The organism is Streptomyces niveiscabiei (genome assembly GCF_033794345.1).
GTDB classification, from domain to species: domain Bacteria; phylum Actinomycetota; class Actinomycetes; order Streptomycetales; family Streptomycetaceae; genus Streptomyces; species Streptomyces niveiscabiei.
This window is the reverse complement of the sequence record NZ_JARAYJ010000017.1, coordinates 112554-170224: the sequence shown is the minus strand read 5'-3', so window position 1 is coordinate 170224 and position 57671 is coordinate 112554. Positions and strand designations below refer to the sequence as shown.

Annotated in this window: 43 protein-coding genes, 1 other RNA gene and 2 pseudogenes (2 of these 46 cut by a window edge); 19 read left to right on the top strand and 27 right to left on the bottom strand. The window is 71.1% G+C overall.

What is annotated here, in order from left to right:
* The 6 genes from PV682_RS23890 to PV682_RS23865 all read right to left on the bottom strand — a co-directional run.
* Positions 1 to 557, bottom strand: partial view of an AIPR family protein gene (locus PV682_RS23890; protein ID WP_319733097.1) — the 5' end (the start) only. The gene continues 1621 nt to the left of window position 1, outside the view; only the first 557 of its 2178 coding nucleotides appear in the window; its start codon is at positions 555 to 557; the stop codon falls past the left edge of the window.
* A 66-nt stretch (positions 558 to 623) separates the two neighbouring features.
* A complete protein-coding gene (locus tag PV682_RS23885; RefSeq protein ID WP_319733095.1) occupies positions 624 to 2201 on the bottom strand; it encodes a serine/threonine-protein kinase in 1578 nt (525 codons plus the stop codon).
* Between the two features lie 166 nt (positions 2202 to 2367).
* Positions 2368 to 5547 carry a type I restriction endonuclease subunit R gene (locus tag PV682_RS23880; protein WP_319733093.1) on the bottom strand — a complete coding sequence of 1060 codons (3180 nt, stop codon included), beginning with the start codon at positions 5545 to 5547 and terminating at the stop codon, positions 2368 to 2370.
* Positions 5548 to 5551: 4 nt separating this feature from the next.
* Positions 5552 to 6841: a restriction endonuclease subunit S gene (locus tag PV682_RS23875; protein WP_319733090.1), complete on the bottom strand. Its 1290-nt coding sequence runs from the start codon at positions 6839 to 6841 to the stop codon at positions 5552 to 5554.
* Positions 6838 to 8829, bottom strand: coding sequence for a type I restriction-modification system subunit M (locus PV682_RS23870; RefSeq protein ID WP_319733088.1), 1992 nt, complete (start codon positions 8827 to 8829; stop codon positions 6838 to 6840). The genes PV682_RS23875 and PV682_RS23870 overlap by 4 nt, the downstream gene beginning before the upstream one ends.
* 91 nt (positions 8830 to 8920) lie before the next feature.
* Positions 8921 to 10978 carry an N-6 DNA methylase gene (locus tag PV682_RS23865; protein ID WP_319733086.1) on the bottom strand — a complete coding sequence of 686 codons (2058 nt, stop codon included), beginning with the start codon at positions 10976 to 10978 and terminating at the stop codon, positions 8921 to 8923.
* Positions 10979 to 11134: 156 nt separating this feature from the next.
* Here PV682_RS23865 and PV682_RS23860 point away from each other — a divergent pair, with 156 nt between their 5' ends.
* Positions 11135 to 12361 carry a ParB N-terminal domain-containing protein gene (locus tag PV682_RS23860; protein ID WP_319733084.1) on the top strand — a complete coding sequence of 409 codons (1227 nt, stop codon included), beginning with the start codon at positions 11135 to 11137 and terminating at the stop codon, positions 12359 to 12361.
* An 89-nt stretch (positions 12362 to 12450) separates the two neighbouring features.
* Entirely contained in the window at positions 12451 to 13659 is a 1209-nt protein-coding gene (locus tag PV682_RS23855) for a hypothetical protein (protein WP_319733082.1), read from the top strand.
* A 46-nt stretch (positions 13660 to 13705) separates the two neighbouring features.
* Here the strand turns inward: PV682_RS23855 and PV682_RS23850 are convergent, their stop codons facing one another.
* A complete protein-coding gene (locus PV682_RS23850) occupies positions 13706 to 15037 on the bottom strand; it encodes an alpha/beta hydrolase (protein WP_319733080.1) in 1332 nt (443 codons plus the stop codon).
* Between the two features lie 245 nt (positions 15038 to 15282).
* On the opposite strand from PV682_RS23850, the gene PV682_RS23845 reads away from it, so the two are divergent.
* A complete protein-coding gene (locus tag PV682_RS23845; RefSeq protein ID WP_319733078.1) occupies positions 15283 to 16047 on the top strand; it encodes a hypothetical protein in 765 nt (254 codons plus the stop codon).
* On the opposite strand, the gene PV682_RS23840 is transcribed toward PV682_RS23845, so the two are convergent.
* A complete protein-coding gene (locus PV682_RS23840) occupies positions 16044 to 16517 on the bottom strand; it encodes an ATP-binding protein (protein ID WP_319733076.1) in 474 nt (157 codons plus the stop codon). The two genes, PV682_RS23845 and PV682_RS23840, sit on opposite strands and share 4 nt — an antisense overlap.
* A 149-nt stretch (positions 16518 to 16666) precedes the next feature.
* Between PV682_RS23840 and PV682_RS23835 the strand changes: the two genes are divergently transcribed.
* Both PV682_RS23835 and PV682_RS23830 read left to right on the top strand, forming a co-directional pair.
* Positions 16667 to 17596 (top strand): helix-turn-helix domain-containing protein, encoded by a 930-nt coding sequence (locus tag PV682_RS23835; RefSeq protein ID WP_319733075.1) that lies wholly within the window; start codon positions 16667 to 16669, stop codon positions 17594 to 17596.
* Positions 17593 to 17844: a DUF397 domain-containing protein gene (locus tag PV682_RS23830; RefSeq protein WP_319733074.1), complete on the top strand. Its 252-nt coding sequence runs from the start codon at positions 17593 to 17595 to the stop codon at positions 17842 to 17844. The genes PV682_RS23835 and PV682_RS23830 overlap by 4 nt, the downstream gene beginning before the upstream one ends.
* Here the strand turns inward: PV682_RS23830 and PV682_RS23825 are convergent.
* From PV682_RS23825 to PV682_RS23800, 6 genes and pseudogenes are all read right to left on the bottom strand, one after another.
* Positions 17828 to 24535 carry an nSTAND1 domain-containing NTPase gene (locus PV682_RS23825; protein WP_319733071.1) on the bottom strand — a complete coding sequence of 2236 codons (6708 nt, stop codon included), beginning with the start codon at positions 24533 to 24535 and terminating at the stop codon, positions 17828 to 17830. The two genes, PV682_RS23830 and PV682_RS23825, sit on opposite strands and share 17 nt — an antisense overlap.
* Positions 24536 to 24589: 54 nt before the next feature.
* Positions 24590 to 26938 carry a hypothetical protein gene (locus PV682_RS23820; protein ID WP_319733069.1) on the bottom strand — a complete coding sequence of 783 codons (2349 nt, stop codon included), beginning with the start codon at positions 26936 to 26938 and terminating at the stop codon, positions 24590 to 24592.
* A 292-nt stretch (positions 26939 to 27230) separates the two neighbouring features.
* Positions 27231 to 27632, bottom strand: an RNA gene (gene rnpB, locus PV682_RS23815) — RNase P RNA component class A.
* Positions 27633 to 27747: 115 nt separating this feature from the next.
* A pseudogene (locus PV682_RS44370) lies at positions 27748 to 28527 on the bottom strand (DMT family transporter); the annotation flags it as partial.
* Between the two features lie 10 nt (positions 28528 to 28537).
* Positions 28538 to 29371 (bottom strand): helix-turn-helix domain-containing protein, encoded by an 834-nt coding sequence (locus PV682_RS23805; protein WP_319733065.1) that lies wholly within the window; start codon positions 29369 to 29371, stop codon positions 28538 to 28540.
* Positions 29372 to 29506: 135 nt separating this feature from the next.
* Positions 29507 to 30184: a TetR/AcrR family transcriptional regulator gene (locus tag PV682_RS23800; protein ID WP_319733062.1), complete on the bottom strand. Its 678-nt coding sequence runs from the start codon at positions 30182 to 30184 to the stop codon at positions 29507 to 29509.
* Between the two features lie 47 nt (positions 30185 to 30231).
* Here PV682_RS23800 and PV682_RS23795 point away from each other — a divergent pair, with 47 nt between their 5' ends.
* The 3 genes from PV682_RS23795 to PV682_RS23785 all read left to right on the top strand — a co-directional run bounded on the left by PV682_RS23795 (position 30232) and on the right by PV682_RS23785 (position 33368).
* The gene (locus tag PV682_RS23795; protein ID WP_319733060.1) at positions 30232 to 31962 is read left to right on the top strand and encodes an FAD-dependent monooxygenase; all 1731 of its coding nucleotides are present in this window, start codon (positions 30232 to 30234) and stop codon (positions 31960 to 31962) included.
* 69 nt (positions 31963 to 32031) lie between these two features.
* The gene (locus tag PV682_RS23790) at positions 32032 to 32778 is read left to right on the top strand and encodes a MerR family transcriptional regulator (protein WP_319733058.1); all 747 of its coding nucleotides are present in this window, start codon (positions 32032 to 32034) and stop codon (positions 32776 to 32778) included.
* Positions 32775 to 33368 carry a hypothetical protein gene (locus PV682_RS23785; protein WP_319733056.1) on the top strand — a complete coding sequence of 198 codons (594 nt, stop codon included), beginning with the start codon at positions 32775 to 32777 and terminating at the stop codon, positions 33366 to 33368. The genes PV682_RS23790 and PV682_RS23785 overlap by 4 nt, the downstream gene beginning before the upstream one ends.
* Here PV682_RS23785 and PV682_RS23780 read toward each other — a convergent pair.
* The gene (locus PV682_RS23780; protein WP_319733054.1) at positions 33319 to 34743 is read right to left on the bottom strand and encodes an RNB domain-containing ribonuclease; all 1425 of its coding nucleotides are present in this window, start codon (positions 34741 to 34743) and stop codon (positions 33319 to 33321) included. The two genes, PV682_RS23785 and PV682_RS23780, sit on opposite strands and share 50 nt — an antisense overlap.
* A 94-nt stretch (positions 34744 to 34837) precedes the next feature.
* On the opposite strand from PV682_RS23780, the gene yaaA reads away from it, so the two are divergent.
* On the top strand, positions 34838 to 35602 hold the full coding sequence (gene yaaA / locus PV682_RS23775; protein ID WP_319733052.1) for a peroxide stress protein YaaA: 765 nt from the start codon (positions 34838 to 34840) through the stop codon (positions 35600 to 35602).
* A 5-nt stretch (positions 35603 to 35607) separates the two neighbouring features.
* Here yaaA and PV682_RS23770 read toward each other — a convergent pair whose 3' ends face one another.
* The 3 genes from PV682_RS23770 to PV682_RS23760 all read right to left on the bottom strand — a co-directional run bounded on the left by PV682_RS23770 (position 35608) and on the right by PV682_RS23760 (position 38620).
* On the bottom strand, positions 35608 to 36828 hold the full coding sequence (locus PV682_RS23770; RefSeq protein ID WP_319733130.1) for a bifunctional RNase H/acid phosphatase: 1221 nt from the start codon (positions 36826 to 36828) through the stop codon (positions 35608 to 35610).
* A 209-nt stretch (positions 36829 to 37037) separates the two neighbouring features.
* Entirely contained in the window at positions 37038 to 37781 is a 744-nt protein-coding gene (locus tag PV682_RS23765) for a zinc ribbon domain-containing protein (protein WP_319733128.1), read from the bottom strand.
* Entirely contained in the window at positions 37778 to 38620 is an 843-nt protein-coding gene (locus PV682_RS23760) for a Nif3-like dinuclear metal center hexameric protein (RefSeq protein WP_319733050.1), read from the bottom strand. Before PV682_RS23760 ends, PV682_RS23765 begins: the two co-directional genes overlap by 4 nt.
* Positions 38621 to 38858: 238 nt before the next feature.
* Between PV682_RS23760 and PV682_RS23755 the strand changes: the two genes are divergently transcribed.
* The 3 genes from PV682_RS23755 (at position 38859) to PV682_RS23745 (ending at position 40592) form a co-directional block, all read left to right on the top strand.
* Positions 38859 to 39944 carry a TolB-like translocation protein gene (locus tag PV682_RS23755; protein ID WP_319733048.1) on the top strand — a complete coding sequence of 362 codons (1086 nt, stop codon included), beginning with the start codon at positions 38859 to 38861 and terminating at the stop codon, positions 39942 to 39944.
* A 95-nt stretch (positions 39945 to 40039) separates the two neighbouring features.
* On the top strand, positions 40040 to 40204 hold the full coding sequence (locus PV682_RS23750; RefSeq protein ID WP_319733046.1) for a hypothetical protein: 165 nt from the start codon (positions 40040 to 40042) through the stop codon (positions 40202 to 40204).
* Positions 40205 to 40295: 91 nt separating this feature from the next.
* Complete coding sequence (locus tag PV682_RS23745; RefSeq protein WP_319733044.1) at positions 40296 to 40592, top strand: HIT family protein; 297 nt, start codon at positions 40296 to 40298, stop codon at positions 40590 to 40592.
* 37 nt (positions 40593 to 40629) lie between these two features.
* Here PV682_RS23745 and PV682_RS23740 read toward each other — a convergent pair whose 3' ends face one another.
* Genes PV682_RS23740 through PV682_RS23730 form a run of 3 tightly spaced genes read right to left on the bottom strand, consistent with a single transcriptional unit; the run spans position 40630 to position 43532 of the window.
* A complete protein-coding gene (locus tag PV682_RS23740) occupies positions 40630 to 41568 on the bottom strand; it encodes a 3-oxoacyl-ACP reductase (RefSeq protein ID WP_319733042.1) in 939 nt (312 codons plus the stop codon).
* Positions 41569 to 41577: 9 nt separating this feature from the next.
* Entirely contained in the window at positions 41578 to 42654 is a 1077-nt protein-coding gene (locus PV682_RS23735; RefSeq protein ID WP_319733039.1) for a Zn-dependent alcohol dehydrogenase, read from the bottom strand.
* A gap of 14 nt (positions 42655 to 42668) precedes the next feature.
* The gene (locus tag PV682_RS23730; RefSeq protein ID WP_319733037.1) at positions 42669 to 43532 is read right to left on the bottom strand and encodes a MaoC/PaaZ C-terminal domain-containing protein; all 864 of its coding nucleotides are present in this window, start codon (positions 43530 to 43532) and stop codon (positions 42669 to 42671) included.
* A gap of 442 nt (positions 43533 to 43974) precedes the next feature.
* Here PV682_RS23730 and PV682_RS23725 point away from each other — a divergent pair.
* A pseudogene (locus PV682_RS23725) lies at positions 43975 to 45089 on the top strand (sensor histidine kinase); the annotation flags it as partial.
* A 1010-nt stretch (positions 45090 to 46099) separates the two neighbouring features.
* Positions 46100 to 46732 (top strand): response regulator transcription factor, encoded by a 633-nt coding sequence (locus PV682_RS23715; protein WP_055725313.1) that lies wholly within the window; start codon positions 46100 to 46102, stop codon positions 46730 to 46732.
* Positions 46733 to 46855: 123 nt separating this feature from the next.
* Here the strand turns inward: PV682_RS23715 and PV682_RS23710 are convergent, their stop codons facing one another.
* The 3 genes from PV682_RS23710 to PV682_RS23700 all read right to left on the bottom strand — a co-directional run bounded on the left by PV682_RS23710 (position 46856) and on the right by PV682_RS23700 (position 50281).
* Positions 46856 to 47590, bottom strand: a complete 735-nt coding sequence (locus PV682_RS23710; RefSeq protein WP_319733035.1) for a class I SAM-dependent methyltransferase — start codon at positions 47588 to 47590, stop codon at positions 46856 to 46858.
* Positions 47591 to 47671: 81 nt separating this feature from the next.
* Entirely contained in the window at positions 47672 to 48319 is a 648-nt protein-coding gene (locus PV682_RS23705; RefSeq protein ID WP_319733033.1) for a class I SAM-dependent methyltransferase, read from the bottom strand.
* A 204-nt stretch (positions 48320 to 48523) separates the two neighbouring features.
* Entirely contained in the window at positions 48524 to 50281 is a 1758-nt protein-coding gene (locus PV682_RS23700) for an MFS transporter (RefSeq protein ID WP_319733031.1), read from the bottom strand.
* A gap of 266 nt (positions 50282 to 50547) precedes the next feature.
* Between PV682_RS23700 and PV682_RS23695 the strand changes: the two genes are divergently transcribed.
* The 4 genes from PV682_RS23695 to PV682_RS23680 all read left to right on the top strand — a co-directional run bounded on the left by PV682_RS23695 (position 50548) and on the right by PV682_RS23680 (position 54937).
* Positions 50548 to 52002 carry an MFS transporter gene (locus PV682_RS23695; RefSeq protein ID WP_319733029.1) on the top strand — a complete coding sequence of 485 codons (1455 nt, stop codon included), beginning with the start codon at positions 50548 to 50550 and terminating at the stop codon, positions 52000 to 52002.
* Between the two features lie 10 nt (positions 52003 to 52012).
* Positions 52013 to 52915 (top strand): N-acetylmuramoyl-L-alanine amidase, encoded by a 903-nt coding sequence (locus PV682_RS23690; protein ID WP_407705727.1) that lies wholly within the window; start codon positions 52013 to 52015, stop codon positions 52913 to 52915.
* 99 nt (positions 52916 to 53014) lie between these two features.
* A complete protein-coding gene (locus tag PV682_RS23685; RefSeq protein WP_079057182.1) occupies positions 53015 to 53827 on the top strand; it encodes a DUF5336 domain-containing protein in 813 nt (270 codons plus the stop codon).
* A gap of 102 nt (positions 53828 to 53929) precedes the next feature.
* Positions 53930 to 54937, top strand: coding sequence for an LLM class F420-dependent oxidoreductase (locus PV682_RS23680; RefSeq protein WP_319733027.1), 1008 nt, complete (start codon positions 53930 to 53932; stop codon positions 54935 to 54937).
* Here the strand turns inward: PV682_RS23680 and PV682_RS23675 are convergent.
* Positions 54934 to 55497 carry a hypothetical protein gene (locus tag PV682_RS23675; protein ID WP_319733025.1) on the bottom strand — a complete coding sequence of 188 codons (564 nt, stop codon included), beginning with the start codon at positions 55495 to 55497 and terminating at the stop codon, positions 54934 to 54936. The two genes, PV682_RS23680 and PV682_RS23675, sit on opposite strands and share 4 nt — an antisense overlap.
* 155 nt (positions 55498 to 55652) lie before the next feature.
* Here PV682_RS23675 and PV682_RS23670 point away from each other — a divergent pair, with 155 nt between their 5' ends.
* Positions 55653 to 55940, top strand: coding sequence for a hypothetical protein (locus PV682_RS23670; RefSeq protein ID WP_319733023.1), 288 nt, complete (start codon positions 55653 to 55655; stop codon positions 55938 to 55940).
* On the opposite strand, the gene PV682_RS23665 is transcribed toward PV682_RS23670, so the two are convergent.
* The gene (locus PV682_RS23665) at positions 55937 to 57004 is read right to left on the bottom strand and encodes a prenyltransferase/squalene oxidase repeat-containing protein (RefSeq protein WP_319733020.1); all 1068 of its coding nucleotides are present in this window, start codon (positions 57002 to 57004) and stop codon (positions 55937 to 55939) included. The genes PV682_RS23670 and PV682_RS23665 overlap by 4 nt on opposite strands.
* A protein-coding gene (locus PV682_RS23660) for a class I SAM-dependent methyltransferase (RefSeq protein WP_319733018.1) crosses the window boundary here: on the bottom strand, positions 57001 to 57671 show its 3' portion. Its footprint extends 73 nt past the window's final position; only the last 671 of its 744 coding nucleotides appear in the window; its start codon lies off the right edge, out of view; it ends in the stop codon at positions 57001 to 57003. The genes PV682_RS23665 and PV682_RS23660 overlap by 4 nt, the downstream gene beginning before the upstream one ends.

Here is a 57671-nt window from a genome sequence, read left to right as displayed (position 1 = left end):
CGGTTGAACGGCTGTTCCCCTGTGGCCAGGGCCTGCGTGAACCCCTCTCCGGGTTCGTCGGGGCGCATGAGGACGACCACCTGAGTGACAGGCGCCATCCTGTTGTCCATGACGGACTTCGCATACTCGGCCAGTTGGCGGCCTCGCGGGTTGAAGGGGGCGAAGTCCTCGTCGTCGATGAGGCGTAGGCCGGCGAAGAGTTCGAGCACGGCGTCCCGCTCGGCCCTCGCCTTGCCCTGGGCGCTCCACTTGCCCTGCACCAGATACACGTGGGGGTTGTCCCCCTCCACCACGGCGATGGCGTCGATGCCCTGATCCGCATGCCCGTCGATCACTGTGGCGGCGGCGTCCGCCGGACTGAAACCGGTGACGATCCGGACCGCTTGAGCGGTTAGTGCCCGGGAGATCAGGCGTGGTGTGCGTTCGTGGTCCGGCATCCCTTCGAGATCGCCGAGTTCCAGCAGATCACGGTAGATGCTCTCCAACCCGTTGCCGACCTGGCGTACCTGGGTGTCCACGTTCGGGACACCCCCGCCGCTGGTCCGACCGCCGCTCATCTTCGTTCCCCTCCCACTGGTCAGCCCGCTGCGCCGACCGCCTTGATCGTGTCACCTTACGGCTGGTCAGGAGCCGGGTTCATCCAGGTTCAAGCGGATCAGCGACAACGCCTCCGCGATCTCGGCCGTCATCTCGTCGTCGGGGCCGAGGACCATGCCCAGGTCCGCATGGAGCGGTTCCAGGACGTCCCCGGCCTCTTCCGTCCGTCCTTGTGCGAGCAGCAACATCCCGATGTCCCGGCGCAGTTCGACGGCTTCCTCGCTGACGTCACCATCGACGGACCGTACGACACTCAGCACGCCCTCCAGCGCGACCAGTGCCTCCGTGACCTGCCCCAACTCGGCGCGGCAGCGCGCGGCTTGAGCCCGGCAGACGCGGGTCTGTTCGCTGGTGGGGCCGTTGATACGGCCGTAGGCGTCGGCGAGGGTGTCGAACTCGGGGAGGGCGGCCCGGTAGTCACCCCCCAGCAGCAGGATCGCGGCGCGTTGCGTGCGCAGTTCGAGGACCTGTCGGTTCTCGGAGCCGAGGGCGTGGGCGGCCGGTTCGACGAGGGCGCCGAGGACCTCGGCGGCCTGGGCGAACCTCTCTTCGTCCAGGAGTTCGTCCGACTGCTCGTACGCCTCCCTGATCTCATCGCGAAGGCCGTCCGGTGCCGGAACCGGTACGGCCTGCTGCGCATCGGCGTCGGGAATGCGCGGCACGGACCGTGCACGGGCGCGGGGGGCGTACGGGTCACGGAAGAGACCGGTCGGGTCCGGAACTCCCACCGGTCCAGCCCCTGTCGGCAGGGGTTCCGCTCCGGCCGGCGGCAGGAACGGCCGCAGTCGCTCGTACACCTCCTGGACGTCGGTGGGGCGGGCTTCCGGAGCTTTGCGCAGCAGGTGGGTGACGAGTTCTTCGAGGTCCGGCGGGACATCCGGGCGTAGCTGCCGCAGGGGTACTGGGGTTGCGTTGATGTGCTGGTACATGAGCTGGTACTCGTTGTCGGCCGTGAACAGCAGCCGTCCGCTGAGCAGTTCGTGCAGGATGCAGCCGAGCGCGTACAGATCGGTCTGCGGGGTGATCCGACCACCGCGTACCTGTTCCGGTGACATGTACTGATAGGTGCCGATCGGCGTGCCGGTGGCGGTGAGTTTGGTGACATCGGTTCGCAGGATCGCCGCGATCCCGAAGTCCAGGACCTTCACCGTCCCGTCAGGAGTGACGAGGATGTTGCCGGGTTTGAGATCGCGGTGGATCGCCGGTACCTCGTGGGCGTACGACAGGACGGTCGCCACCTGCGCGACGACGGCCGCGGCCCAGGGGATGGGCAGGAGGCGGCCGGGCTGGTGGTAGGCGGACAGGGGGACGCCGCCGACCAACTCCATGACGAGGAACAGTCGTTCCAGGGAATCGTCCAGCACCGCGTCGTACACCTGAGGGACACCCGGGTGCTGGATCCTCGCGGTGATCCGTGCCTCACGCCTGAACCGTTTGACGAACTCCTCGGCGAGTTGGGGTGAGGTGACCGCCTGTCGCCGGATCAGTTTCACGGCGACGGGCCGGTCGAGTACGGCGTCGTAGCCGCGCCATACGTCTCCCATGCCGCCGTGGCTGAGTTCTTCGAGGAGTTCGTAGCGTCCGGCGATCTTCTGCTGCGGCATTCTGCCCGCCCCCGTCATGTTCTTGCCCCCGCATGGGCTCGTGATCGTCGTGCCCACCGGTTTGATGTGCCAGGAACAAGTCTTGTGGGCAGGGGATCTTCAGTCCAGGAAGACGGACAAGGGCCGGCGGTTATGGCCGAGATACGCCCCTGCCCGTCCCTCGTGGCTACGCGGCGTCATCCACGCCGGCCTCGCGGCGGAGCATGCGCCATGCGGCCCGGCGTGCGCTGCGGTCCAGGTTGGACTTGAAGCCGCGGTCGGCGCCGAAGTACTGGCGGCCCATGCCCGCGATGCTGTCGATGTGGTCGGCCATCTTGTCGGCGAAGACCTTGTCGAAGACCTTGCCGAAGTTGTCCTCGTCGTTGACGAGGGCGGCGGCCCGCACCCGGGAGTCGGCCTTGGCCTCGTGGAACGGCCTGGCGAGGTCGTCCTCGGTGAACTCCGTGCCGAACTTGGCGTTGAACTCCTCGATGAGCTGGGAGAGAAGCGACTTCTCCTCGTCCTTGGCCCCGCCGTTGCCCTCGCCGAATCCCGGCATCAACGCCGGGCCCTCGGCGGTCAGCGAGAGGTCGTGCTCGCCGGTCTTCTCCACCCGCAGATGGCTGAGGTCCACGTCACCGATGTCCACGCCTCCGTCGGCGCGGCTCCTCAGTCGAGTGAGGAGGAAACGGCCGTAGAGGTGCAGCCGTTCCAGGTCGGCGTCCTGGTAGGGCACGATCTGCGCGAGGAAGCCGTACTTGCGGACATAGTCGTTGAGGTCGGCGCGGAAGTCCTCGGCCGTCTTGACGCGGTCCTCGTCCTCGGTGTCGTCCCGCAGGTCCTCGTAGCGGGCGACGGCCGGGGACAGCAGTCGGTACAACTCGGCGTGCAGTTTCTCCCAACGGGCCTGCGACCCGGCCGCCTTCTCCTTCGCCTCGAAAAAGGCGGCGGCGAACTCGTCCATGTCCGCCTCGGAGATGATCGGCGCGGCCATGACCCTGCCCTGCGCGATGTAGAGAAGGTTCGGGTCGGACGGGAGGGTCTGCGCCTCCTCGAAGTACGGGACGAAAGCTCCCTTGACGTCCTCGGCCTCGTTCGCGAAGTCCAGAACGGCGAGGTCGCTCTGTGCCTTGCGGTCCGCCGTGCGGTTCAGCCGGGAGAGGGTCTGGACGGCGGAGATGCCGGTCAGCTTCTTGTTGACGTACATCGTCGTCAACAGCGGCTGGTCGAACCCGGTCTGGTACTTCTCGGCGACCACCAGGATCTTGTACTCCTGCTGGCCCTTGCCGCCGGCCTTGACGGCCTTGTCGTCGGCGCGCGTGTAACCGAACGCCTTCGGCAACGCGCTCTCGGCGAGCCCGCCGTTCTCCTTCGACTCGGTGGTCTCCTTACCGTCGACCGTGAGCGAGCCGGAGAAGGCCACCAGGACGCCGAGGTCGGGGTACTTGGTGTCGTAGTCCCGGTCCTTGATGTAGCTCTTGATGGCGCGTGCCGTCTCGGCCGCGGACTGGCGGGAGGCCGTGACCACCATCGCCTTGGCCCGGCCGCCGAGCCGTCCGCGGGTGTGGCTGACGAAGTGCTCGACGATCACCTGCACGTGCTGGGAGACGGTCGAGTCGTGGGTGAGCGCGTACCGGGCGAGGAGCGGGTTCGCCTTGGATGGGTCGACCTCCTTTTCGTCCGGGTTCTTGTTCACCAGCTTCCAGTACGTGTTGTACGTGACGTAGTTGCGCAGCGGGTCGAGGATGAAGCCCTCCTCGATCGCCTGGCGCATGGAGTACGTGTGGAAGGGGCGGTAGGTGACCTTGCCGTCGCTCTCCTCGGCCGTACCGAAGAGTTCGAGCGTCTTCGCCTTGGGCGTGGCCGTGAAAGCGAAGTAGGAGATGTTCGCCGCCTTGGACCTGTCCTCCGCCCTCTTCAGGAGCTGTTCCTTGACCGTGAGCGTCGTCGTCGCGCCCGGGTCCTCCGAGTCCGCGTCCAGGCCCAGGTCACGCAGGACCGCGCGGACGGAGGTGGCGGCGTCGCCGGACTGGGAGGAGTGGGCCTCGTCCAGGATGATCGCGAAGGTCGTGCCCTTGATGTCGGTCGGGTTGCGCTGGATGTAGTCCAGCAGCGCCGGGAACGAGTGCAGGGTGACAGTGACGATCTTGCCGGTGTCCCGGGAGAGGGCGCGCGCGAGCTGCTCGCTCTTCGCTCCGCTCTTCTCGTCGATCTTCACGACCAGGCCGTCCGTCAGCGAGAAGTTCCCCACCGTTTCCCGGAGTTGGGCGTCCAGGTTCCGGCGGTCCGTGATGACGATGACCTTGTCGAAGACCGGTTCGCCCGGCTTGATGCGGCCTGCTGACAACGCCTCGGGGCTGAGCCTGCGGGGGTCCGTGTCCGCGTGCAGATCGGAGAGGCGGTGGGCCAGCCAGCCGATCGTGTTCGACTTGCCCGAGCCTGCCGACGCCATCACCAGGTAGTCCTGGCCCGAGCCGTGCGTAGCCGCGTGGGCGGTCAGCTTCTTGACCACGTCCCACTGGTGGAAGCGGGGGAAGATCGTCGTCCTGGAGGACTTGGCCTTCGTCTTCTGTTGGTGCGCGAAACGGTGGAGCAGGTCCAGCCAGTTGTCCCGCTCCCAGACCTGCTCCCAGAGGTAGGAGGTCCGATACCGGCCGGCGGCGGTGGGCTCGGGGTTTCCCGCACCGCCTGAGCGGCCGGGCCCCTTCGAGCCGGTGTTGAAGGGGAGGAAGCGGGTGTTGCTGCCCTTGAGGTGCGTCGCGACGAAGACGACGTCCGGGTCTATGGCGAAGTTCGCGATGACCCGGCGCGTGAAGATCGGTTCCGTGGGGTCGCGGTCGGTGCGGTACTGGTTCTTCGCCTGCTCCACGCCCTGGCCGGTGAGGGGGTTCTTCAACTCCGCCGTGGCTACGGGGATGCCGTTGAGGAAGAGCGCCAGGTCGAGTTCGTTGCCCTGGTCGGCCTGCTTGGTGGCGTAGCGGAGCTCCCTGACGACGGTGAGGCGGTTGGCCCGGTAGCCGTCGAGCACGGAGTCATCGGGGATGAGGTTCGGCTTGAAGTAGGCGAGCTGGAGAAGGACGCCCCGATCTTTGACGCCGTTACGAAGAACGTGGAGCAGCCCGTCTTCGGCGATCGCCTTGTCGAGCCGCCTGGCGAAGCCTTGCTCGGCGTCCTTGGCGTTGCCGTAGACGGTTTGCAGTTCGTACCACTCGTCAGGCTGGGACTGCTTCAGGAACTCGAACAGCTCTGTGGTGTCGAGGGCGAGATCCGCGGTGTAATTCTTGGGAGAAGCTTCGCGCCAGCCTCGGGTGTTGAGGGCGGTGACTATCGCATCGCCGAAGGCGGACTCGGTGTGGATGAGAGGCATGGGATTACTCCGTTCCGCTTGTTACGTTGCGTCCGCTGGCTGTGGATACGTCGAATTGGCCGGTTACGGCTGCGGTGATTAGGGCTTGGCGGTGTTCGACAAGGAGAGCACTCGACCTGCGTAGGGCTTCCCATGCTTCACGAATACCGCTGCGGACACGCATCAACTCCTCAACAGTTTCCCTCTGTCGGACAGGCGGGGCAGCAGGAAGGCTAATGGATCTCACATCCTCAGAACGAAGCTTAATTGTCTGCCCCGATTGCCCGCGGAAAAGCAGGTTCATAAAACCACGCACAGGTCGACTACCAAGCGCAAGAGCGACAAAATCCGGAGACCATTCGCGACTCAACTTGACTCGATACATCAAGTCGCTCAGAAGTAGCTTACGACCATCAGTTCTAGCGACCGCACACACACCCACATGCGACGGAGATCCACTACCACGCGTCAGCAGGACATCGCCATCCTCGATCTGATACCGCAAGTCGGCATCAATTCCGTCTGGTAGCCGCTTGTGTTCCAGTGGCATAAATTCACCAGAGCTGACAGAGCTAGTTTTCAGTACGGCCCACTCGGAAGGGTCAGCTTCGACATCATCACACTGAGGACTCCACCCCTGCTCCACCGATTCGACAAATCGACGCATCGGAAGGAGGCCATAAGCCGAAATGAGGTGGTCAACACTGGTAGCAAGAAGGGAATCCCAGAGTTGCTCAAGGCACCTAAGCTGTGACGCTCTGGCCGCAGCGAGCGCGTCCAGGCGGTCAGTCTCGAAATCAAGGAAATCAGCAATACGGCGCTGCTCCTCAAACGGCGGCTCCGGGAGCAGGAAACGCTTGATGTCCCTTTGGAACAAGTGCGGGACACCCATGCCATCCTTGACGGACCCAATGTGAGACTGAATTGGGTTACTCGCAATTACGTAGCGAATAAATCGCGGATCCATCGCCGAGGCACGAAGTACCGCAATCGAACCGTTCACCGTAGCTTCACGCGGCAATCCCCGAACGATGTTAACGATTCCGAGCGTGTTCCCATCCTTGGCAAGGAGCACATCCCCCTCTCTCAGCTTAAGCTCAGGAGACTCCTGATAGCGAAATTCGGAGATGTAGTTCACTTCACCAAAATCAATCTCCCGACCCTTGATATTGGGCGTCGCCAGAAACGCGTATCCTTCCGACTGATACTCGTCAGCAGTAAGAGCCTTCCAACCAATGCGCGCATTTACCGTGGCAATGCGATCTAGCCGCACCCTGTTCCATGAAGCTGGCAGCGAAGAAAACGTGTAGCTCATTCTGTCACCTCTCCGAGGAGCCCCTGAATCTCCGCCTCCAGTGCCTTCAACTCTGCGTTAATCTCCTCCAATGGTCGAGGCGGTTCATACACGTAGAAGTGTCGAGTGAACGGAATCTCATACCCCACCTTCGTCTTAGCGTGATCAATCCACGCATCCGGCACATGCGGATGCACCTCCCGCTTCAGATACTCCTCGACGTCCTCCCCCAACGGCACGTTCTCGTAGTCCCGCAGCTCCCCATCCGGCTCCTTCCCGCCCTTCACGAACTGGACCTCCCCCTTCGGATCCCGCACCCCCACCGCATCCCGCACTGCCTTGGCGAACGGTGTCCCCGAGGGCCACAGCAACCCCGCCTCCACCACCGCGTCCTTCAACGCGATCAGTGCCTCGGACTTGGTCGCCCACGACGAACCGAGGAGCGTCCGCACAGCTCCGACGAAGGCATCCGCCTCCGCCAGCTTCTGCACCGGCTTGGCCGCAGCCAGCGCAGTGAGCGTCTCCTCCGTCACCTCGAAGCGCAGCTTCAGGGGGCGCTCGACGGTGATGCGCTGGTAGCCGAAGTCCTCGTTGGCGAAGACCTTGACCTTGCCGTGGAACGGGTGCTCCGGGTCTGCGGCGATCGTGATCGCCTCTCCATACGCCCGCGTCACGTCAGCGATGTGCTGCTGCCCCAGCTGCTTGCGCTTGTCCCCCAACGACTTCCGCATCTTCTGCCATTGATCCCGCGCATCCAGCAGTACGACCTTCCCCTTCCGATCCGGCGCCTTCCGGTTCGTCAGGATCCAGAAGTACGTGGAGATACCGGTGTTGTAGAAGAGCTGGTCCGGCAGCGCGACGATCGTCTCCAGCCAGTCGTTCTCGATGATCCAGCGGCGGATCTCCGACTCTCCGGAGCCCGCCGCACCCGTGAACAAGGGCGAACCGTTGAAGACGATCGCGATACGGGAGCCGCCCCCGCCCTTGACGTCCACCGGCTTCATCTTCGAGATCATGTGCTGGAGGAAGAGAAGCGAACCGTCGTTGATCCGCGGCAGGCCCGCGGCGAAGCGGCCGGCCTCGCCCAGGTGGTTGTGCTCGTACTCGACCTCGTCCTTGACCTTCTTCCACTCCACCCCGAACGGCGGGTTGGCCAGCAGGTAGTCGAACTTCTCGCGCGCGTGGCCGTCGTCGGAGAAGGAGTTGCCGAAGGCGATGTGCTCCGGGTCCTGCCCCTTGATCATCAGGTCGGACCGGCAGATGGCCCAGGACTCGGGGTTGAGTTCCTGGCCGTACACCTCGACCGTGGCGTCCTTGTTGTGCTCGCGGATGTGCTCCTCGGCCGCACTGAGCATGCCGCCGGTTCCGCACGCAGGGTCCAGCACCGTACGCACCACACCCGGAAGGCTGAGCGCGTCGCCGTCGGGTGCGATCAGGAGGTTCACCATCAGCTCGATGACCTCGCGCGGGGTGAAGTGCTCACCCGCCGTCTCGTTGGACTGTTCCGCGAACCGGCGGATCAACTCCTCGAAGATGTACCCCATGTTGTGGTTGGGTACTTTCTCCGGGTGCAGGTCGAGATCGGTGAACTTGCCGATGACCTTGTAGAGCAGACCGGCCGCGTTCAGCTTCTTGATCTGCTGTGTGAACTCGTACTTGTCGAGAACCTCACGGGCGTTCTCGGAGAAGCCCGCAACATAGATCTGGAGGAGCTGGGCCGCGTTCTGCGCGTCCCCGGCGACCTTCTTCAAGGTCAGGTCGCTCTTGTTGTAGAAGGAGTGCCCCGAGGCCCGCCGCAGGAAGTGGTCCGTGTCCATGTCCTGGCCCTCGAACCGGGCGACTTCCTCGGCGACCTTCTGACGAGTCGGCTCCAGGACGCATTCCAGTCGGCGCAGCACGGTGAACGGCAGGATGACCTTGCCGTAGTCGGACTGTTTGTAGTCGCCGCGCAGGAGGTCGGCGACGGACCAGGCGTGATTCGCCAGCTCCGTGTGCTTACTGCTGTTCAAGGGATTCCCCGGTTTCCTTCAAGGTGCTGTTCCGCGCAACAAGTTGCGGGCGTGGACAAGTGTGGTGCATGAGCGGACGCCCAGGTATGGATCAGGACGTATCGACGCCAGGTGAGCCCTGATCGAGTGACACCGGCGGGAGGAGCGCACCCCCTGTAAGCCCCCGCGCCAGCAGCTCCGCGGTCTCCTCAGCCAACCGCGCGGTCCTCCGCGCGTCGGCACGCAGCGTGTAAAGACTCCGGAACGCCTCGCCGTACCGGCGTTGTTCTTCCAATGGCATCAAGGGGATACGAAGCCGCCCCGGCGCGACATGCAGGACCGTGCTCCCCGTCGACGCCCCCGCGATGTTGTCCTCCGAGTCGAGGAACCCGACCAGGAACCACGGATCGAGCCGGGTCTGATCCGGCCGCAGGAGATGGACGTTCGGGCCGAGAAGCGAGCCGGCGTCCGACTCGTCCGCGACCCGGGCCATCGGACCGGTTCCTCCGGCCACCGACCGCACAAGGACGTCCCCCATCGCTACGACTGGCGTGTTCTCGCTCCCCACTTCGGCGGGGTCACCCGACGGAGCCGTCCCCGCCGCGATGTCCGCACCGGTGAGAACCGCCGCGAGCCGAGGAGCGGTATCGGCCCTTCGCTCCCTCGCTCCCGGCACGGCACGCAGCAACGTCAACGCACCACCTCGCGCAAGGTCCGACGCGGTCGCCGTACGCCACTCCCTGGCCGAAGTCCCCATCGCCACCCACTCGGTGAGGCCCACCCCTCGGACGAGGGACGCGGCCGTCTCCGTCAACGAGCGGCGCCCAGCCTCGGCTTTCGCGGCCAGCTCGGCCGGAGCGACGTCCGTACGGGACACCCGGACCCGGCGAACAGGAGTGAGGTCGACGATGTCGTCGAGGAGGTCGACGACGGGCACCGCACGCGCGGCACCGGACTCGCCCGAGAACGTGTCCGGGGAGGTCAGGAACGCCTTCCAGTGGGCAACCGTCTTCTCACCCGAGCCCAAGCCCGAGCCCACTCCCTCGGAGTCCACGAAAAGCACGGACTTCCGTTCCGCACCCCCCGGTTCGGGGCGTTGCAGTACCCAGATCTGAAGTCCCACATGCAGCGGCGGCGCTGCCCCCGCCGGAAGCGCGATCACGGCTCGCACCGCGCCTCCCCGCACCAGCTCCGCCCTGATACGACGTCCCGCCGCACGCGTCGCGGTAGCGGGCGGGAGGATCAGTACCGCCCAGCCGCCCGGGGCGAGGTGGGCCAACGCATGCTGGATCCAGGCGAGTTCGGATTCGCCGCGCGCCGGGACGCCGTACGCCCAGCGCGGGTCGTAGGCCAGTTCGTCGTGGCCCCAGTCGCGGTCGCCGTAAGGCGGGTTGCAGAGCACGGCGTCGACGAGGAGACCGGGGAACGCATCGGTGCGCAGGCTGTCGCCGCCTCTGACGGTGATCTCGGCACCGGTGTCCTCCAACCGCAGGGCGACGGTGCTGCGTTGGACCTGCAAGGGGAGAACGTCCTGTCCGTAGAGGCCAGTTGCCCCACACCTCCCCGCAGCCTCCAGCAGAGTGCCGCTCCCGCACGCCGGGTCCAGGACTCGGCGTACGCCCTGAGGCAGCAGCCGTGCGACCAGTTCCGCCAGCGGTGCCGGTGTCCGGTAGACGCCGCTCGCCGCGCTGTCCTCAAGTTCCCGTTCCGCGAGTATGCCGAGGGCGGCCCGGCCGCCTTCGTCCCGTACACAGCGGAGCAGGGCGCGCAGGGCCGCGCCGTCCGCCGGTCGCAGGGTGGCTCTGTCCGCCGTCTCCGCCGTCATGCGGGCAGCGAGGTCGGTGTCCGTCAGGTCCATGAGGGTGGTCAGGTCCTCGGGAGTCCGGCGGGAGGCCACCAGGATCACGGGCAGCAATGCGGCTCCGTCCCCGGCGTGCAGTCGGAGAGCCGTACGGAACTCCTCCTTGGGGTTGGCCGTCGCTGTGTGACCTCGTGAGGTCAGCCACGCCTGCACCGATCCCAGGTCGTACAGCGGACTGCTTTCGGTGCCTCCCGCCGGGGACGGGAAGTCGTCGTGCCGGCGGCGCCAGTTGCTGACGGTGGCACGCGTGACCCCGGCGAGGCGGGAGATCTCGGCGGCCGTCACCTGGGCGGCGGGTGGCTGCGGCATGTCGGGCCTCTCCGTGGGAGTCAACTGTTAACAGAGTACAGCAGACGTCAAATCAATCAAGCTGTTTGACAACGCTTTCACGAGCATGCTTACCTGTTATTGCTTCCATTCGACAGGACTCGAAGCAGCGACCTGCGCCGTCCTAGGGGGACCGCCATGCGCCTCACCATGCCCACCACCGTCATCGAAGGCACTCAGCTCACCGTGATGCCCTTCCGCCCCGATGCCGTCATCGGGACGATGGGCTTGCCGACCCTCCTCCAACTCGTCCCGTCCCCGCGCACGGAAGAGGACACCCGGGCGCTCAAGTACGCCTCCGGCACCCTGCGGCGGCATGCCGAAGTGCGCGCCTTGGTCCAGCGCATGCTGAAGTCGACACAGAAAGGCCGCAACGTCACCTCGTACGCCGCGTACATCGCCTCCGGCGTCAACGGCGAGTACGGCACGGGCTGGTCCACTCCCCCGATCACGCTGTGGCTGGACGGACAGCCGGGGGCCGTGAGCGACGAACTCGTCCCGGGCAGCGGCATCCGCACCGTCACCGTCCTGCCCGGAGCGCCCGTGGTCGCCATCGACGGGGAGACCCAGGTCACTGCGTGGCACGAGCTGTACGACAACCCGGAGCGGTTCGGCGTCACCTACGAGCGGCTCAGCGCGGTGCGCCTGCCGTACGAGCTGTACTTCGGGCTCACGGTCGAGGCCGCGCGGCAGATCTTCTACGACCGTAACGTCGAGGGCGTACCCGTCGCCAAGAACCTCGCGATGTCCATGGACCAGCGGGACCTGGGCACCCGGATCGCTCACCGTATCGGCGAGACCGTCAAGGTCGAACACGACGGTCGGATCATCCCGTTCAGCAAGCTGGTGCAGGGGCGCAAGCGTCAACTGACTAAAAGCGACCCCGAGTTGATGACGCTGTCCGCTCTGCGTGTCCTCGTGATCACCGCGCTGCACGGGCGACCGGGACTCACTTTGACCTCCTCCACCCTGCACGACGACGGACTCCCGCCGGGCGTGGACGCCGAGCGGGCCGCGCAGCGGCTGGTACCGCTGCTGTCGGCGATCGTCACGCGCCTGTACCCGCACCTCGCGGCCCGAACAGCCGTCTCCGCACCCGCCGTTCTGGCCGGCATCGGCATCGCCGCCCACCAGGCGACCGGCTGGGCCGCCTCTGGCAACTCCCTGTCCGAGGAGGAGCTGTTCGCTCTGCTGGAGCCGGTGCGGTGGGAGCGCGAGGCGGCCTACTGGGACGGAGTGGCGGCCAGCGCGAACGCGTCCGGTGTCCTCAACTTCGGTGGTGGCGCGAAGGATTCAGGGGGTCGGGTCGCCGATGCGCTGTTGCACCCCGACTCCGAGCACGGGCGCAGGATCCGCGGCTGGTAGAGGAGGAAGCTTCGGAGCGCGAACCGGATAATCAGAACCCCCGAGCTTCGACAGGAGCAACTCCCTTGCCATTTCCGCCCAGTGACGTGGTGGCAGCCTTCGGCCGGCATATGCATGTCGAACTGCTTGAGCAGCAACTGTGCAAGCGTCACCCCGAGTTGGCTGACCGGGTTCGTCTTCATGACGCGAGCAACGGAAGACTTCTGCTGGTCACGATGTCCGGTGCACAGTATGTCGGTCTGGCGCAGGTCCGGATGGGCCACTCCGTCGTCTGGGCGATTATGGACCCGGTCCTCGACAACCCTCCGTCGGTCTGGCCGATCACCACACCTGACGAAGTCCTCGTCGACGCCCTGCACGCCGTGGCGACCGCCTGCCTGACCGGTGAGCCCGTCGCTTCTCCCTGGCGCTGGGACGAGAGCGAGCCCTCGGACATGACCGAGCTCGCCGATCTGCTCGACGAGCGGAAGGTTCGAGTTCTCCGAGTCGCCGTGGGCAACTGGTACTACCCGTACGGCTCGCCGCTCGCCCCCAGGCTCGGCATCACGAGCGGCGATCGCGGTGGATCCGTGCTGGAGGCCGAGGTGGACGGCCATTTCGTCCGTGTCTCGCTCAAGCCGACCTTGGGTTGGACTGTCGACGTCCATCACTCCGGGTGGAGCAAGTGGGGCCGTATCGACATCGAACGGCTGCTGCGGGGGCGTTCATCTCCCGCACCTGGCCTTCCGCACGGGCGGGTAACGGTGCGGGAGATCGCAGACCTGCTGTCCCGAGGGCCGCAGGTGTGGGACGTCGAGACGTCGGCGTGGACGTGGCGGCGTGTGGATCTGTCGCCCGAGCTTCTGAGCGATGGGCCCAACTGGTTCGCCGACCTCGCCGAACTGTGGGGCACGACAGGCGAGACCAGCATGCCGAGCCCTTCCGAGATCGCGGAAGCGGTCTTCCACCAGCTCAAGGACTGCGGCTTCACGGACCTCCGAGCAGGTGACATCGACACGCCGATCGTGTCCGACACGTTCCACGTCGTATGGCACAGCAGCCGTAAGTCTCTGTCCCGTCCGGAGATCGAGCGGCTGAGCGGTCAGGCTGCGGCAGCCGGTGAGGAGATGCCGAAGCGGCTCATCGTGATCACGAGTAGCGGCGTCACCAAGCCGGCTGGTGAATTCGCCGATCAGGCCAAGGCGTTCGCTTTCCACCTGGACCGGGCGACAGGTCGGCTCATGGGCGAGAACTCGCGTGCCCGCCAAGCTCTTCTGCCCTCCTCGGAGCAGACGTTCCGGGAGCTGGAATCCTGGTGACGGTGGGTGGCCTGCCCGGTTCAACGGGCAGGCCGCCGAGGGTGGTTCAGATCAGGTGTTGGGCGAATGCCGCGAGGCTCTGGGTCGCCGTGTTCTTCTCCGGGGACGCGAACAGGGGGTCGAGGTGGTTCATGCCCTCGTCCGTCTGGAAGGTCGTGGAGGGGATGCGGGACTGGGCGGCGAGTTTGCGGGCGGCGGTGAGGGCGGTGCCTTTGTAGGCGCTGGTCTGGAAGGCGTAGAGGGGGATGTCCAGGTCGGTGGTGTGGTGGAGGCGGAGGTCTAGGGAGCGGGTGGTGTCGGTGTCGGCGTAGAGGTCGGTGGCGTCCAGGTCGACCGCGAGGCGGGAGGGCCAGTACCACTGCCAGACCGTCGGGGCGGGGCCCGCGTACGCCGTGGCTACGCGGGAGATGGGGGTGATGCCGGTGTCCGTCCAGTCGCCGGTCGGGGAGATGGTGCCCGAGTGGACGCTGATGTCGTTGGGCCAGCCGAAGCTCTGGTCGACCAGGAGGCCGAGCAGGGCGGCGTTGGTGATGGTGCCCGAGGGGCGCAGCGCGTCGGGGAGGCGGGGTTGGAGGACCGACTTGGCGTGGGGGTCCAAGTGGGCGTACCAGCCTGCGAGTTGGTAGAAGATCTGGGTGCTTTCGGAGCGGGTGCCGAGGCCTACGGCGGCCAGCGACATGTCCAGGACCGCGCCGCCGGAGATGGCCGCTAGGCGTTGGCTGATCTTCTCCGGGGAGTTGTCGGGGGCCGCGCCTCCGCCGTCGAACGCGCCGAGGACGCCGCCGTCGATGAGGGCGAGGCCCGCGAGGTCGCGGTAGCCGGGGTGTCCGTCGAAGTCCCAGGCGGCGTACGCGGCGGCGGTGGTCGCGCCCCAGGAGTGGCCGCCGAGGATCACCTTGCGACGGCCGCCGCAGGAGGCGGCCTTCACGACCGTGCGGAGGTCCGAAAGGGCCTGCGGGAGGCCCCAGTTGGCGAGGTAGCCGGAAGCGGCCGGGTCCAGGGAGCGGTAGTGGCCGTCCAGGTAGTAGGCGAGGGGGTCGGCGGTCGCGAAGCCCGCGCGGTCCACGAGGCTCTCCTCGCGGCGGTCGTACGCCCAGACCTGCACGCCCGGTACGGCCGCGACGAGGTCGCGGGCGAGGAGGCGGAAGTCGTTCGCGGCGCCGAACATGCCGGGGACCAGGACGAGTACGGTCCCTGCGGTTGGGTCGCCGATCTGGAGCGCGTGGACCCGGTCCGACCCTGCGGGGCCGCCGCCGGGGCCGACCGGGAAGGCCACGTACGGCTCCCCAACTGCCTTGGTGGCCCAGGCATTCCCACCGAGTACGGTGCTCGCCGCCACCCCCGCCGCCATGCCGCCCAGCAGGGTCCTGCGTGTCATGAACCTCGTCATGTCCGGTCGCCTCCTTGAAAGTTGGAGAACATGACTACGGGAGTAGCTTGCTCCATGGAGGTCCTGTGGTGATCACCGGCCCCGACACCCGTCACGGGTGACAGAATGCGGGCACATTATGAACACCCTTGCAAAATCCGGGGTTTCGAATTCGATCGATAAAGATGATTGACTGGATTCACCGGATGGTGGTGTGATGAGGACCCCTTCAGCACTGTCATGAATGGGGCCTCGTGAACGTATTCGAGACGACCAAGAAAAGGCGGGCCGGGAGATTACTCCGGGGAGAACTCCGGACGGCCGAGGCGTTGTTGAGGGAGGCTGCGGAGCGCGAGGAAGCCCGGGACCAGGAGGTTCGCGAGCTTCGGCAGCGGTTGCAGCAGGCCGAGGAGCGGGAGTTCGAGCAGCTCGTCGAGAACGAGCAGTTGTACGACGCCCTTCAGAGCGCCAACAGCAAAGTCCGTTTCCTGAAACGGCAGTTGGAAGAGGCCGGTCTCCGCACCCCGCCTCCGAATCCACCCCACCGCCCCGCCACTTTCACCGAACTCCTCGACCGTCTCCCCGAGTTCCCCCACCTCCGCTTCACCGGAAACCCCAAGCGGACGAAGGACCTGGACGCGCACGCCATCCCCAACTGGGTCTCCGTCGCGTGGGACGCGCTCGAAGCCCTGGACGAGTACGCCGCGCACGGCACCGGCGTCGACTTCCGCCACTGGTGCGACAACCTCCCGGAGACCTGCGAACACCCCTTCCCCGCAGGCAAAGTGACGATGCGTGAGTCGGAGACCGTGGCCAACCACCACGACTGGCGCCGCCAACGCACGTTCCCCGTACCCGAGTCGGTCGCTCGCGGCGGGCGCCTGTTCATGCAGTCCCACCTGCGCATCGGCAGCGGCAACACCGTCTCGCCCCGCCTCTACTTCCACGACGACACGGCCAACTCGGGTCTGGTGTATGTGGGTTACCTGGGCGCGCACCTCGACAACACGCACACCTAGCCGAGCGAGTACTCCGCCCACACGGTCTTCCCGGGCCCGTCCGTCCGCAGGTGCCAGTCCCACCGCGCCGCGAGCCCCGCGACCAGCACGAGCCCCCGGCCGTCCAGCGACACGTACGGGTCCCGCCCGACGACGACGCTCGCCGGCCTCGGCGGCAGCCGCTCGCCTCGCGTGTCGGTGACGTCCACCCGCGCGGTCTCCAGCCGAGGCGCCACCTGGAGCCTCAAGTGGAAGTCCCGGCCCGGGACATGGCCGTGCCGCACCGCGTTGGAGGTCAGCTCCGCGACGATGACCACGATCGCGTCGTGGTCGTCCGAGCCGTACGGAATGCCCCACTCGTGCAGCCGGACGGCCGCGAGGCGGCGGGCGAGGCGGGCGCCCCTGCGCGTCGAGGTGAAGCGCATTTCGAAGTACTGTTCGGCGGGCGCCGCGAGCGTGTTGCCGGTCGGAACGCCGGGTTCTTTCGTCATGCCCCCAACGGTCCTCTTCGTGGCGTACCGTCACCAGTGGTGACGCACCGACGCTGAATGGCTTGTACGCGCGGTGTAGGACCGTGTACGAGTCGCGCGGCGTGACCAACGTTCCCCGTGGGGAGTTGGTCCGGAGAGGCGGTGATCCCATGACGGAGCGTACGAGGACGAAGGTCGGGGTGGAAGAGCCCCGGAACAACGACCCCCGGAACAACGAGGAAGACACCGGTTCCCTGTTCTTCGGGGACGACGAGGAGGCCGGTCTCCAGCCCGACGCGACGAGCAAGGCCCTCGTCATCGCGTTCGGCCAGACCGTGAAGACCCTGCGCGAGCGCGAGGGCATGGACCGCGAGACGTTCGGCGCGCGGATCGGCTACTCGGCAGCGACGGTCGCGTCGTTCGAGCAGGGGCGGCGGATCATGAACGGCAAGACGATCGACAAGGCGGAGGAAGTCCTCCACGCGAACGGGCTGTTGAGCGCGTGGAAGGAGCAGATGGACCGCGCGCAGTATCCGGCGACGTTCCAGGGGATGGCAGCGCTGGAGAAGACCGCCATGGAGCTGCTCACCTACAGCACGCTCGTGTTCCACGGTCTGCTCCAAACCCCGGACTACATGCGAGCGTTGATGATGATGCGCCGCCCGCTCCTGGACGACGACATCATCGAGCAGCGCGTGGCCTCGCGGCTGGCCCGCCAGGAGATCTTCGACAGTTGGCCCGCGCCCTACCTGAGCTTCATCATCGACGAGGCGGTTCTGCTGCGGCCGTACGGCGGAATCAACGTGCTGCGCGGGCAGTTGGAGCATCTGCTGCTGGTCGGCCAGAAGCGGAACATCCAGATCCAGGTCATGCCGTTCGACCGCGAGGAGAACGCGGGTTTCAGCGGCTCGTTCACCGTGGTGACGCGGCGCAAGGACGGCAAGAGGTTCCTGTACAGCGAGGTCGCCGGGGTCACTTCTCTCCAAACCGACCTCGAACAGACGACTCTGGCACACGCCCGTTATGGGATCATGCGATCGCAGGCTCTCCCGTCCCGGGAGTCGATGAAGAAGATCGAAGGGATTCTGGGATCACTATGAACAACGCCGAGCCCTCAACCACCACTTCCGGCCTCGCCTGGTTCAAGAGCACCTACAGCGACGCCGAAGGGAACGCGTGCGTGGAAGTCGCGTGGCGGAAGAGCAGCTACAGCGACGCCGAGGGCAACGAGTGCGTTGAGGTCGCGGCTTGCACCAACACCGTTCACGTCCGCGACTCCAAGGACACCGACGGCCCCCAACTCGCCCTCGCCCCCTCCGCCTGGACCGAGTTCACCGCAACCCTGTAGTGAGCCGGACGCACTGCCGGAGCACCGGCTCCAGCCGGAGCTGTCCGTCCTCCCTGTCGAAGACCTGCAACGCGTCGAGGCAGGCGAGGATCCAGTGCGCCTCCTCCTCGTCGTCCGTCTGGCAGACGAGGGCGGTCAGCACGGCCTCGGTGTCGGACGGATCGTCACCGAGGCCCGCGTCGACGGCGCGATAGCCCGCCGCGACGGCGGGATCGGCCAGGACGCCCGTCGCGGTCACGAAGTCACGGGCCCACGAGCGGTCCGTGGCGAGGCCGGACAGGCGCCCCAACACCTCGTCGGCGTCGCGGAGTTCGCCGTACAGGCGGTGCGCGTGGTCGACGAGGAGGGGCCAGCCGCCCGTGCGGGCGTACAGCCGGTCGGCGGTGGTGAACGTCTCCGCCCACTGGCGCTGGGCCCAGTCGCGCAGGCCGCGGCGGTCGTGGCGGCGCAGGACCACGGGGACGGCCGAGGTGCGCTCCCCGCCCATGAGCAGGGGGCGCCACAGGGCCAGGTGGGCGGCGTCGGTGACGATCACCACCGAGCGGGTCACGCCGGGGGTGACGGGGAGCAGGCTGTCGGCGTGGTCGACGGCCGCGCGGCAGGCCTCCGGCTTCACGGGTTCCCTGCGGCCCTTGCTGTTCTCGTGCCAGGCCAGGTCGTCGACGACCACGCGCCGCTCACCGGGGCTGCCGCCCGTGAGCGCCTGCTTGAACGCCGCGGGCCTGCCGACCGGCGGCAGCACCCAGCCGTCGATGCGCCCGGTGACCGTGTGCAGGGTGTGGCTCACCTCGGCGGTCCCGGTGGCGGGCGTACCGAGCACGACCCTCGTCTGGTTCGCCCGCCGCCCGAGGAGGTCGTCGAGCTGGGCGACGGTGAGCGGGGCGAGCCGGCCGTCGGACAGCTCCGGCCTGCCCTCCATGACGATGCTCTCCTTCAGCTCGCAGTCCTGCTCGGCCCGCATCAGCCGGTCGTCGACCTGGTGGGAGCCGCCGATCATGCGCAGCGCGTTGGGTCCGCGCAGGTGCCAGCCCTGGCCGTCGTTGTTGGGGGCGAGGACGCCCAGGCCGACCATCTCCGAGAGGTAGGCGCGGAAGCCCTCGGTGTCGAGCTGCCGGAACCCCGCCCGCCAGTACGTCTCGCACTCCTCGCGCAGCTCGGCGTCGCTGAGCCGGGTCTCCAGGCCGTGGTGGTGGGCCTGGTAGGCGAGGACGTTGGCGATCACGTCGTACCGGTGGTCGAGCGCCAGCGTGTCGTTGAACGCCACCGAGATGCGGTCCTTGAGGCCGGTGTCCGCCTCCACGGTCTCGACGTCGGCGGCCTCCACGGCGTACGGAGGTCCCTCCGCGCCGCGCCGCCGCTTGCGGTGCATCACCTCCACCAGGCGGTGGCCGAACATCTGGAGCAGGAACGGCTGGTAGGAGCAGTGGCCCAGCACCCGGTTGACCAGGTCCACGCTGGCGAACTCGAAGCCGAGCGCCCGCATCGGCCCGACCAGCAGGTCGGCCGCGTGCTGCGGGGCCAGCGGGCCGATCACCGTGGGCGTCTGCGCGAGGTGCCCGAACGGTCCGTTGCTCGCGAGCTTGGCGAACCGCTGCACCGAGTGGAGGCCCGCGAAGACGACCTTGGCCCGGTCCTTCGTACCGGAGCCGAGGCCCTTCAGCAGCTTCGTCTGCTCGAAGCGCGGGGCGTCCGCCTCGAAGAACTGGTCGCACTCATCGAGGAGGATCAGCAGGCCGCGCCGGGAGTCCTCGTCGAGCCAGGTCCTGATCCCCTCCCGGACCCGCGCCTGCGCCTGCGCCTGCTCTGCGGCGTGCCTGGCCGGACGACGGCCCTTCTGGCGGTCCGGGAGCACCCCGGCCCGGGTCAGGACCCGGTGCAGGACGCTCCAGAGGGCCTCGGGGCCGAGCGCGGTGCCCTTGCCGATGTTCTCGTCGTCCAGGTTGACGTGCACCGCGTGGTGGGAGCCCGGGCGCTGCTCCTCGAACCGCTCCCCCGCGTCGCTGAGCAGCGCCGACTTGCCGAGGCCCCGGCCGCCGAAGATGACCTGGGTGCCGCGCGGGTCGAGGATGCTGCGGCGTTCGGCGTCCCGGCCGTAGAACATCTCCGCGCCGATCTGGCCGCGCTTCTCACTGATGTACGGGTTGACGCCGGAGAAGGGCAGCAGGATGCGCGTGGTCGTGGCGGCCTGCCGGTTGCCCCGGGCCGCGAGGTAGGCCAGGGCCGCGTCGTCGACGACCAGCAGCGGCTGGAGCCGGCTCGTGCCCGCGGCGAGCTCCGCGCGGGCGTCGCGGCCGAGGACGCCGAAGCAGACCACGACCAGGGCGGAGCCGCTGGGGTCCTGCGCGGCCCGGCTCATGACGACCTCGGCGGGCGGGCGGCCCCACAGCACCAGCACCCGCAGGCTGCCGCCCCGCTCCTTGATCTGCGAGCCGAACGCGGGCGCCTCCGCCCGGCCGTTGACCTCCACGCCGATCGCGTCGTAGAAGCGGTACTCGCGCCGGTCCGGGGACAGGTGCTCCTGGAGGCGGGCGTTCTTCGCGTCGTACCCCAGCAGCTTCAGCGCGGACAGCACCTGCTGGCGTACCGGGGCGTTGTTGCGCTCCTTGCGTTCCGTCGCCCCCACCTCGCGCCACTCCTCCAGCGCGTCCGCCGCGAGCGCTGCCTCGTCGGGCGAGAGGTGCCCATAATCGAGGACCGGGAGGGCGGGGTGGCGTCCGCCGGAGCGGACCATCCGGACGAGCTCCTCGTCGATGCCCTTCGGCAGGCCGTCCGGCACGGCCGGGAAGAACTCCGTCAAGTGGCACTCCCCCGCGTCGATCTCCGGGACGTCCTCGCCGATCTCCAGGAAGTAGACGAGGTCGGCGGCGGTCGCCAGTTCCCCCGCGTCCAGGTGGCGCAGGACCTGGGGGCGTCTGCCGTGGTCCAGCCCGACTGCGTCGAGGCGGGCGCGGATACGGGCGGTGGCCTCCCGGCGGTATGCGGGGAGGCGGTCGCGGACTGTGTCGAGGTCGCGGCGTACGTCCAGCAGGTCGGGGCGGGGCGGGGCGTCGGGGTGGGTACGGGGGGCGTCCAGCGGGCCGGGGTGGGGCGGGGCGTCCAGGCGGGTACGGGGCTCGTCCGGCAGGCCGGGGCGGGGCGGGGCGTCGAGGCGGGTGCGCGCCACGTCCAGCAGTTCCTGTAGTTCCAGGTCCTGGTCGTCCGTCACCGCGCCGTCGGCCTGGGCCCGGCGTAGTTCGGCGGCGAGTTCGTCGCAGCGGGTGCTGAGCGCCGCGTGTCTGGCGGCCTCCAGGGTGTCGATCTCCGCGTGGGTGCGGGCGGTGGACAGGGGCGGGCCCGGCAGTTCGCCCGCGAGGGCGAGGTCGACGATGGCGCGGGCCGCCGCGAACGCGTCGCGGTCCAGGCGCTCGGTCAGGGCCTCGTCCCAGTCCCGGTCCACCGCCGTCAGGAGGAGGCTCAGGCCGGGGCGGTCCTGGAGGGTGTCGCAGACCTTCAGGAGCTCCACGTCCAGCGCGGTCTCCGGGTCCGTACAGCCGCCGTCCGTACGGCCGCCGTCCGCGCGGGCGCCCGGCCGCGTGGTGTCGGTCAGCAGGGTGAAGAGGTCCTCCATCGCGCCGTGCGCCGCCGACGCGACCGCCGAGGCCAGCGGGTCGGGGCGCAGGGTCATCCGGTGGAGTTCCGTCAGGACGACGTCCCGCCGGTCCAGCAGCGTCTGCCGCAGCGACGAGATCTCCTTCGCGGCCCGGTCGACGCCCGAGTGGTCGCCCCTGCGGGCGTCGCCGACCTCCAGGCACCACTCCTTCGCCTGGCCTGCGGCCCGTTCGACGAGGTGTACGAGGTCCTGCCGTCCCGAGCCCTGGAGCGGCTTCCCGCTGGAACCCCGGTACGCGCGGTCCATCCGGTCGATCTCCGCGTTGATCTCCGAGAGCTTCGACAGCCGGTCCGCCGTCTCCCGTACGCCCCGCAGCGCGGCCCGGTCGTCCTCCACCACCGCCCGCAGCATCCCGCCGAGCAGGCCCCCGCGCTCCAGCCAGCACCGGGCGATCCTGTCCGCCCTCACGAACCGGAGGCGCTGCGGGGCGAGGAGGTCGGCGGCCTGTGCCCGCAGGCCGCTCATCCGGGCCTCGGCGGCGGACGCGTCCGCGATGACGCCCAGCGGCGACACCATCATCAGCGCACCGCTGAGCGCGCGGTCCGCGACGGCCGCCGCGAGTTCCGCGAGCACCTCCGGCAACCTGGGCACCAGCGCCTTCAGCTGCGCCCCCGCCGTGTGATCGCCGGTGACCAGCGCGACGCGCAACAACGCCGGGAACAGGACGAGTTCGTCCTCTCCATCACAGCCACCCTGACGCCGGACCAGCCCACCCACGAACCTCGCGTCCGCCCCCACCCCGGCCACCAGCCGCCCAGCCGCCCCGGCCAGCCGCAACGCCGCCGAACGCGACGGGGGGTGGGCTGCGGCACGCGCGAGGTGGTGGGCCAGGCCGAAACGACGGGTTGCGATGAGGTGGGCTAGGGCGGGGGTGGGGTCGGGGGTGTTGGGGTCGGTGGGGGTGTCGGGGTTGTCGGGGTGGGTGGGGTTGCCGGAGGTGGGCGGGGTGCCGAGGTGGGTGGGGTCAGCAGGGCTGTCGGGGGTGAGTGGGGTGTTGGGGTGGGTGGGGTTGCCGGAGGCGGCCGGGCTGCCGGGGTGAGCAGGGGCGGCGGGGCTGTCGAGGTTGCCAGGGGCGGCCGGGCTACCGAGGTGGGCCGCATTGCCGACAGCGGGCGAGTTGCCGGAGGCGGCCGGGCTGCCGGGGTGAGCAGCATCGCCGGAGGCGGCCGGACTGCCGAGGCGGGCAGGGGCGGCGGGGCTGTCGAGGTTGCCGGAGGCAGCCGGGCTACCGAGGGCGGGCGCGCTGCCGGAGGCGGCCAGGCTGCCAGGGTGAGCAGCATCGCCAGAGGCGGCCAGGCTGGCGGATGCGGCCGGGGTGGCGAGGGTGTCGGGGGTGGCAGGGGTGGTGAGGTGGGCAGGGGTGGTGAGGTGGGCAGGGTTGGTGGAGGGGGCCGTGTTTTCTTGTTCGAGCGGTTTCGCGTTCCCCTGTGCGGCCGGGGCCGGTGTCTCCGTGGCGAGCGGTGCCGGTGCCGGTTTTCCGGTGGTCTCGGGCTCTCCGTCGTCCGCAGTCCTCGTGTCCTCCCCGGTGACGGGGGTGGTGTGCGGGATCGTCGGGGCGGCTTGCGTCGGGGTCGAGGGCGTGATGGCAGTACCGGCGGCGCCCTCATCACTCGTACCGCCGGCCGGCAGCGTCAGCTCGTACGCCATCATCGCGGCCCGCGCGCATTCGACGGGCAGGTCAGGTGCCACCCGGTCCTGGAGGGCCATCCGCTCCGCCGCGGTCTCCGGGCGGCGGCCCAGCCGGACGAGGTCGGCGAGCGCGGCCAGGGTCGTCGCCTCGCGGCGCTGCGCCTCTCCCCACGCCTCGACGGCGAGCAGCCGTACCGCGACGCCGCGTACCGCCTCGGCGGCGGGGGCCACCGGGCTGTCGGCGGGGCAGCCGACGGTGGACAGCGCACGCAGCGTCTCCCGCAGCCCGAGGCTCTCCCGATGCGTCCGTACGGCCTCGGTCAGCTCCTCCAGGCGCGGCACCGGTACGTCGATCCCCGCCTTGGCGAGCACACCCAGGGTGGTGTCGAAGGCGGCCCTCAGCGCGGTCAGCGACGCGAGGTCGGTCTCCTCGGGAGGACGTCCGTCCGCCACCGCCTCCGCCACACGCCGGGCAGCGACCCCGGCTCCGGCGAGGCTGCCGGCCAACGCCCGGCACGCGTCCTCGGGACTCTGACCGTCAGGCGTCCGCGCGCCCGGCGTGGAGCCGCCGGGCGACGAGTCACCCCGCGCCGGCGCGTCCCGCATCGGCTCGCCCGCCATCGCGTCGCCCCGCGTCACCCCGTCCCGCATCGGCTCACCCGACAGCACGTCGCCCCCCGCCAAGCCACCCCGCGTCGCCTCGTCCGGCGTCGGCTCACCCGCCATCAAGTCGCCCCGCGTCACCTCGTCCGGCGTCGAACCTCCCCGCGCCGAGCCGCCCCCCGTCACCTCGTCCGGCGTCGAACCACCCCCCGTCACCTCGTCCCCCTCCTCCATCGCGAACACTTCCGGCACGAAGTCCGGGTTGGCCGCGAGTACGGCGTGTGCCGCGGTGCGGACGGTGTCGAGGCCCGGTGTGTCCCAGGTGAACCACTCCTGTTCGACGGCCCAGGCGACGACGTGCGCGTCCGAGACGGAGCCGTTGCTCCACGCGAGGACCGTGGCGCGCAGGAGAGGGCCGGCCCAGCGGTCGAGGAGGGTGTCGTCGCGGTCGGTGAAGACGGTCACGGCCAGATCGCCCATCGGCGTCTGGGTGAGCCTGCGCAGGGTGCACCGGCACGCATGCTGCCGCACCTCGCGGCGCAGCCGGCTGAGCACGTCCCGGCACAGCGCGCGGCTGACCCGCCGGGGCGCCGTCATCCGGATGCCGAGGTGGTGCAGCACCTCCTGCCGCTCCTTGTGGCCGAGCGCGCCGAAGGCCCGCTCCACCATCTCGCCCGTCAGGTCGTCCAGGGCCGTGGTGACCGGCGCCCGCAGGGAGTTGAGTGCCTCGGCCAGCGCTTCGAGCTCCGTGGCCGACACGTCTCGCGGGGACAGCGGTGGCCTCGCGATGACGTGGTAGGGGTCGTGCATACGCCGTTCTCCGTTCGGTCGTGCAGGGGAAGGCCGTACAGGCACGCGCCGGGCTCAGTGGCCCCGGGTGTGCTGGGTGACGAACGTGTAGCCCTCGGGCAGCTCCCAGCCGTCCGCCTTGCCGAGCCTGCGGCAGTGGTCGCGGAACGCCGCACGCTGGGTCTCCCCGGCGAGGTGCCCCGGCAGGAGGCGGCGCAGGTGGCCGGGGACGTGCTGGAAACCCATCGCGCGCCCGGCCCCCGGTTCACCCCAGGTGCCGGGGAGCCGCACCACGGCCGGCCGGTAGGCGAGAAGCGGTATCCCCGGCTGCCCGCGGCGTGCGGGAAAGTGCGGCTGCCCGGCGACGTCCCGGCTCCCGGTCTCCGGTTCCAGCAGCCGTACGGCGAGCAGTTCCGCCACCGCGTCCCCCAGCACGGCGGCCCGCTCCGGCGCCGGCTCGTACCCGTACGCGGCGAAGGGCAGCCCCGCGCGGTCGAGCACGGCATGGCCGTCCGGGGTGAGCAGCCCGCACCGGCGTACGGTGCGCAGCACCAGGTCCCGGGGGCCGAGCCCGGCGGCGGAGTCGCCGTCGCGGTCGCTGCCGGGGGCGTCGTCGCGGGTGAGGACCCGGGGGTCGTAGCAGTGCCCGACGACCCGGTCGCCGACCCTCACCCGATGGCCGAGGCCCGTCGTGACCAGCCCCAGACGCCGGGTGCCGCGCGGCCAGCGGACGTGGAGGAGGAGGCCGGGGAAGAACTCGGCGGGCCAGTCGACGCCGGTCAACCGGGCGCTTCCGTCGCCGAGTTCGGCGAGGAGACGCTGTTCGGCCCCGCCTTCGAGCCCCAGGCCGACCACGGCACGCGGCCCGAACGCCGAGCACAGCTCCTCGGCGACGAGCGGATGCAGCGGCAGACAGCCGCCCCTGAGGTGCGCCAGCCGGAGGGGGACACGCCAGCGGATCTCCACGGCGTCACTACGGAGGGTCTCGGGCGCGCCGAGGGTGCCGTCGTCGGGGAGGGGGCGGTCGAGGGGGGCGGGGACGGGTACGGGGACGGGTACGGGGGGCAGGGTGGAGGCCCATCCTTGTCCGGCCGGGGAGAGGGGGTCGCCGAGGGGGGCGGTGCTGCCGGGGTGGTGGAGCCGTGTGTCGGTGCCGCCGCCGAGCCGCTGGGACGGCGTGCCCGTGCCGCCTGGCTGCTGGGGGCGCATTCCGGCGTCGCCGGGCTGCTGGGGGCGCGTCTCCGTGCCGCCGAGCCAGTGCGACCGCCACACGCCGCCGCCCTCGAACGCGTCGTCCAGTGCGACCCGCGTGCCGTTCGGGAACAGGCCCTGGCTGCTGCCCTCGTGGACCATGTCGGCGAGGGCCGCGTTGGCGTGGCACACCGCCGAGGCGTACCCCAACCCGGTGAGGAGTTCCCCGGCGCCGGGGACCGTCCGCAGCCGGGGCCCGATCGCCGTGTACACCGTGGCGGGGCCGGTGGGGCCGTGGCGGCGGGGTACGGGGGTGACCGCCCGGCGCAGGTCGGCGCCGAGCGACCGCAGGTCGTCGCCGCCGAGGGCCCCCGCGTCCCGCCGCCGGGCGGCGAGCGCGTCCTCGGTCATGGCGTACTGGCCCCACGTACGCAGCAGTTCGCTGGCGCGGAGCACGTCGCGTACCCGGCGCAGCAGCGTGAGCAGGGCGGGGCGCAGTACGTCGTCCCCGGTGCCGCCCGCGAGTGCGGCCAGCGAGACGGGGACGAGGGGGCTCAGGAGCTGGGCGCGTGCGGTGGTCAGCAGGTGGTCGGCGTAGGCGGCCAGTCCGTCCCCCCGGGCGGCCCGCGCCGACGGATAGCGGGCGTCGACGACGATGTGCCCGTCCTCGTTCAGCCACCGCCGGTGGCTGCGTAACCGCCGCAGCTGGACGGCCGTCAGGCTGAGGCCGGGTCCGAACGCGTGCGGGTCGGGCACCAGGAGTTCCCGCCGACGCGCCGTCGCCCCCTCCCTCCCCGGCCCCTCCGCGCCCGCGGGCGCCCCGGACACCCAGGCGGGCACGTCCCCCATGGCGTTGACGTCCGGGTGGGCGCCCTCCTTGTACACGATCTCCGCGAAGAGCGGCGCGGACCCCGTCGCGATCCGCACCATGGCCCCGACCGGCAGCGCGGGCGCCTCCTCACCGAGCGCGATCACCGGAAAGTCGTCCGGGCGCAGGGGGCTGCGGCCGTATCCCTCGCCCGCGAGGTCGTACCCGAAGTACAGGGCGTTGAAGGCGACAGCCGTATGCACCGGCGACGGGCGGGCCGCGACGACCGCTTCCAGATAGCGCAGCAGCCTGCGCCGCTCCTCCTCCGGTACGACACCGTCGTCCGCGATCATCGCCGCGGTCAGCAGCGCGTGCTCGCCGTACGGCTCCGGCACCCCGTCGTGCTGCGGACGTTCCCCGCCCATGGCACCTCCATCACATCGCGGGCCGCCCCGACCCGCGCGCAACGTGTGGCTCAGGCTATGCCCGTCCTCCGCCGGTCCACCGCGCTTTCTTAACCTTCGTCGAAAAAGGACGACTCCACGCCGGCTCCACACCGACTCCGACCGGACAAGCCCGGACAGAAACGGGGCAACCGACCGACTTCACCGACACGCGGGCTAGGCTCGTGCGCTGCCGAAGACCGCGCCCCGCCGCCCCGGACGCCGCGCGCCCGCCCCACAGAAAACCCCGCTGACCTGCGGGAAAGGTGAGCGGCAGACGAGCCGGGCCGTACGCCGGGTTCTGTTTCCCCGGGGTCCTCGCGGGCCCCGGGGCGACGGCCATCCATCTAGGGCCGACGTTGCCGTCGGCCTCGTGCGGTCTACCCGCGGACTCGGGCGGGCAGCCCTCGAACGTCCGCGCAGAGCGCGTTCTACGGCGCTCCTTTTGACCTTGCTCCGGGTGGGGTTTACCTAGCTGCCCAGGTCACCCTGGGCACTGGTGGTCTCTTACACCACCGTTTCACCCTTACCCGGCGCCGGAGCGCCGGGCGGTCTGTTTTCTGTGGCACTGTCCCGCGGGTCACCCCGGGTGGCCGTTAGCCATCACCCTGCCCTGTGGAGCCCGGACGTTCCTCGGGGCCCCCAAGAGGGACCACGCGGCCGTCCGCCCGGCTCGTCTGCCGTGCCGACCATGTTACCGGCCGTGCGTCGCGCTTCGGTCCGGCGGCCGTGGCGAGCACGGAGCCCGCGAGGATGAGCGCGAAGGCCGCGCCGATGCCGAGGGTCAGCTTCTCGTCGAGGAAGAGCGCTCCGGCGGCGACGGCGACCGCGGGGTTGACGTACGTGATGACCGTCGAGCGCGTCGGGCCGATCTCCTTGATCAGTTCCAGGAAGGCGACGAAGGCGATGGCCGTGCAGATCACGCCGAGGCCCGCGAGGGCGGCCAGGACGGTCGCCGAGGGCATCTCGGAGGGCCACGTCGCCGCCGCGAAGGGCGCGTAGACGAGTGCGGCGAAGGCGAGGCAGGCCGCGGTGAGGTGGAGGGAGGGCACGTCCTTGAGGTGGCGGGCGGCGATCAGGGGCGCGGTCGCGTAGCCGACGACCGTCACCAGCACCTCGGCGAGGGAGCGCGCGTCCCCGCCGGTCAGGTGCGGGACCGTCAGCACGCCCACGCCCGCGAGGCCCAGCGCGAGGCCCGTGATCCGCCGCGCGCCGAGCCGTTCCGTGTCACCGAAGAACCGCGCGAGGACGACGCCGACGATCGGGACGCCCGCGATGAGCAGTCCGGCCGTCGAGCTGGACAGGTGCCGTTCGGCGTCCGTGAGCGTGAACCAGGGGCCGACGATCTCGATGCATGCGAACGCCAGCATCGGCAGCCAGTGCGCGCGCACCACGCGCGGGAGGCCGCCCTGACGGAGCGCGAACGGCAGCAGGAGCACCGCCCCGACCGCGCAGCGCGTGAACACCACCATGGTCGGCGAGAGGTCCTCCACCGCCACCTTGATCATCAGATAGGGGATGCCCCAGACCACTCCCATCAGGGAGAACAGGAACCAGCCACGTGCAGTCATGACCCGAGTCTCACCCCCTCCCCCACCGGTCGTCTTGAACGCTGTTGCGGTACGCCGCCGGAGTGACCCCGAGGACGCGCCGGAACCAGCGCGTGAGGTGCGCCTGGTCCGCGAACCCGACGAGCGCGGCGGCCTCGGCGGGCTTCACCCCGGCGTCCAGCAACGCCCGCGCGCGGTGCACGCGGTGCTGGGCGAGCCAGGCGTACGGGGGCAGGCCCATCGTCGTGCGGAACGCGCGCAGCAGCTGGTACCGCGACAGGCCCAGGTCGGCGGCGAGCGTGGACAGGGGCGGAGGCGCGAGGAGTTCGTCGGCTAGCCGGTCGCGCACCACGCGCGCGAGGGCGGCGGCTCCGGGCAGGCGGTCGTCCGTCGGGCGCGCGGTGGAGTGCCGGCGAGCGAGGGCGGTGAGCAGCCAGGGGACGGTGGACTCGGTCTCCAGCGGATCGGGGTGCGCGCTGAGCCCGGCGTGCGTACGGCGCAGGGCCTCGGCCAGCTCCGGGTCGTGGATCAGCGGCTCGCGGAAGTGCGGTACGCCGCCGAGGGTGCCCTCGGTGAGGAGGCCCGGCTCGGCGTAGACGGCGCGGTAGGCGTAGCCGTCGGTGGCGTTTCCGGGGCCTCCGGTGTGGGTCTCGCCCGGGGCCAGGACGACGATCGTGCCGGGGCCGGTGCGGATGTGGCCGCCCCTGTAGGCGATCACCTCGGTGCCGCCGACGCACACGCCGACGGTGAACTCGTCGTGCGCGTGCGGCGCGTAGACGTGTTTCTCGAACCGTGCGGTCAGCAGGTCGAGCCGCGGCCCGCCGTCACCGAGCCGCGCTCTGGTCCATACCGCCTGCTCAGCCATCCGACGTCCCCCGTCCTTGTCCGTTGCGGCAACTCCCGTGTCGCTGGCTCGTATTCCGCGTGCGTGTCTGTGTCTGTGTCTGTGCCCGCGTCTGCGTCTGCGTCTGCGTATGGCCGTCCGGCCGTCCGGCCGGGTTCAGGCTTCCAAGGCGGCCTCCAGTGCGGTGAACGCGTGGTTCAGGCGCGTGCGGTGGTCGTCGGAGACTGCGGACGCCGGGTCGCCGGACATCAGGCGGCGCGCGGAGGCGACGTACACCGTGCGGTACGCGGCGACCGTGAGGGCGGCGGCGAAGTGCGGGTCGGGGTACTCGGGGGCGGTCTCGGCGAGGGCCAGGGCCAGGGCCGTCTCCAGTTCCTCGACGCCCTCGCGGGCGCGGGCGCGCAGGGCCGGGGAGTCGACGACGACCTGCCAGAAGGGCGGGAAGTCGTCGTCCACTGCGGAGAGGGGGTGGTGGGCGTCGAGGAGGGTGAGGGTCAGGTCGTGCAGGGCGGCCAGGGGGGTGGTGCCCGGGGCGCGGTCGCGGACGGCTCCGGTGAAGGTCTCGACGGCCTCGGGGATGCGGTCGAGGAAGAGGTCCTCCTTGCGCGGGAAGTAGTTGAAGACCGTCATCGTCGAGACGTCGGCGGCGCGGGCCACCTCCGCGACCGTCACGTCGTCGAAGCCGCGCGCCGCGAACAGGCCCGTCGCGACGTCCGAGATCCGCTGCCTCGTGGCCCGCTTCTTGCGTTCCCGCAAGGAGAGTTCTTCGAGGTGCCGTTCGAGGTCGGTCGCGGGCCCGGTCTCGCGGCCGGATTCGGAGTTCGCAAAGTCCATGCAAAAAACTATAGCGCAAACAAACTTTGAGTCGCTACAGTCTTCGCATGACGAATTTCGACGTGGTGATCGCCGGGGCCGGTCCGACCGGCCTGCTGCTGGCCTGCGAGCTGCGGCTCGGGGGTGTGAAGGTGCTGGTCGCGGAGCGGCTGGAGGAGGTGGACGAGACGATCAAGGCGATGTCGGTCAACTCCCCCTCCGCCGTCGCCCTGGACCGGCGGGGCTTCTTCCCCACGCTCGCCGCGATCCAGGAGCGGGCGATGGAGGGGTTCCGCCGCTTCCGCGAGGAGCGCGGCGAGGACATCCCCCAGCCACCCAAGTTCGCCGGTCACTTCGCGGGCATCCCCCTCGACGCGGCCCACCTCGACCCCGAGGACCCCGCCTGGGCGGACACGGGCCGCGCGGACCGGGTGGGGCTGATCCCGCAGGCCGAGCTGGAGCGGCTGCTGGCCGCGCGGGCGCGGGAGTTGGGGGTCGAGATACGGAGAGGGGTGGAGGTGACGGGGTTCGAGGAGGACGGGGGCGGGGTGACGGTCCGGCTGACCGGGGGGCGCGCGGGAGGGGTGACCGAGGGGGCGTCCCGTGACGGGGCCGCTGGGGACGGGGACGGCAGCGGGGGCACAGCCGGGGCCGTGGATGGAGGCACAGCCGGGGCCGGGACCGGAGCCACCGAGGCCGAGTCCCCGGCCGCCGAGGGCAGTGGGAGCAGTGCCGTCCGCGCCGGCTGGCTCGTCGGGTGCGACGGCGGGCGCAGCACGGTCCGCAAGCTCGCCGGGTTCGACTTCCCGGGCACGCCACCGGAGATCACCGGCTACCAGGCCGTCGCCGACATGACGGGCACGGAGGCGCTGGGCACCGGCTGGAACACGACGGCGACGGGGACGTACGCGCACGGCCCGATGCCCGGCCGCATCCTCACGGTCGAGTTCGACGGCCCCCCAGCCGACCGCACGGCACCGATCACGGCCGCCGAACTCCAGGGCAGCGTGCGCCGGGTGACGGGGGTTCAGGTGACCGTCGAGAAGGTGCGTACGGTCACCCGGTTCACCGACAACTGCCGTCAGGCGAGCGACTACCGCAAGGGCCGCGTCCTCCTCGCGGGCGACGCGGCGCACGTCCACTCCCCCTTCGGCGGCCAGGGCCTGAACCTCGGCATCGGGGACGCGGTGAACCTCGGCTGGAAGCTCGCGGCGGTCGTGCGCGGCTGGGCCCCGCCCGGCCTGCTCGACTCGTACACGGCGGAACGGCACCCGATCGGGGCGTGGGTCCTGGACTGGACGCGCGCGCAGATCGCCCTGATGCGGCCGGAGTCCCACGCGCGGGCGCTGCGCGAGGTCTTCACCGACCTCACCCGGACCGTGGACGGCACGACCCACCTGGTCAAGAAGATCTCCGGCGTCTGGCAGCGGTACGACCTGCCCGGCGACCACCCCCTGGTCGGCGGCAGCGCGCCCGACCTGGAGCTGTCCGACGGCACGCGCCTCGCCGACCACCTGCACACCGCGCGCGGACTCCTCCTCGACCTCGCCGACGACCCGAAACTCCGCGCCCGCGCGGAGGGATACGCCGACCGGGTCACCGTCCTGACGGCCACCTGCCCGGACCGCCCGGGCCTCGCGGCGCTGCTGGTCCGGCCGGACGGGTTCACGGCGTGGGCGGCGGACACCGCGCCGGAGGGCGGGGAGCCGGTGGAAGCGGCACTGGAGAGGTGGTTCGGAACGCCGAAGGCCCCGGAGACCCCGGAGACCCTGGAGCCTCCCGCGGGGAGCCCCCGATGACCCGTCCCCCCGGAGGCCGCCATGACCGCGCTTGACCCTGCCGCGACGTCAACGTCTGTACTGGTGGGCATGAGGATCGGAGAACTCGCCGAGACGATCGGCGTCACCACCCGGGCCGTACGCCACTACCACCACCTGGGCCTGCTCCCAGAACCGGACCGCCTCTCGAACGGCTACCGGGACTACACGCTGCGGCACGCGGTGGCCCTCGCAAGGATCCGCCGGCTCACAGAACTCGGCGTGGGTCTCGCCGAGGTCCGGGACGTGCTGGCGGACGACGCGGGAAAAGACCTGGTCGAGGTCCTCGGGGAGCTGGACGAGGACCTGGCACGGCAGGAGGAGGCGATCCGGGAGCGGCGGGCGCGGCTGAGGGTGCTCCTGGAGGCGGGTGAGCTGTCCGCCGAGGGGCCGGTCTCCCCGGAGCTGGCGGAGCTGTTCGCGCGGACGTCGGGGCTCGCCGACTCCCCGATGGCCGCGAAGGACCGCGAGGTACTCGCGCTGATCGAGACGACGGCCCCGCCGGAGGTGCGGGCGCGGCTGCTGGCGGCGGTCGGATCGGTCACCGGCTCCCCGGAGGCAATCGCGCGGGCGAACGAGGCGTACGCCCTGCTGGACGACCTGGCCGGCGCCGAGGCGGACGACCCGCGCGTGGAGGCCGCCGCGCACCGGCTCGCCGCGTGCGTGCCGCCGGACCTGCTGCCCGAGGAACGGCCCGAGCCCGACAGCATGTTCCTGCGCGCCTTCTACGCCGACTTCCCGCCCGCGCAGGCGGCGGCGATCCGGCGGGCGCTGGAGATCCTGGGGGTGGAGACATGAGAGTCCTGCGGGCATTGGCCCGGCATCAGAGGCGGATGTGGGCCGACCTCGCGCGGTGGGCGCGGCGGCGGCAGACCGGGGAGGGGCGGCGGCTGGCGTACATTCGCGGGCAGGGCTCCATGACCGCGGCGATCGCGTTCGTGTGCGTGGTCGAGACGATCGGGGTGGCCGTCCTGCTGCGGGAGTACCCCGTCGCGCACTGGGTGGTGTTCGCCCTCGACGTCTACACGCTCGCGCTGGTCCTCGGGTCGTACGCGTCCTGCGTGGTGAGGCCGCACGTCCTGGAGGCGGACGCGCTGCGGGTCCGGTACGGGCAGGTGGACGTCCGGCTCCCCTACGACCGGATAACCGGCGTCCGGCGCGAGACGCGCTTCTCGCACCCCGAGGCCGAGGGCGAGCTGAGCCTGCCGGTCGGCGGACAGACCTCCGTCACGCTGGAGCTGGCGGAACCGGTCGTCCACACGGGGCTGCTGGGGCGGGTGCGCGAGGTGACGGTCGTGCGGCTGCACGCGGACGACGCCGACGGTGTCGTCCGGGAGATCAGGCGGGTGCGAAGCGGACGGTGCGTGTCGCCGGATCCGCTCGGGTGAGGCGGACGCGGAGGTGTTCGCCGAGAGGGAGGTGATCGCCGTCGACACGGCCGACGACGGCCGGGGACTCCAGGTGCACGGTGCCGTGGTGGTTCTCCAGGTCGATGACGCAGGCGTCGAAGGTCTCGCCGACGTGGCCCGCGAGGACAGCGGCCTCGACGACGTCCACGCAGGCCCGCTCCACGGCGTTCGCCCGGTGGCCGCCCTCCGCCATCCGCTCCGGGAGCGCGTCCAGCGCGGCGAGCACCCACTCCGGGGGCGGGTCGCCGGCCACCGCAGCGAGGCACAGCTCGGTGGCGTAGCGGTCGGCGAGGCGGCGCAGGGGGGCCGTGCAGTGGGCGTACGGGGCGGCGACCGCCGCGTGCGTGGTGAGGCCGGGGAGGGCGCCGCCCTGGAAGACCGTGTAGCCGGCGCCGCGCAGGAGGCTCGTGCACTCCTGGAGGAACGCCGCGTGGCGCGGGGTGCGCGGGTCGAGGGAGCGGATCAGGCGGGAGTACGGGACGTGGTGCGGCCAGTCGACGCGCAGCGCCTGCGCGACCCTGCGCAGGCGGGCCACCGCGCCGTCCGGGGCGGCGGGGAGGGTGCGCAGCACTCCCGTGCCGTACGACAGCATCAGGTCGGCCGCCGCCATGCCGGTCAGCAGGGAGAGCTGGGCGTTCCAGCCGTCCGCCGGCAGGGGCGCGCGGTACGTCAGCTCGTACGTGTCGTCCCGCTCCACGATCTCCTGCTCCGGGACGTTCAGGGAGATGCCTCCCCGCTCGGCCTCCTGGCGTTCCCGCAGCTCACCGATGGCCTTCAGCAGGGCGAGGGGTTCCTCGGCGGTGCCCTCGTCGATCTGCTTCTGCACGCCCGCGTAGTCGAGTTTCGCCCTGCTGCGCACGAGCGCGCGGCGTACGTCCACCGCGAGCGTCCTGCCGTCCGCGTCCAGGTCGATCGTCCACAGGGCCGCCGGGCGGGTCCGGTCCGGGAGCAGGCTGGCGGCGCCCTCGCTGAGGACCGCCGGGTGCAGGGGGACCCTGCCGTCCGGGAAGTACAGGGTCGTCACCCTGCGGTTCGCCTCCGCGTCCAGCGCGCCTCCGGGTGCGACGAACGCCGCGACGTCCGCGATCGCGTACCGGACGCGGTAGCCGGTGCCCTGCCGCGACAGGTGCAGCGCCTGGTCCAGGTCGGTCGACTCGGGCGGGTCGATGGTGAGGAAGGGGATGTCCGTCGCGTCGTACGCCGGGAGCGTGGGGTTCGTCGCGGCCCGCTCCGCCTCCGCGAGGACCTCCGGCGGGAAGGCGGCGGGCACTCCCAGCTCGGTGCGGAGGTCCGCGAGGGCGGCGCGGAGGGGGGCTTCGGGTGCGCCGGTGACGCGCAGGGGGCGGCGGGGCATGGGACGAGCGTAGGGCGGGTTCGGGGGTGGGGCATGCCGAAGTGGAACGTTCCGCGCCGTAGTCTGGGCGGAGTTGTCGTGAAGGAGATCGTTCGTGCTTGTGCTGCTTCCGCCGTCCGAGGGCAAGGCTTCGTCCGGGCGGGGTGCGCCGTTGAAGCTGGAGGCGTTGTCGCTGCCGGGGCTGCGGGAGGCCCGGGAGGCGGTCCTCGGGGAACTGGTCGAGCTGTGCGCGGGCGACGAGGAGAAGGCCCGCGAGGTGCTGGGGCTGAGCGAGGGGCTGCGGGGGGAGGTCGCCAAGAACGCCGGGCTGACGACGGCGGGGGCGCGGCCCGCCGGGGAGATCTACACGGGGGTGCTGTACGACGCTCTCGGTCTCGCCACGCTCGACCCCGACGCCGCCCGGCGGGCCGGCAGGTCGCTGCTCATCTTCTCCGGGCTGTGGGGGGCCGTCCGGGTCACCGACCGGATTCCGTCGTACCGGTGCTCGATGGGCGTGAAACTGCCGGGGGTGGGGGCGCTCGGGGCGCACTGGCGGGGCGCGATGGGCGAGGTGCTGCCGGAGGCGGCCGGGAAGGGGCTCGTGCTCGACCTGCGGTCGTCCGCGTACGCCGCCGCGTGGAAGCCAAAGGGCGAGGTCGCGGCGCGCACGGCGACCGTACGCGTGCTGCACGCGCCGACGCGGAAGGTCGTCAGCCACTTCAACAAGGCGACGAAGGGGCGGATCGTACGCAGCCTGCTGACGTCGGGCGCGGAGCCGGCGGGGCCCGGCGAACTCGCCGAGGTGCTGCGGGAGTCGGGGTACGTCGTGGAGGTCGCGGGGGCGGGGAAGCTGGACGTCCTGGTGGACGAGATCCACTGAGCGGCTCAGCGCAGGTGCGACGTGTCGTTCAGGAGCCGCACGCTCGCGTTGCCGTCCGCGTAGTACGCCACCGCCGAGAGGGACGCGGCGGCGAGGTCCATCCGGAACAGGGCCTCGGGGGGCGCGCCGAGCGCCAGGCGGACCAGCGTCTTGATGGGCGTGACATGGCTGACGACAAGCACCGTGCGCCCGGCGTACGCGCTGGTCAGCCGGTCCCTGGTGGCGGCGATCCGCTCCGCGACCTCGGCGAAGCTCTCGCCGCCGCCGGTCGGACGCGCCTCCGGGTCGCCGAGCCATGCGGCCATGTCCTCGGGGTGGCGCTCGCGGACCTCCCTGAAGGTCAGCCCCTCCCACGCGCCGAAGTCCGTCTCCCGCAGGCCGTCGTCCACGGCGACGTCCAGGCCGAGGCGGCCGGCGACGGCCTCCGCCGTCTCGCGGGTGCGCGCGAGGGGCGAGGCGACGATCACCTCGATCGTCCCCCTGCGCGCGAGCGCCTCCGCGACCCGCGCCGCCTGCTCCCGGCCCACCGGGGAGAGGCTCGGGTCGGAACCTCCGCTGCCTGAGAAGCGTTTCTCGGGTGTGAGGGGGGTTTCGCCGTGGCGGAGGAGGACGAGGGTCGCGGGGGTGCCCATGTCGGGCGCGGCGGTCTTGCGGGCGGGTTCAGCGCGGGGGGTGGTGTGGCGGGGACGGGATCCGGGTACGGCGACGGCCTCGTACGCGTCCCTCTCGGCACCGGGCGCGACCTCAGCCCCGTACACGTCCCGCTCGGCGCCCGCCTCGGCCTCGTGCTCAGGCCCCTCGACCGCGCTCCCGGGCGGCACCTCGCCCCGCTGGCCCGCGTCCATCGCCTTGTTCGCCAGACGGTCCGCCCGCTTGTTCTGGGCGCGGGGGATCCACTCGTAGCTCACCCGGTCCCCCGGCAGGACCCTCGCGGCCTCGGTGGCGAGGGGACGCAGGGCGGGGTGTTTGACCTGCCAGCGTCCGGACATCTGCTCGACGACGAGCTTGGAGTCCATGCGGACGTGGACGGCGGCGGAGGGGCTCAGCGCGTGGGCGGCCCGCAGGCCGGCGAGCAGCCCGTTGTACTCGGCGACGTTGTTGGTGGCGACGCCGAGGAAGCCGGAGCGCTCGGCGAGCAGCTCGCCGGTGTCCGCGTCGATGACGACGGCGCCGTATCCGGCGGGCCCGGGGTTGCCCCGGGAGCCGCCGTCGGCCTCGATGACCAGGCGAGACGGACCGGGAGGGGGCGGGGCTGGGGCGGGAGTCGCTGTCGGGGCGGGGGCGGAGACCGGTGGCGAGGTCTCGGCGGACGGCGCGGTGGCGGCTGGAGCCGGTGCCTGGCCTGTGCTGCTCGACGGCGGCTCGGCCTCCGGCTCCGCCCCGGCGTCGTCCAGGGACAGCGCCCCCGGCCCCTCTCCCCCGCCGGCCACGCCTCCTACAGCCCCGACTCGACCGTACGGACCAGGATCCGGCGGCAGTTCTCGCAGCGCACCACCGCGTCCGTCGGCGCCTTGCGGATCTCGGCGAGTTCGGCGGCGGCCAGCTCCTGGCGGCAGCCCTGGCAGGTGCGGGCGTACAGCTTGGCCGCGCCGATGCCGCCCTGCTGCTCGCGCAGCTTGTCGTACAGCTTGAGGAGGTCGGCGGGGACGGCGCCCGCGACGACGGCACGCTCCTTGGTGACGGTCCCGGCCTCGCCGTCGAGCTCCGCGTACGCGGCCTCGCGCCGGGCGGTCGCGTCGTCGATCTTGCCCTGGACCGCGCCGACGCGCTCGGTCAGCTCGGCGACGCGCTCCTGCGCGGACTCGCGGCGCTCCATGACTTCGAGGACGACGTCTTCGAGGTCGCTCTGCCGCTTCGCGAGGGAGACGATCTCGCTCTGGAGGCTCTCCAGGTCCTTCGGCGAGGTCACGGCGCCGGAGTCGAGCCGCTGCTGGTCGCGCGCGGCGCGCTGGCGGACCTGGTCGACGTCCTGCTCGGCCTTGGTCTGCTCGCGCGAGCAGTCGCTCTCCTCGGTCGTCGCGGCGACGAGGAGGTCACGCAGCTGCGTGAGGTCCTTGCCGAGGGACTCGATCTCGGCGTGCTCGGGCAGCGAGCGGCGCTTGTGGGCGAGCTGCTGGAGTCGGACGTCGAGGGCCTGGACGTCGAGAAGGCGGTTCTGGTCGGCGGGCGCGGCGTTCAGTTGGGGGCTCCAAAGGGGGATGCGGAATGGCTGGTCCAGGGGTCGGTGACCGTGGCGGAGACGTGGGTGCGCAGGCCCCAGCCCTCGCGCTCGGAGACCGCGTCGAGCTGGGCGGCGGCCTGCTCGCACCAGGGCCACTCGGTGGCCCAGTGCGCGGCGTCGACCAGCGCGAGGGGGTGCTCGGCGCGGGCCTCGGACGCCGGGTGGTGGCGCAGGTCCGCGGTCACGAACGCGTCGACGCCCGCGGCGCGGACGTACGCGAAGAGGCTGTCGCCCGAGCCGCCGCTGACGGCGACCGTGCGGACGACGGCCTCGGGGTCGCCGGCCACCCGGATGCCCTGCGCGGTGGCGGGCAGCCGCTCGGCGGCGAGGGCGGCGAACTCCCGGACGGTCAGCGGGTGGTCGAGCTCGCAGACGCGGCCGAGGCCACGCCGTCCGGCGGGGTCGGTGGTGTCGGGCACGAGGGGGCGGACGACGCGCAGGCCGAGCGCGCCCGCGAGGGCGTCGGAGACGCCGGGGTCGGCGGTGTCGGCGTTCGTGTGCGCGACGTGCAGCGCGACGTCGTTCTTGATGAGCGTGTGCACGACACGGCCCTTGAACGTGGACGCGGCGACGGTCGTGGTGCCCCGCAGGTACAGCGGATGGTGCGTGACCAGCAGGTCCGCACCGAGCTTCACCGCCTCCTCGACGATCTCCTGGACGGGGTCGACGGCGAACAGCACCCGCCCGACCTCCTGCTGCGGATCGCCCACGACGGTGCCGACCGCGTCCCAGGACTCGGCCCGCTCGGCGGGCCACAGACTCTCCAGCGCGGCGATGACTTCAGACAGACGGGGCACGCACCCAAGGCTACCTGCCGGTTCCTGTGGAACGTACCGGTCGTGGGGATACCTGTGGATAACTACGGCGGCCAGGCTCCGGGCGCCGGTCCCGTACCCCGTCCTCCCCTCGCAGCACATACCCCCTCCCCGCCTCAGAGGAATCGCTTCTGCGCCACTCGTACGAGCGAAGTGCGGGCCCGCTCGTCCCACGGCCGCGCGTGCGAAAACTAGCTTCTGCGGCGGAGGTGATCGGACGATGACGGCTTGTGTGATCGAACCGGCCGCGGGGGGCGCGGAGGGGGCGACGGGAGCGGGTTGCGTGATCACTGCGGACGGGGGGTACGGGGCGCGGCTCGCCCGGGACGGGGACGCGTGGTTCCCGGAGAGATGGTCGCTGGGCGGGCCGGAGGCGTACGTCGTACCGCTGCCCGGCGCGCAGCCCGAGGAGGCCGGGACCGAGGTCCAACCCCTCGCGGACGGGCGGGTGTTGATCCATCGGCGGGTCGAAGAGCGGCATCTCTTCTCGCTGTTGTACCCGACGGGGCCCGGCACCGGGGAGGTGCAGCTCGGGGCGGTGGAGTGTGCGGACCTGTCGCTGCTGCCGCCGTCGCCGTGCGGGAAACGGGTGTTCGCGCTCGCGGTGGGCGAGTCGTCGACGGCCGTGTGGCAGGTGGCCGGCGGCGCGTTCGGGCCCGAGCGGCTGGCGGAGGTGCCGGGGCGGTGCGGGGGCGGGGTGTGGCTGGACCCGGACGGGCGGCTGCTGGCCGTCGACCGCGAACTGGGCGGGCGCACCAAGGCGGTTGCGGTCGACCTCGGGCGCGGCGGTGCCGTGTCGCCGCTCCTCCAGATCACCGAGGAGAGCGACGACCGGCTGCTGCTCGCCGATCCGGACAGCGGGCTGCTGCTGATCCGGTCGGACGCGCCGGGTGAACCCCGGCTCGGGTGGGGGGTGTTGGGGAGCACGCTGCCGGTCCGCTTCCCCGAGTCGCTGCGGCTGGCGGGGTGTTCGGTGACGCCGTTCGCCGTGCAGCCGGGGCAGGTGCTGCTGCCGGAGAGCTGTGCGGTGGCGCTGCGTGTCGACGGAGCGTTCGGGTGCTGGGTGGGGATGTGGCGGGCGGCGGACCGGCGGGTGCGGCAAGTCGCGGCGCCCGAGGGGTGGTTGACGAGCAGCGGGTGGTGGTCGGCGGAGGGGGTGCTGGGGTTGCCGTACACGACGGGCGGCGAGCCGTGCGGGGTGGCGCGGGTGCGGGCGTGGGAGGGGGTCGAGGTGACGCGTACGGTCTCGGCGCCGCGTCCGGTGCCGTTGCAGCAGGCGCCACTCGACAAACGTGTAACGAAGTAGGTGCCGACGCCCCACCCGCCCCTTGCATTCCCAGGCGCCTCGATAGACTCGCCGGGCTGTAAGAAGGATCATGTTGACGGGGTGGAACACTTCCGATGAGCGACGCAATCACCACGCAGCGGCCGTCCGCCGAGACGCACGGCCACGAGAGCGACGGCGCCGGCCGCCACCGCGGCCAGCAGTCGGCCCACGACGCGGAGACGGCCCCCCACGGCCGCCACCGCAGGCCGACGGAGCAGGTGGAGTCGGCTGCGGCGTAGCCGGTTCGAACACGCGGGTCCCGCTGGTCACCGAGGGGTGACCGGCGGGGCCTTTTTCTTGAACAGGGCTTTTTCCAGCGGGAGTTGATATGTGGACCTCGGCGCGGCGGACGCGCACCGGCTGACGACGGCGCTCTTGCGTCTGGCTCCGGCGCTGCGGCGTGCGCTGTCCCCCGATGGTCTGAACGTCGTCAACTCGGCGGGAGCGGCGGCTACTCAGACCGTGTTCCATCTCCATGTGCATCTGGTGCCACGCTGGCACGGGGACGCGTTCGGCCCGCTGTGGCCGGGGCGTTCGCAGCGGCCTGCGCAACAGGACGAGCAGGTGGCGGAGTTGATCAGGGCGGAGGTGGCGGGGCGGCGTGGCGGTCCTGTCGGCTTCTTGTGAGAGCCGGTCCTGCGGCTCCTTGTGAGGGCGGAGCGCTCTACTCCCGTCGCAGTCCCAGTACTTCGGACGCGCCGAAGGTCTCCCCGCTGGGCCGCTGCGCGTAGTGCGGGGTCAGTACCGCGTCCAGTTCGTCGTAGGTGAAGGCGTCCTGCTTGCTGTCGAACTTGGCGCGGACGCGGGGGCGTTCGACGACGGCGACCATTCCGCCGTGGACGACGAGGAGCTGGCCGTTGACGCGGGCGGCGGCCGGGGAGGCCAAGTAGCCGACGAGGGGGGCGACATGGGCCGGAGAGAGGGGGTCGATGCCCTGGCCGGGTTCCTCGACGGCGGCGAAGACGTCCTCGGTCATGCGGGTGCGGGCGCGGGGACAGATGACGTTGGCGGTGACGCCGTACTTGGCGAGGGCGAGGGCGGTGGAGACGGTGAGGCCGACGATTCCGCCTTTGGCGGCAGCGTAGTTGGGCTGTCCCGGGGAGCCCGCGAGGAACGCTTCGGAGGAGGTGTTGACGATCCGGCCGTACACCGGTCCCCCCTCCCGCTTCGACCGCTCCCGCCAGTGCGCCGCCGCGAACCGGGTCGTGTTGAAGTGCCCTTTGAGATGGACCCGGACAACCGCATCCCACTCCCCCTCGGTCATGGAGAACACCATCCGGTCGCGCAGGATGCCCGCGTTGTTGACGAGGACGGCCAGCTCGCCGTACGTGTCGATCGCCAACTCGACGAGTTCGCGGGCCTGCTGGAAGTCGGAGACGTCCCCGGTGTGGGCGATGGCCTCGCCCCCGGCGGCGCGGATCTCGGCGGCAACCTCCTCCGCGGGGGTCGCGGACGCCTCGCCGGAGCCGTCGCGGCCGGCCTGCCCGTAGTCGTTGACGACGACGGCCGCGCCGAGCCTGGCGAGTTCGAGCGCCTCGGCGCGTCCGAGTCCGCGCCCGGCGCCGGTGACGATCGCCGAAAGTCCTTCCAGGGGACGGGACATGACGGTTCCTCAGATCTCTATGCAGGTGCGCAGGGCGACGCCGGTGCGCATCTGGTCGAGTGCCTCGTTGACGTCGGCGAGCGGGACCCGGTGCGTGATGAGCCCGGCGAGGTCGATGCGCCCGGCCCGCCAGAGGGCGATGGTCCGCTCGTAGGAGCGCAGGACGTCGCCGCCGCCGTACATGGACGGCAGGATCCGCTTCTCGTCGAAGAACAGCTCGAACATGTTGAGTTGGAGGAAGTCGTCCATCGCTCCGGCGCCGACGACGACGAGGGTGCCGCCGCGCCGGGTGTTCTCGTAGGCGGTGCGCGCGGTGGCGGACCGGCCGACCACCTCGAAGACGTAGTCGAACCCCTCGCCCCCGGTGACCAGTTGCTTCGCTCCGGGCAACTCGTCGGGCGAAACCGCCTTCGTCGCACCGAACTTGAGCGCCGCCTCACGCCGGGAGGCGACCGGGTCGACGGCGACGATCTCGGCGGCCCCCTTGAGCCGCGCGCCCTGGATCGCGGAGATCCCGACACCCCCGCACCCGATCACGGCGACGGACGAGCCGGCTTCCACGTCAGCGGTGTTGAGGGCGGCACCGAGCCCCGTCGTCACCCCGCAGCCGATGAGCGCGGCGATGTCGAAGGGCACGTCCTCGGGGATCGGCACCGCGCACCCGGCGTCGACGACGACCTCTTCCGCGAACGTGCCGGTCCCCGCGAACCCGAACACATCCCCGGCGGGGCGGCGGAAGTTGGGGGTTCCGGCGTTCATGAACCCGGCGAGGCACAGCTCGGTCTGGCCGCGCTTGCAGGCGGGACAGGCGCCGCAGGCGGGCAGCCAGCACACGACGACCCGGTCCCCGGCCGTCAAGTGACTCACGCCTTCCCCGACTTCGAGGATCTCGCCCGCACCCTCGTGCCCCGGCACGAACGGTCCCGGCTGCGGCAGCACCCCGCTCATCGCGGACAGGTCCGAGTGGCACAGCCCCGTCGCCCGCACCCGGATCCTCACCCTGCCGGGCCCGAACCCCACAGCCTCGACGTCGTCGAGGACCTCCAGCTTGTCCTGACCGATCTCGTGCAGTACGGCTGCGCGCATGGGCGCGACTCCCCTCAGATCATGGTGTGTTGGACGATCGTGTCGGCGAGCACGGGCGCGTCACCGCGTTCGGCGGCGCTCACCGCGACGCGTACGGCCCCCTCGCCGCGCCACATGCGGATACGCAGCGTCTCCCCCGGGTAGACGACCCCGGCGAACCTCGTGCCGTACGCCCGGACTTGGCTCACGTCCCCGTCCAACTCCGCGTCCACGACGGCCTTCAGCGTCATGCCGTACGTGCACAGGCCGTGCAGGATGGGCCGTTCGAACCCGGCGCGCTTCGCGAAGTCGGGGTCCGCGTGGAGGGGGTTGTAGTCGCCGGAGAGGCGGTAGAGGAGTGCCTGGTCCTCGCGGATCTCGCGCTCGACGGTCAAGTCCGGTTCCCCGGTGGGGGGTTCGAGGCGTCCGGAAGGGCCGCGCTCGCCACCCCAGCCGCCTTCGCCGCGTACGAAGATGTGCGCGTCGCCGGTCCACAACGGGCCGTCGGCGTCGGCGACTTCGGTGCGCATGACGAGGACGGCGGCCTTGCCCTTGTCGTACACCGCCGCGATGCGGCCGGTCGCCGTGGCGGTCCCCTCCGCCGGGATCGGGCGGTGGATCGTCAACGACTGGCCGCCGTGCAGGACTTGGGACAGGTCGACGTCGACTCCCGGCATCGACAGGCCGCTGATCACCCCAGGGGAGCCGTTTCCGGCGACCGTCGCGAAGCTCGGGAGGACGTGCAGGCGGGATTCCAGGGTGTAGCGCAGTTCGTCCGGGTCGGTGGCGGGGGTGCCGGCGCCGATGCCGAGGTGGTAGAGCTGCACGTCCTTGCGGGTCCAGGCGATCTCGCCGGTGCGGGGGGCGGCGGCGAGGGCGGCGGCTGCGTCGATGGGCAAGGGGGCTCCCTGGTGGGGCGGGGCGGAGCGTGGGGCGGTGCGGTGCGTGGGGCGGTGCGGTGCGTGGGGCGGTGCGTCCAAGACCTCGGTACGGCTGTCCGCACCGTCGGCCGCACCGAGGTCGTCGCGGCCCGGACTGGAACCTGTTCCAGTCCGGCGCCCTAGGTATAGCCGAGGGCTGTTCGATTGTGAAGGCTCCTGACGAGTCATCAGATTCGGGCCCGGCGCTTTCCGGCGAGGTGCTCGCGGGGGGGGTGGCAGGGGCGTGCGACCGGGGCGTGTGGCGGGGGTGTGCGGCAAGGGTGTGTGGCAGGGATGCGTGGCAGGGGTGTGACATTTGTACTGCTGGAGTCGGTACGGACGGTTCTGTCGGGTGGGGATGGGAGGCGCGTAGCGTCGTGACTCACAGCAATCGGCGGAGCGGTACAGGACGGACGGGGGAATCGCGGGATGCACAGGAAATGCGGGACGGGGAGAGCCAGGGAACCCCGGGACTTCACCCTCAGCGGCTTCAGCATGCTGCCCTGGCTGCTGATCGGGCTCGGCGCCTTCTCCAACCTCTTCCAGCCCGAGACCCCGAACCCGGTGATCGGCGGCCTGGGGCTGCTCGCCTTCAACTCGCTCTATATCTACGTCGTCTTCCGCGCCTTCCTCCGGGAGACCAGGGAAGCGACGTCGACGAGGGTGGCCCTCGCGCTGCTGACCCTGATCACCTGCGCGCTGGCCCTGGGCTACGGCGGCACCTGGCTGCTGTTCTTCCCGCTGCTCGGCCTCGCGACGGGCGCGGTGATCCGGATGCCGCACCTGCGCTGGGCGAGCCTCGCCCTGACGGCCCTCTCCGGCGCGGTCGGGGTGGTGCGCGGGGGTTGGAGCAGCCTCGACACGGCGTACGCGACATGGATCTCGACGCTCGTGACGGCCGCCGTCCTCTCCCTCTCGGACACCGTCCGGGAACTGCGCTCCGCCCGCGAGGAACTCGCCAGGCGCGCGGTGGAGAAGGAACGGCTCCGCTTCTCCCGTGACCTGCACGACCTCCTCGGCCACACCCTCTCCGTGATCGTCGTGAAGTCGGAGGCCGCGCGCCGCCTGGCACCCAGGAACATGGACGCGGCCCTCGTCCAGATCACGGACATCGAGTCGGTGGGCCGCCAGGCCCTCACGGAGATCCGCGAGGCGGTCACCGGTTACCGGGAGAGCAGCTTCACGACCGAGCTCGACCGTTCCCGCTCGGCCCTCACGACCGCCGGCATCACCCCCACGATCACCGAATCCGGCCCACCCCTCTCCCCTCACACAGCAGCCCTCCTGAGCTGGGTGGTCCGCGAGGCCGTCACCAACATTGTCCGGCACGGCAGCGGGGCGAGGAACTGCGCGATCGCACTGACGGGGGCTGAGGGACGGGTCCGGCTGACGGTGACGGACGACGGACCACTGCCGAAGCGGGGCAGGACGGCTCGGGTGGGTGACGAGTCGGGGGGCAGCACGGTTTCGGGGGCTGGCGGCGCCTTGGGGACTGACGGTGACTCTAGGACTGACGGCGCCACCGGGACCGGCGGTGGCTCGGGGGCTGGCGGTGTCTTGGGGGGCTGCGATACCTCAGGGCCGGGCAGCGGCTCGGGAACCGGCGATGCCCCAAGGACCGTCGGCATCAGAGGGGTTGGCGATACTTCGGGAGGTGGCGATGCCCCGGGGATCGACGGCTCCTCAAGGGCCGACGGCGCTTCAAGAGCCGGGCATCGGAAGCTCGACGCCCCGGGTATGAGCGCGACGGGCGTCAAGGCTCCGGGCCCTGACCTCGACGCCCTCGGCTCGGACGACTCGACCACCGCTGGGGCGCCCGGCACTGCCGGCACAGCCGCCTCGGCTACCGGGACGCGGAGCACCGCTGACGACTCCGGCACGGGTTCGTCGGCGACCGGCACCCCGGCCGACACCAGCACGGCTTCCGCATCTCCCGACGGCCCGGCCGACACCGGCACCGCTTCCGCATCTCCCGGCTCTCCCGCCGGCACCGGCACCACTTCCACATCTCCCAGCACCCCGACCCCCGCCGACGCAGGCCCCCCGGCGACCAGCACCTCGACCCCGGCCAACACCGGCACCGCCTCCGCACCTCCCCGCACCCCAACCCCCGCCGACGCAGGCCCCCCGGCGACCAGCACCTCGACCACCCCCAACACCGGCTCCCCGACCACCACCGAACCCCCCTCCGCCCCAGCCACCACCCCCACCCGCGGCACCGGGCTCATCGGGCTCCGTGAACGCCTCGCAGCAGTCGGCGGAACCCTGGAAGCCGGGCCGGGGGCGCGAGGTGGGTTCACGGTGATCGCAGAGTTGCCGGCGGAAGCCGAGGATTTCGACGGCACCCCCCGGAGGGACCCCGTGCACGGTGCCGGAAGCGTGGACGGCTGGCACCCTGAACCCTGTGCGCCGGGCGTGTACACCATGCGCCCCGCCCCGGCCCCCCGTCACACCGCGCCCTCCTCGGGCCCCGGCCCTAGGCTGTCCCCGTGACCAGCAGCCCCCTGAACTCGCCGTACCCCCCGTTGGACCCGGCAGCGAGCGAGATGCCGAGCAGTCACCGTCCGGCGAGGTCCATCCGGGTACTGCTCGCCGAGGACCAGGGGATGATGCGGGGCGCGCTGGCGCTGCTGCTGGGGATGGAGCCGGACATCGAGGTGGTGGCGCAGATCGGCGCGGGGGACGTGATCGTGGACACGGCGCTGACGTGCCGTCCCGATGTGGCCCTCCTGGACATCGAGCTGCCGGGCAAGAGCGGGCTGGACGCGGCGGCGGAGCTGCGGGACGAGGTGCCGGACTGCCGGGTGCTGATCCTGACGACGTTCGGCAGGCCGGGGTACCTGCGGCGGGCGATGGACGCGGGGGCGGCGGGGTTCCTGGTGAAGGACGGCCCGGTGGAGGAGTTGGCGCAGGCGATCAGGAGGGTGCTGACCGGGGAGACGGTGGTGGACCCGGCGCTGGCGGCGGCAGCCCTCGCGTCCGGCCCGAACCCGCTGACGACCCGTGAGCGCGGGGTCCTGGAGGCGTCGGCGGACGGGGCAACGGTGGCGGACATCGCCGAGAGGCTGCGGCTGTCGGAGTCGACGGTCCGCAACTACCTCTCGGCGGCGATCGGAAAAACGGGCACCCGCAACCGCACGGAGGCACTACGGGAGGCGCGACAGCAGGGATGGCTGTAGCCGGGGGCCGGGCACCGAGCACCGAGCACCGAGCACCGAGCACCGAGGATCAGGCACCGGAGGTCGGGAAAAGTCGTCCGCCCGACGGGAACGCCCCCCGACGGGAACGGCCGGCCGAGCCGGCTACCGAGCGGCCTTACGGAACAACGCAGTCCACAAGAAGTCCTTGCCGAAGTGCGGGGACCCCTCCCCCTCCTCCCGCATCCTCCGGAGCGTGACCTCGGTCAGCTCTCCGAAGATCGCGCGCAGGGAGTCGTCGGTGTAGGCGAGGCCGCCTTGGAGGGCGCCCTCGCGGTAGAAGTCGGCGTCGGGGAGTTCCGAGCCCATCGCGCCGGCGGCGAAGCAGGTGAGTCCGAAGTACCCGCCGGGCGCGAGGGCCCGGTCGAGCAGACGCAGGTAGCTGATACGGCGGTGAGGAGGCAGGTGATGGAAGCAGCCGGAGTCGTAGACGAGGTCGTAGGGGCCGGTCAGCTCGGTACCGACGAGCCTGAAGGCGTCGCCGAGGTGGAACCGGACGTCCGCACCGGCCTCGCGGGCCCGCTCCTCGGCCCAGGTGATCGCGGCCGGGGAGATGTCGACGGCGTCGACCCGGTAGCCGTGGGCGGCGAGGTGGCGGGCGTTGCGGCCGGGGCCGCAGCCGAGTTCGAGGGCTCGGCCGCCGGTGAGGACACGCTGTTCGAGGAGGGCGGCGAGGTTTTCGTCGGGCTTGTCGACGAAGAAGGGGACGGGGCGGGAGCGGTCCGCGTAGAAGCCGTCCCACCAGTCGCCGGCCTGGTCGGTCCACCGGTCGGCGCCGGGGGCGAAGAGGGTGTCCAGCAGGTCGAGGACGTCGTCGACGGTACGTATGTTCCGGTCCATCCGGGCTCCTTCCCCACTAGATCATCTTACCGGCCCACCTCGGAACAAAGGGGGCCAACCGGTCTTGCGGGCAAGGGGAGTTCACCGTTTCCGCAGGACCCTCAGGGACCCCTGTGCGCCGAGTTCCTCGAAGACTCGCGAGCGCAGGGCGCGGAGGTAGATCCGGTACGGGGCCTGGCCGGTGAACTCGTCCTCGGGGTCGGGGAAGACGTCGTGGATGACGAGGAGGCCGCCCTGGGCGACGTGCGGGGACCAGCCCTCGTAGTCGGCGGTGGCGTGCTCGTCGGTGTGGCCGCCGTCGATGAAGACGAGGCCGAGGGGGGAGTTCCACAGCTGGGCGATCTGCGGGGAGCGGCCGACGAGGGCGACGACGTGTTCTTCGAGCCCGGCCCTGTGGAGGGTGCGGCGGAAGGTGGGGAGGGTGTCCATGAGGCCGAGTTCGGGGTCGACGGTCTCGGGGTCGTGGTACTCCCACCCCGGCTGCTGCTCCTCGCTGCCCCGGTGGTGGTCGACGGTGAGCGCGACGACGCCGGTCCGCCGGGCCGCGTCCGCGAGCAGCACGGCGGACCGCCCGCAGTAGGTCCCCACTTCGAGCAACGGCAGCCCCAGGGCCCCCGCCTCGACGGCGACGGCGTACAGAGCCAGCCCCTCGTCCTCGGGCATGAACCCCTTGGCCCCGAGAAAGGCAGCCAGAATCTCCGGCTCGGGCCGAGTGGCGAGGGCGTCCATGAGGGCTTCCTTCCGGAGGTACGACGATGCAGGCCCTCATGCTGTCGCACGCCGACCACCACGCGGAAAGGGGGGCCACGCCAGATCGCCACAGCGACCAAGGCCCTGAAGGGGCGCGGGGCTGTGTCGGTATGCGGCTCCGCCGCGTGGGCGCGACCAGCCACGAACCACCCGCAGCCGACCACACAGCTCCCCGCCCACCCCCTACTGAACGGAGGAAGCAACCCCTTCGCCCAAAGGCAACGCCAGATCCAACTCCACCGTGTCCTCCCCCACATGACTGGCCGGCGAAGCCAGCGGCCCATGCCCGACAGCCTTCGCGGCGAGAACATAAGCCCCCGCCCCCGGCACAGTCACCGCGTACCGCCCGTCCTCGTCGGACACGGCGGACCCGGCCTGCCGCCCCCGCCGGTCGATGAGCGTCACCTTGGCCCGGGCGACAGGCTCGCCGGAGGCGGAGAGCACACGCCCCCGGAACCCGCGCAGGGCCTCCTCGGCGCGGGCGAGGTTCGCGTCCTCCTCGCTGCTGGCCCGCAGCTGAACCCCCTGCACACCCCCAGCCTTCGGCCTCCCCGGCAGGAACAGCGCGAGGACCAGCCCCACGGCGACGGCGGCGGTGGCGATGAGGAAGGAGACCCGGAACCCGTGCATCGTAGGAATGGCGACGCCTCCCACATGGTTCGCGGTGTTCGCGAGGACCATCCCGATGACGGCGCTGGACACGGACGTCCCGATGGACCGCATGAGGGTGTTGAGCCCGTTGGCGGCGCCGGTCTCGGAGGCGGGGACGGCGCCGACGATCAGCGCGGGCAGCGAGGAGTAGGCGAGCCCGATCCCGGCGCCGAGCACGACGGCGATGACGGCGCTCTGCCAGGCCGCGCTCATCAGCCCGAGCCCGGCCCCGTACCCGATCGCGATGATCAGCATCCCGAGGATGAGGGTGACCTTGGGCCCGTACTTGGCGGAGATCCGCGCGTACACGGGCGCGGTGAACATCATGGTGAGCCCGAGGGGGGCGACGAGCAGACCGGCGACGACCATGGACTGCCCGAGCCCGTACCCGGTGGCGGTGGGCAGCTGGAGGAGCTGGGGCAGGACGAGGGAGACGACGTAGAAGCTGACGCCGACCATGATGGACGCGAGGTTGGTGAGCAGGACCTCGCGCCGGGCGGTGGTGCGCAGGTCGACGAGCGGGGCGGCCACGCGCAGCTCGTACAGCCCCCACAGCACGAGGACGACGACGGCCGCGCCGAACAGCCCGAGGGTCGTACCGGAGGCCCACCCCCAGTCGCTCCCCTTGGTGATGGGCAGAAGCAGCAGCACGAGCCCGGCGGAGAGCCCGAGCGCGCCGGGCAGGTCGAAGGACCCCTCGGCCCGCATGGGCGACTCGGGCACGACGAGCAGCGTCAGGACGATCGAGAGCACACCGAGCCCGGCGGAGCCGTAGAAGAGGGCGTGCCAGTCGGCGTGCTGGGCGACGAGCGCGGCGGCGGGCAGCGCGAGTCCGCCGCCGACGCCGATGGAGGAGCTCATCAGCGCCATGGCGGAGCCGAGCTTCTCGCGGGGAAGCATGTCCCGCATGAGCCCGATGCCCAGCGGGATCGCGCCCATGGCGAAGCCCTGGAGGGTCCGTCCGGCGATCATCGTCAGCAGGTCGCTGGTGACGGCGCTGATCAGCGAGCCGACGACCATGACGGACAGGCTCGTGACGAGCATGCGCCGCTTGCCGATGAGGTCGCCGAGGCGCCCCATGATCGGCGTGGCGACGGCGCCGGAGAGGAGGGTGGAGGTGAGGACCCAGGTCGCGTCGGAGGGCGCGGTGCTGAGCAGTTGCGGCAGGTCCTTGATCACGGGGACGAGCAGGGTCTGCATGACCGCGACGACGATGCCCGCGAAGGCGAGGACCGGCACGACGGCACCGCTCGCTTCGCGGGTGGTCCGGTCGGTCGGCGTGTGCGACATGGGCTGGAGCCTCCAGGGCCACGTAGGGGCCAGGTAAGGAAAGGGGTACGTGCAGCCAGAACCACGTATGCACAGGCAACTATTCCATCGCCCTGTACAACCACGGGATCCTTGACCATTTCTTGGGAAACCGGAGGGAGACCTCCGCTGCACCGCGTGGACCTCACGGAATCACGGCGCCGCGCCCCCGCACAAAGTCGTAGGCCCCCGGTCCGAGCCGCATTGCTCCGTAAACCCGATGTACGGACCAGAAACCACTTGCGACCATGACCACCATGCCCTCCGCTCCCGAGCCCACCAAGGCCCCCGCCGCCGCCCCCGCCCCGACCCCGCCGAAGCACCGCCCGCCCGCCTGGCTGATCGTCGCGCTCGCCTGCGCCGGACAGTTCCTGGTCGTGCTGGACATCTCGGTGGTGAACGTCGCCCTCCCCTCGCTCCGCGCGGACCTCGGCCTGAGCGCGCCGGGCCTGCAATGGGTGGTGAACGCGTACGCGATCACGTTCGCCGGCTTCCTCCTGCTGGGCGGCCGGGCGGGCGACCTGTTCGGCAGGAAGCGCACGTTCCTGGCCGGCCTCGCCCTGTTCACGCTGGCCTCGCTGACCGGCGGCCTCGCCCAGTCGGACTGGGAACTGCTGCTGGCCCGCGCGGTGCAGGGCCTCGGCGCGGCGATCCTCGCGCCGTCGACGCTGACACTGCTGACAGCGGCCGTCCCGGAGGGCCCCGCGCGGGCGCGCGCGATAGCGACGTGGACGGCGGTCGGCGCGGGCGGCGGCTCGGCGGGCGGCCTGGTCGGCGGGCTCCTGGTGGACACCCTGTCGTGGCGCTGGGTGCTGCTGATCAACGTCCCCATCGGCGCGCTGGTCCTCGCGGGCGCCCTGCGCTGGCTGCCCGAGACGCGCTCGGCGACGACGAGGCGGCTCGACGTGCCGGGTGCGCTGCTGGTCACGGCCGGGCTCGCGACGCTGGCGTTCGGGATCTCACGCATCGAGTCGGAGGGGTGGACGTCGTCGGCCGCGCTGCTGCCGCTGGCCGCCGGAGCCGTCCTGATCGCGGTGTTCCTGGCGGTCGAGGCGCGCGCGAGGTCCCCGCTGATGCCGCTCGGGCTGCTCAGGCTGCGGCAGGTCGCCTCCGCGAACGTGGCGATGTTCATCAGCGGCTCGGCGACGTTCTGCATGTGGTTCTTCATGACGCTGTACGCGCAGAACGTCCTCGGCTACACCCCGCTGGAGGCGGGCCTCGCGACGATGCCCAGCTCGCTCGCGGTGATCGTCGGCTCGAAGCTGGCGCCGCGCCTGATGCGGGCGGCGTCCCCGCGCGCGACGGCGGCCCTCGGGGCGCTGATCGCGGCGACCGGGTTCGCCTGGCAGTCGACGATGAGCGCGGACGGCGAGCTGCTGACCGCGATCGTCCTGCCCGGCATCCTCATGATGCTCGGCGCGGGCATGGCGACAACTCCCCTGGCGTCCCTGGCTACTTCGGGCACGGCGCCCGACGACTCGGGCATCGTCTCCGGCCTGGTCAACACCTCCCGCACGATGGGCGGCTCCCTCGGCCTCGCGGTCATGGCCACCCTCGCCGCGACCCGCACGGACGGCCGCACCACCCCCGCCGCCCTGACCGACGGCTACGCCCTGGTCTTCCGCACGAGCACCGCCGTCCTGATCGGAGGCGCGATCCTGATGTGGGCATGGCTGCCGCGCGGGGGCGGCGACAGGGCCTAGGCTGGCCGGCGTGCCGTACACAGACCCCCCGCAGAAACGCTCCCCCTTCCGCCGGCCGCTGGTAGTGGTACCGGCGGTGCTGGTGCCGGTGGTGGCGGCCGGGTGGTTCGCGTACAGCGGTACGAGCGGGGGCGGTACGACGACGGCGACGGCGGCGCCGATGTCGTCGGCGCCCGCGATCCCCCTGCCGGACATGAAGTCCCCGGCGAAGCCGCTCACCGGCAGGACGATCGTCATCGACCCCGGCCACAACCCCACCAACTACCGCCACCCTTCCGAGATCAACCGCCTGGTGGACATCGGCACGAACAAGAAGGAGTGCGACACCACCGGCACCTCGACCAACCCCACGTCGACCAACGCCACCTCCACCGACTCCGCCTATACGGAAGCCCAGTTCACCCTGGACGTCGCCCACCGGATGCGCACGCTCCTGGAGTCCGAGGGCGCGAAGGTGAAGCTCACCCAGGACGCCGACCGCCCCTTCGGCCCCTGCGTCGACGAGCGCGCCCGGATCGGCAACGCGGCGAAGGCGGACGCGGTCGTGTCGGTCCACGCGGACGGCTCGGGCACCGGCAACCGGGGTTTCCACGTGATCCTCCCCGGCGCGGTCCACGAGGGCACCGCCGACACCCGCCCGATCGTCGCCCCCTCGAAACGGCTCGGTGAACTCGTGGCGAACGGTTTCCGCCGTACGACGGGCAGCAAGCCGTCCAACTACGTGGGCGCCGGCACCGGCCTGGTCACCCGGACCGACCTCGGCGGCCTCAACCTCTCGACGGTCCCGAAGGTGTTCATCGAGTGCGGCAACATGCGGGACCCGAAGGACGCGGCGCTGCTCACGAGCGGGGCGTGGCGGCAGAAGGCCGCACAGGGGATCTCTGAGGGAATCGTGAGTTTCCTGCGCGGGTAGCTTCACCGGACCTCTCCGGGCGGACAGGCCGATCGCGCGGACGATAATGTCGTTCCTACGTTGACGACAGACGACAAGACGAGCGACGAAGGACCTGAAGTGAATATCCGCTCCCTCACTAGAGGCGACGGCGTGGTGATCGGGGCAGCGGTATTGCTGTTCATCGCGTCGTTCCTCGACGTCTACTCGGCCGATCAGGCCCCGGACGGCTTCGACTTCCCGAGCGCATGGGCGAGCGGTCCGATCCTGCTGGGCGTGGTGCTGGCCGGTCTGATCGGTACCGCACTGGTCGTCGTCTCGCGCGCGCTGCCGCAGGTGCCGAAGGTCGCGGGCCTGGACCTGCGCCAGTTCGGTGTGGCGTTCACGGTGTTCGCGGCGTGGAGCGCGCTGGGCAACGTGTTCGACCCGACGAGCGCCATGAACAACCTCCAGGGCGCGCAGGACACCATCGACGCGGGCACGGGTCTGATCCTGCTGGTCGTGGCGACGGTCGTGATGGCGGGTGCCGCGGTCGCGACCCCGCTGGTTCCGGCGCTCCAGGGCGGCCTGATCCCGGCGCCGAAGCCCCCGGCCCCGCAGCCGTACGGCGCCCAGCCGCAGCCGCCCGCCGGTTACGGCTACCCGGGCGCGCAGCAGCAGCCGTCGGCGTTCGGTGGTCAGCCGCCGTTCGGCGGTGGCCAGCCCGCCCCGGCTCCGGCGGCGCAGCCCGCGCCGGAGTTCTCGCCGTTCTGGTTCGCGGTGCCGGTGCCCCGTCCGCTGTTCGCGGAGGACGGCGCGCCCAACCCGATCGCCGAACTCGCCCCGGGTACCTGGTACTTGGCGGTCGAGCAGAACGCGCAGGGCCTGATCGCGCAGACGCAGGACGGCCGTCGCGGCGTCCTGCGCGACAGTTCGGGCATCCAGCGCGGCTGACCGAACGCCCTTCAGGCACACGGCCCTTCACCCTTCCGGGTGGAGGGCCGTTGCCGTACAGTCGCACGGCTCCCGCCAGTTGACGGACCGTCAGGAGATGCCATGCGGCTAGGTCTCGCGCTCGGCTACTGGGGTCGCGGCCCCGACCCCGGCCATCTGCCCCTCGTCCAGGAGGCGGAGCGGCTCGGCTACGACTCGGTGTGGACGGCGGAGTCGTGGGGCTCGGACGCGTTCACCCCGCTCGCCTGGCTCGCCGCCCACACGTCGACCATCCGGCTGGGTACGGCCGTCGCGCAGATGGCGGCCCGCTCCCCCACGACGACGGCGATGCACGCCCTCACCCTGGACCACCTCTCCGGGGGCCGCGCGCTGCTGGGCCTCGGCCTGTCCGGCCCGCAGGTCGTCGAGGGCTGGTACGGCCGTCCGTTCCCCAAGTCGCCGCTCACCGCGACCCGCGAGTACGTCGACGTCGTGCGCCAAGTCCTGCGCCGCGAGGGGCCGGTGGAACTCAAAGGCGCATACCACCCCCACCCGTACCGGGGCCTGGACGCGACGGGGCTCGGCAAGCCGCTGAAGCCGATCACCCACCCGCTGCGGTCCCAACTCCCCGTATTGCTAGGCGCCGAAGGGCCGAAGAACGTCGCCCAGACCCTCGAAATAGCCGACGGCTGGCTGCCGTTGTACTGGTCGCCGGACCGGCCGGAGGCGTACGGGGACGTCACCGTGCCCGAGGGGTTCGTGGTCGCGCCGATGGCCCAGGTTCGCGTGTGTGCGGACGTGTCCGAGGGGCTGGCCCCCGTGAAGGCGATGCTGGGCTTCTACATCGGCGGCATGGGGGCGGCGACGCGGAACTTCCACGCCGATCTCATGGCGCGGATGGGGTACGGGCAACAGGCCCGCCGTATCCAGGAGTTGTTCCTGTCGGGGCGGCGGGGGGAGGCCATCGCGGCGGTGCCCGACGCGTTCGCGGACGAGATCTCGCTCGTCGGGCCGCGCCGGCGCATCGCCGAGCGGCTGGAGTCGTGGCGCGAGGGCCCGGTGACCGACCTGCTGGCCATGGCACCGGACCCGGAGAGCCTGCGCGTGCTCGCAGAACTCAACTCGGCTTAGCCGCCCGCGAGTTGCCCGGCCGACGGCACCTTGTCCGTGACCGTCGCGCCCGCGCTCTTCCCGGCGTCCTTCACCTTGCCGATGATGTCGTCGAAGGAACCGGCCGCCGAGTCGTCGCCCTTGCGGAGCTTGGCCGGCAGATCCTTGAGCGCGTCGATGCCCGAGGTGAGCGGCGCCATCGCCTTCGACAGCAGCGGGTCGCCCTGCGCGTTGCGGCTGGCCGCCTTGAGCCGGTTGTACGCGAAGGTCCCGGCGAGACCGGCCTTGACCAGCGCGAACGTCCGCCCCTTGGTGCCCTTCTTGAACTTGCCGGCCTTCCAGGGCTTCACGATCCACTGGTAGGCCGCCCCGGCCGCGAGCCCCGCGTTGGCCACGAACCGCGTCTTGGCGAGGCGCTGCCGCTCGGCGGTCGGCGTGGGGGTCGGGTCACCGGCGGCGACAGCGGCGGCCACGGTGTCCTGTGCGGCGCTCTTCCCGCTGCTCGAACACGCGGTCCCGCCCACCAGCAGGGCACAGCACACGCTGAGCGCCACGAGAAGGCGCCGTATCGGTACGGCCACGGGGTCCTCCGGGATGTGTGGACTTCCCCCCGAGCTGTCCCGGCCAGCCTCACCCGACGGACGCCGGTCCGCCACCCGGGGAGGCTCACGCCGCGTGATACGCGCAGGTCAGGCGGGTCAGGTTTCATCGCCGGGCGCCGGGATACCCGTACCGCATGTCTCCGGATCGCAACGGCAGAGGCGTCGGGTCGCTGGTCGCGGGAGTCGCCGACGTCCTGGCCCTCGTGCTGGTTCTGTGGATCGCGCTGGACCTCCTGGACGCGAACCGCGCGAACGACTTCGTGCGGTTCGTGCACGACGCGGCGAACTGGCTCGCGGGCTGGTCCCGCGACCTGTTCAGCTTCGACGACCGGTGGGCGCGGGTCGTCGCCGGGTACGGGCTCGCGGCGGTCGTGTACCTGGTGCTGGGGCACGCCGTCGCGAACCTCGGACGCCGCCACTAGCAGCAGTCGGGGTCCAGCCCCACCGGCAACTGCTCGCCGCCGAACACCGCGCACGTCGCCTCGTGGCCGCCGAGCGCCGCGACCGCGAGCAGCAGCGAGCCCGCCGTCCACGTCGTCAACTCCCGTGGCCAGACGGCGTCGTCGGCGAAGACGTACCCCGTCCAGTACAGGCCGCTGTCCGCGTCCCGCAGGTGCTGGATCGACTGGAGGATCTCCAGCGCGCGGTCCGACTCGCCCATCGCCCAGAGCGTCAGGGCGAGTTCGGCGGACTCGCCGCCGGTGACCCAGGGGTTCGGGACGACGCAGCGCACCCCGAAGCCGGGGACGACGAACCGCTCCCAGCCCTCCTTCACCCGGGACTCGGCCTCCTCGCCGGTCAGCGCGCCGCCCAGCACCGGGTAGTACCAGTCCATGGAGTAGCGGCCCTTGTCGAGGAACCGCTCCGGGTGGCGGCGTATCGCGTGGCGCAGTGCGCCGACCGCCAACTCCCAGTCGGGCTGCGGCTCTTCACGCTGCTCGGCGATGGCGAGGGCGCACCGCAGGGCGTGGTGGATCGAGGAACTCCCGGTCAGCAGCGCGTCGTTGGTGGGCGTGCCGTCGGCGTCGCGGCGCCAGCCGATCTCGCCGCCCGGCTGCTGGAGGCGCAGCACCCACTCGACGGCCGCGTACACGACGGGCCACATGCGGTCCAGGAACGTGTCGTCGCCGGTCGCGAGGTAGTGGTGCCAGACGCCCACGGCGACGTAGGCGACGAAGTTGGACTCGCGGGCCCGGTCGGTGACGTCGTCGTGCGCGCCGTCGGCGTACGCGGCGTACCAGGAGCCGTCCTCGGTCTGGTGGCGGGCCAGCCACAGGTAGGCGCGCTCGGCCGCCTCGTGCTCGCCGGCCGCGTCCAGGGCCATCGCGGCCTCGGTGTGGTCCCACGGGTCGAGGTGGTGGCCCCGGAACCACGGGATCGCGCCGTCCTCGCGCTGTACGGCGAGGATGCCGCGCACGGTCGCCACGGCCTGCTCGGCGGTGAGGACCCCGGGCAGGACGAGGTGTTCTGTCCGGGGGGTGGTCACCTGGCCGCCGCCTCGGAGACCCGGGGCAGGTGGGGCTTGGTCGCGTACGCCACGAAGCTCTTGCCGATCAGCGGGTTCAGGGCCTGTTCGGCGACCCGGGTGGCCAGCGGTTTCTTCATGATGTCCCACACCAGGAGCTTGTGGTACGCCTTCACCGGCAGCGCCTGGTCGTTGTCCACGCCGAACGCGCACTTCAGCCACCAGTACGGGGAGTGCAGGGCGTGCGCGTGGTGCGTGCCGTACGGCTTGAGGCCGGCCTCGCGGATCTTGGCGAGGAGTTCGTCGGCCTTGTAGATGCGGATGTGGCCGCCCTCGACCTCGTGGTAGGCGTCGGACAGCGTCCAGCACACCTTCTCCGGCCCGTACCGGGGTACGGTGATCGCGATCCGGCCGCCGGGCCTCAACACCCGTACCATCTCGGCGAGTACGCCCTTGTCGTCGGGGATGTGCTCCATCACCTCGGAGATGATGACGACGTCGAAGGACTCGTCGGGGAACGGCAGCGCGAGCGCGTCCCCCTCCATGGCGGTCGCGGTGGCCCCTTCCGGCGCCTCCCCGGCCTCCTTCATCGCCGCGAACCACTTGGCGACCTCGCGGATCTCCTCCCCGTTCTGGTCCAGCGCCACGACCCGCGCTCCCCGCCGGTAGCACTCGAAGGCGTGCCGTC

Bases quoted from the DNA above. Each gene is read 5' to 3' on its own strand.
- PV682_RS23885 (WP_319733095.1), bottom strand. From the start codon at position 2,201: ATGCCGCAGCAGAAGATCGCCGGACGCTACGAACTCCTCGAAGAACTC.
- PV682_RS23880 (WP_319733093.1), bottom strand. From the start codon at position 5,547: ATGCCTCTCATCCACACCGAGTCCGCCTTCGGCGATGCGATAGTCACC.
- PV682_RS23875 (WP_319733090.1), bottom strand. From the start codon at position 6,841: ATGAGCTACACGTTTTCTTCGCTGCCAGCTTCATGGAACAGGGTGCGG.
- PV682_RS23865 (WP_319733086.1), bottom strand. From the start codon at position 10,978: ATGCCGCAGCCACCCGCCGCCCAGGTGACGGCCGCCGAGATCTCCCGC.
- PV682_RS23860 (WP_319733084.1), top strand. From the start codon at position 11,135: ATGCGCCTCACCATGCCCACCACCGTCATCGAAGGCACTCAGCTCACC.
- PV682_RS23850 (WP_319733080.1), bottom strand. From the start codon at position 15,037: ATGACACGCAGGACCCTGCTGGGCGGCATGGCGGCGGGGGTGGCGGCG.
- PV682_RS23840 (WP_319733076.1), bottom strand. From the start codon at position 16,517: ATGACGAAAGAACCCGGCGTTCCGACCGGCAACACGCTCGCGGCGCCC.
- PV682_RS23835 (WP_319733075.1), top strand. From the start codon at position 16,667: ATGACGGAGCGTACGAGGACGAAGGTCGGGGTGGAAGAGCCCCGGAAC.
- PV682_RS23830 (WP_319733074.1), top strand. From the start codon at position 17,593: ATGAACAACGCCGAGCCCTCAACCACCACTTCCGGCCTCGCCTGGTTC.
- PV682_RS23825 (WP_319733071.1), bottom strand. From the start codon at position 24,535: ATGCACGACCCCTACCACGTCATCGCGAGGCCACCGCTGTCCCCGCGA.
- PV682_RS23820 (WP_319733069.1), bottom strand. From the start codon at position 26,938: ATGGGCGGGGAACGTCCGCAGCACGACGGGGTGCCGGAGCCGTACGGC.
- PV682_RS23805 (WP_319733065.1), bottom strand. From the start codon at position 29,371: ATGGCTGAGCAGGCGGTATGGACCAGAGCGCGGCTCGGTGACGGCGGG.
- PV682_RS23800 (WP_319733062.1), bottom strand. From the start codon at position 30,184: ATGGACTTTGCGAACTCCGAATCCGGCCGCGAGACCGGGCCCGCGACC.
- PV682_RS23795 (WP_319733060.1), top strand. From the start codon at position 30,232: ATGACGAATTTCGACGTGGTGATCGCCGGGGCCGGTCCGACCGGCCTG.
- PV682_RS23790 (WP_319733058.1), top strand. From the start codon at position 32,032: ATGAGGATCGGAGAACTCGCCGAGACGATCGGCGTCACCACCCGGGCC.
- PV682_RS23785 (WP_319733056.1), top strand. From the start codon at position 32,775: ATGAGAGTCCTGCGGGCATTGGCCCGGCATCAGAGGCGGATGTGGGCC.
- PV682_RS23780 (WP_319733054.1), bottom strand. From the start codon at position 34,743: ATGCCCCGCCGCCCCCTGCGCGTCACCGGCGCACCCGAAGCCCCCCTC.
- PV682_RS23755 (WP_319733048.1), top strand. From the start codon at position 38,859: ATGACGGCTTGTGTGATCGAACCGGCCGCGGGGGGCGCGGAGGGGGCG.
- PV682_RS23750 (WP_319733046.1), top strand. From the start codon at position 40,040: ATGAGCGACGCAATCACCACGCAGCGGCCGTCCGCCGAGACGCACGGC.
- PV682_RS23740 (WP_319733042.1), bottom strand. From the start codon at position 41,568: ATGTCCCGTCCCCTGGAAGGACTTTCGGCGATCGTCACCGGCGCCGGG.
- PV682_RS23735 (WP_319733039.1), bottom strand. From the start codon at position 42,654: ATGCGCGCAGCCGTACTGCACGAGATCGGTCAGGACAAGCTGGAGGTC.
- PV682_RS23715 (WP_055725313.1), top strand. From the start codon at position 46,100: ATGCCGAGCAGTCACCGTCCGGCGAGGTCCATCCGGGTACTGCTCGCC.
- PV682_RS23710 (WP_319733035.1), bottom strand. From the start codon at position 47,590: ATGGACCGGAACATACGTACCGTCGACGACGTCCTCGACCTGCTGGAC.
- PV682_RS23705 (WP_319733033.1), bottom strand. From the start codon at position 48,319: ATGGACGCCCTCGCCACTCGGCCCGAGCCGGAGATTCTGGCTGCCTTT.
- PV682_RS23700 (WP_319733031.1), bottom strand. From the start codon at position 50,281: ATGTCGCACACGCCGACCGACCGGACCACCCGCGAAGCGAGCGGTGCC.
- PV682_RS23695 (WP_319733029.1), top strand. From the start codon at position 50,548: ATGACCACCATGCCCTCCGCTCCCGAGCCCACCAAGGCCCCCGCCGCC.
- PV682_RS23680 (WP_319733027.1), top strand. From the start codon at position 53,930: ATGCGGCTAGGTCTCGCGCTCGGCTACTGGGGTCGCGGCCCCGACCCC.
- PV682_RS23670 (WP_319733023.1), top strand. From the start codon at position 55,653: ATGTCTCCGGATCGCAACGGCAGAGGCGTCGGGTCGCTGGTCGCGGGA.